Annotated in this window: 45 protein-coding genes and 1 pseudogene; 18 read left to right on the top strand and 28 right to left on the bottom strand. The window is 73.9% G+C overall.

What is annotated here, in order from left to right:
* Positions 1–402: 402 nt before the first annotated feature.
* On the top strand, positions 403–1,722 hold the full coding sequence (locus IE329_RS34260; protein WP_190214932.1) for an ammonium transporter: 1,320 nt from the start codon (positions 403–405) through the stop codon (positions 1,720–1,722).
* Positions 1,719–2,057: a P-II family nitrogen regulator gene (locus tag IE329_RS34255; protein WP_073923198.1), complete on the top strand. Its 339-nt coding sequence runs from the start codon at positions 1,719–1,721 to the stop codon at positions 2,055–2,057. Before IE329_RS34260 ends, IE329_RS34255 begins: the two co-directional genes overlap by 4 nt.
* A gap of 36 nt (positions 2,058–2,093) precedes the next feature.
* Here the strand turns inward: IE329_RS34255 and IE329_RS34250 are convergent, their stop codons facing one another.
* Together IE329_RS34250 and IE329_RS34245 are read right to left on the bottom strand one after the other, a co-directional pair.
* Positions 2,094–2,927, bottom strand: coding sequence for a hypothetical protein (locus tag IE329_RS34250; protein ID WP_190214931.1), 834 nt, complete (start codon positions 2,925–2,927; stop codon positions 2,094–2,096).
* Positions 2,928–3,075: 148 nt separating this feature from the next.
* Positions 3,076–3,597: a SigE family RNA polymerase sigma factor gene (locus tag IE329_RS34245; RefSeq protein WP_190214930.1), complete on the bottom strand. Its 522-nt coding sequence runs from the start codon at positions 3,595–3,597 to the stop codon at positions 3,076–3,078.
* Between the two features lie 275 nt (positions 3,598–3,872).
* Here IE329_RS34245 and IE329_RS34240 point away from each other — a divergent pair, with 275 nt between their 5' ends.
* Both IE329_RS34240 and IE329_RS34235 read left to right on the top strand, forming a co-directional pair.
* Positions 3,873–6,014, top strand: coding sequence for a carbohydrate binding domain-containing protein (locus IE329_RS34240; RefSeq protein ID WP_190214929.1), 2,142 nt, complete (start codon positions 3,873–3,875; stop codon positions 6,012–6,014).
* A 367-nt stretch (positions 6,015–6,381) separates the two neighbouring features.
* Positions 6,382–6,633, top strand: coding sequence for a hypothetical protein (locus IE329_RS34235; RefSeq protein WP_190214928.1), 252 nt, complete (start codon positions 6,382–6,384; stop codon positions 6,631–6,633).
* A 54-nt stretch (positions 6,634–6,687) separates the two neighbouring features.
* Here IE329_RS34235 and IE329_RS34230 read toward each other — a convergent pair whose 3' ends face one another.
* A complete protein-coding gene (locus tag IE329_RS34230; RefSeq protein ID WP_190214927.1) occupies positions 6,688–7,431 on the bottom strand; it encodes an SDR family oxidoreductase in 744 nt (247 codons plus the stop codon).
* Between the two features lie 512 nt (positions 7,432–7,943).
* Between IE329_RS34230 and IE329_RS34225 the strand changes: the two genes are divergently transcribed.
* Together IE329_RS34225 and IE329_RS34220 are read left to right on the top strand one after the other, a co-directional pair.
* Positions 7,944–8,987: an alpha/beta hydrolase gene (locus tag IE329_RS34225; RefSeq protein WP_190214926.1), complete on the top strand. Its 1,044-nt coding sequence runs from the start codon at positions 7,944–7,946 to the stop codon at positions 8,985–8,987.
* Between the two features lie 253 nt (positions 8,988–9,240).
* On the top strand, positions 9,241–9,978 hold the full coding sequence (locus IE329_RS34220) for a hemerythrin domain-containing protein (RefSeq protein ID WP_190214925.1): 738 nt from the start codon (positions 9,241–9,243) through the stop codon (positions 9,976–9,978).
* Positions 9,979–10,094: 116 nt separating this feature from the next.
* Here IE329_RS34220 and IE329_RS34215 read toward each other — a convergent pair whose 3' ends face one another.
* Positions 10,095–11,669, bottom strand: coding sequence for an FAD-dependent monooxygenase (locus tag IE329_RS34215; RefSeq protein WP_229927990.1), 1,575 nt, complete (start codon positions 11,667–11,669; stop codon positions 10,095–10,097).
* A 101-nt stretch (positions 11,670–11,770) separates the two neighbouring features.
* Between IE329_RS34215 and IE329_RS34210 the strand changes: the two genes are divergently transcribed.
* Positions 11,771–12,421, top strand: coding sequence for a TetR/AcrR family transcriptional regulator C-terminal domain-containing protein (locus IE329_RS34210; RefSeq protein WP_190214924.1), 651 nt, complete (start codon positions 11,771–11,773; stop codon positions 12,419–12,421).
* A 105-nt stretch (positions 12,422–12,526) separates the two neighbouring features.
* Here IE329_RS34210 and IE329_RS34205 read toward each other — a convergent pair whose 3' ends face one another.
* Entirely contained in the window at positions 12,527–13,015 is a 489-nt protein-coding gene (locus IE329_RS34205; protein WP_190214923.1) for a GNAT family N-acetyltransferase, read from the bottom strand.
* Between the two features lie 54 nt (positions 13,016–13,069).
* Positions 13,070–13,642 carry a DUF6891 domain-containing protein gene (locus IE329_RS34200; RefSeq protein WP_190214922.1) on the bottom strand — a complete coding sequence of 191 codons (573 nt, stop codon included), beginning with the start codon at positions 13,640–13,642 and terminating at the stop codon, positions 13,070–13,072.
* Positions 13,643–13,713: 71 nt separating this feature from the next.
* On the opposite strand from IE329_RS34200, the gene IE329_RS34195 reads away from it, so the two are divergent.
* Positions 13,714–14,676: a DUF1152 domain-containing protein gene (locus tag IE329_RS34195; protein ID WP_190214921.1), complete on the top strand. Its 963-nt coding sequence runs from the start codon at positions 13,714–13,716 to the stop codon at positions 14,674–14,676.
* A gap of 42 nt (positions 14,677–14,718) precedes the next feature.
* Here IE329_RS34195 and IE329_RS34190 read toward each other — a convergent pair whose 3' ends face one another.
* Positions 14,719–15,264: a DUF1707 and FHA domain-containing protein gene (locus IE329_RS34190; protein ID WP_190214920.1), complete on the bottom strand. Its 546-nt coding sequence runs from the start codon at positions 15,262–15,264 to the stop codon at positions 14,719–14,721.
* A 181-nt stretch (positions 15,265–15,445) separates the two neighbouring features.
* Positions 15,446–15,997 carry a DUF1697 domain-containing protein gene (locus IE329_RS34185; protein WP_190214919.1) on the bottom strand — a complete coding sequence of 184 codons (552 nt, stop codon included), beginning with the start codon at positions 15,995–15,997 and terminating at the stop codon, positions 15,446–15,448.
* Positions 15,998–16,076: 79 nt separating this feature from the next.
* Here IE329_RS34185 and IE329_RS34180 point away from each other — a divergent pair, with 79 nt between their 5' ends.
* Entirely contained in the window at positions 16,077–16,547 is a 471-nt protein-coding gene (locus IE329_RS34180) for a pyridoxamine 5'-phosphate oxidase family protein (RefSeq protein ID WP_190214918.1), read from the top strand.
* A 57-nt stretch (positions 16,548–16,604) separates the two neighbouring features.
* Here IE329_RS34180 and IE329_RS34175 read toward each other — a convergent pair whose 3' ends face one another.
* Positions 16,605–16,970, bottom strand: coding sequence for an ArsC/Spx/MgsR family protein (locus IE329_RS34175; protein ID WP_190214917.1), 366 nt, complete (start codon positions 16,968–16,970; stop codon positions 16,605–16,607).
* 118 nt (positions 16,971–17,088) lie between these two features.
* Here IE329_RS34175 and IE329_RS41725 point away from each other — a divergent pair, with 118 nt between their 5' ends.
* Together IE329_RS41725 and IE329_RS34165 are read left to right on the top strand one after the other, a co-directional pair.
* Complete coding sequence (locus tag IE329_RS41725) at positions 17,089–18,306, top strand: cytochrome P450 (protein ID WP_190214916.1); 1,218 nt, start codon at positions 17,089–17,091, stop codon at positions 18,304–18,306.
* Positions 18,307–18,775: 469 nt separating this feature from the next.
* Complete coding sequence (locus tag IE329_RS34165) at positions 18,776–19,771, top strand: hypothetical protein (RefSeq protein ID WP_190214915.1); 996 nt, start codon at positions 18,776–18,778, stop codon at positions 19,769–19,771.
* A gap of 870 nt (positions 19,772–20,641) precedes the next feature.
* Here the strand turns inward: IE329_RS34165 and glnA are convergent.
* Positions 20,642–22,054 (bottom strand): type I glutamate--ammonia ligase, encoded by a 1,413-nt coding sequence (gene glnA / locus IE329_RS34160; RefSeq protein WP_190214914.1) that lies wholly within the window; start codon positions 22,052–22,054, stop codon positions 20,642–20,644.
* A 402-nt stretch (positions 22,055–22,456) separates the two neighbouring features.
* Here glnA and IE329_RS34155 point away from each other — a divergent pair, with 402 nt between their 5' ends.
* Complete coding sequence (locus IE329_RS34155; protein ID WP_190214913.1) at positions 22,457–22,924, top strand: RDD family protein; 468 nt, start codon at positions 22,457–22,459, stop codon at positions 22,922–22,924.
* A gap of 357 nt (positions 22,925–23,281) precedes the next feature.
* Here IE329_RS34155 and IE329_RS34150 read toward each other — a convergent pair whose 3' ends face one another.
* The 7 genes from IE329_RS34150 to IE329_RS34120 all read right to left on the bottom strand — a co-directional run bounded on the left by IE329_RS34150 (position 23,282) and on the right by IE329_RS34120 (position 30,969).
* Positions 23,282–23,971 (bottom strand): DUF4191 domain-containing protein, encoded by a 690-nt coding sequence (locus IE329_RS34150; RefSeq protein WP_190214912.1) that lies wholly within the window; start codon positions 23,969–23,971, stop codon positions 23,282–23,284.
* A 104-nt stretch (positions 23,972–24,075) separates the two neighbouring features.
* Positions 24,076–24,264 (bottom strand): hypothetical protein, encoded by a 189-nt coding sequence (locus tag IE329_RS34145; RefSeq protein ID WP_190214911.1) that lies wholly within the window; start codon positions 24,262–24,264, stop codon positions 24,076–24,078.
* A 334-nt stretch (positions 24,265–24,598) separates the two neighbouring features.
* Positions 24,599–25,552 (bottom strand): lipoyl synthase, encoded by a 954-nt coding sequence (locus tag IE329_RS34140; protein ID WP_073923242.1) that lies wholly within the window; start codon positions 25,550–25,552, stop codon positions 24,599–24,601.
* A 146-nt stretch (positions 25,553–25,698) separates the two neighbouring features.
* A complete protein-coding gene (lipB, locus tag IE329_RS34135; protein ID WP_073923243.1) occupies positions 25,699–26,469 on the bottom strand; it encodes a lipoyl(octanoyl) transferase LipB in 771 nt (256 codons plus the stop codon).
* A 170-nt stretch (positions 26,470–26,639) separates the two neighbouring features.
* A complete protein-coding gene (locus IE329_RS34130) occupies positions 26,640–28,538 on the bottom strand; it encodes a helix-turn-helix domain-containing protein (RefSeq protein WP_190214910.1) in 1,899 nt (632 codons plus the stop codon).
* Between the two features lie 148 nt (positions 28,539–28,686).
* Positions 28,687–30,069, bottom strand: a complete 1,383-nt coding sequence (locus IE329_RS34125) for an MFS transporter (protein WP_190214909.1) — start codon at positions 30,067–30,069, stop codon at positions 28,687–28,689.
* Positions 30,070–30,195: 126 nt separating this feature from the next.
* Entirely contained in the window at positions 30,196–30,969 is a 774-nt protein-coding gene (locus IE329_RS34120; RefSeq protein ID WP_190214908.1) for a 3-hydroxybutyrate dehydrogenase, read from the bottom strand.
* A 332-nt stretch (positions 30,970–31,301) separates the two neighbouring features.
* On the opposite strand from IE329_RS34120, the gene IE329_RS34115 reads away from it, so the two are divergent.
* Positions 31,302–33,149, top strand: coding sequence for a regulator (locus tag IE329_RS34115; RefSeq protein ID WP_229927989.1), 1,848 nt, complete (start codon positions 31,302–31,304; stop codon positions 33,147–33,149).
* 134 nt (positions 33,150–33,283) lie between these two features.
* Here IE329_RS34115 and IE329_RS34110 read toward each other — a convergent pair whose 3' ends face one another.
* Positions 33,284–34,615, bottom strand: coding sequence for an FAD-dependent oxidoreductase (locus IE329_RS34110; RefSeq protein WP_190214907.1), 1,332 nt, complete (start codon positions 34,613–34,615; stop codon positions 33,284–33,286).
* A 430-nt stretch (positions 34,616–35,045) separates the two neighbouring features.
* The gene (locus IE329_RS34100; protein ID WP_190214906.1) at positions 35,046–35,951 is read right to left on the bottom strand and encodes a TIGR01777 family oxidoreductase; all 906 of its coding nucleotides are present in this window, start codon (positions 35,949–35,951) and stop codon (positions 35,046–35,048) included.
* 57 nt (positions 35,952–36,008) lie between these two features.
* Between IE329_RS34100 and IE329_RS34095 the strand changes: the two genes are divergently transcribed.
* The gene (locus tag IE329_RS34095) at positions 36,009–36,521 is read left to right on the top strand and encodes a GNAT family N-acetyltransferase (protein WP_190214905.1); all 513 of its coding nucleotides are present in this window, start codon (positions 36,009–36,011) and stop codon (positions 36,519–36,521) included.
* A gap of 207 nt (positions 36,522–36,728) precedes the next feature.
* Positions 36,729–37,838, top strand: a complete 1,110-nt coding sequence (locus IE329_RS34090; RefSeq protein WP_190214904.1) for a DUF2510 domain-containing protein — start codon at positions 36,729–36,731, stop codon at positions 37,836–37,838.
* A gap of 56 nt (positions 37,839–37,894) precedes the next feature.
* Here the strand turns inward: IE329_RS34090 and IE329_RS34085 are convergent, their stop codons facing one another.
* From IE329_RS34085 to cobU, 7 genes and pseudogenes are all read right to left on the bottom strand, one after another.
* Complete coding sequence (locus IE329_RS34085) at positions 37,895–38,410, bottom strand: DUF4240 domain-containing protein (protein ID WP_190214935.1); 516 nt, start codon at positions 38,408–38,410, stop codon at positions 37,895–37,897.
* Between the two features lie 124 nt (positions 38,411–38,534).
* A complete protein-coding gene (gene sucB / locus IE329_RS34080) occupies positions 38,535–40,217 on the bottom strand; it encodes a 2-oxoglutarate dehydrogenase, E2 component, dihydrolipoamide succinyltransferase (protein ID WP_190214903.1) in 1,683 nt (560 codons plus the stop codon).
* A 62-nt stretch (positions 40,218–40,279) separates the two neighbouring features.
* Entirely contained in the window at positions 40,280–41,668 is a 1,389-nt protein-coding gene (lpdA, locus tag IE329_RS34075; RefSeq protein WP_190214902.1) for a dihydrolipoyl dehydrogenase, read from the bottom strand.
* A 438-nt stretch (positions 41,669–42,106) separates the two neighbouring features.
* Positions 42,107–43,609, bottom strand: coding sequence for a leucyl aminopeptidase (locus tag IE329_RS34070; RefSeq protein ID WP_190214901.1), 1,503 nt, complete (start codon positions 43,607–43,609; stop codon positions 42,107–42,109).
* A gap of 727 nt (positions 43,610–44,336) precedes the next feature.
* Entirely contained in the window at positions 44,337–45,104 is a 768-nt protein-coding gene (locus IE329_RS34065) for an adenosylcobinamide-GDP ribazoletransferase (protein WP_190214934.1), read from the bottom strand.
* Positions 45,105–45,255: 151 nt separating this feature from the next.
* Positions 45,256–46,383, bottom strand: coding sequence for a nicotinate-nucleotide--dimethylbenzimidazole phosphoribosyltransferase (locus IE329_RS34060; protein ID WP_190214900.1), 1,128 nt, complete (start codon positions 46,381–46,383; stop codon positions 45,256–45,258).
* A gap of 47 nt (positions 46,384–46,430) precedes the next feature.
* Positions 46,431–46,976 (bottom strand): annotated as a pseudogene (gene cobU, locus IE329_RS34055) (bifunctional adenosylcobinamide kinase/adenosylcobinamide-phosphate guanylyltransferase); the annotation flags it as partial.
* A 150-nt stretch (positions 46,977–47,126) separates the two neighbouring features.
* Here cobU and IE329_RS34050 point away from each other — a divergent pair.
* Positions 47,127–47,327 (top strand): hypothetical protein, encoded by a 201-nt coding sequence (locus tag IE329_RS34050; protein ID WP_073923258.1) that lies wholly within the window; start codon positions 47,127–47,129, stop codon positions 47,325–47,327.
* Positions 47,328–47,519: 192 nt separating this feature from the next.
* Here the strand turns inward: IE329_RS34050 and IE329_RS34045 are convergent, their stop codons facing one another.
* Together IE329_RS34045 and IE329_RS34040 are read right to left on the bottom strand one after the other, a co-directional pair.
* Positions 47,520–48,218: a methyltransferase domain-containing protein gene (locus IE329_RS34045; protein ID WP_190214933.1), complete on the bottom strand. Its 699-nt coding sequence runs from the start codon at positions 48,216–48,218 to the stop codon at positions 47,520–47,522.
* A gap of 179 nt (positions 48,219–48,397) precedes the next feature.
* Entirely contained in the window at positions 48,398–48,997 is a 600-nt protein-coding gene (locus IE329_RS34040; protein ID WP_190214898.1) for a DUF3043 domain-containing protein, read from the bottom strand.
* A 311-nt stretch (positions 48,998–49,308) separates the two neighbouring features.
* On the opposite strand from IE329_RS34040, the gene IE329_RS34035 reads away from it, so the two are divergent.
* Both IE329_RS34035 and pspAA read left to right on the top strand, forming a co-directional pair.
* Positions 49,309–50,109: a PspA/IM30 family protein gene (locus IE329_RS34035; protein WP_190214897.1), complete on the top strand. Its 801-nt coding sequence runs from the start codon at positions 49,309–49,311 to the stop codon at positions 50,107–50,109.
* A 46-nt stretch (positions 50,110–50,155) separates the two neighbouring features.
* Entirely contained in the window at positions 50,156–50,455 is a 300-nt protein-coding gene (gene pspAA, locus IE329_RS34030) for a PspA-associated protein PspAA (RefSeq protein ID WP_190214896.1), read from the top strand.
* Positions 50,456–50,530: the final 75 nt, after the last annotated feature.

The raw sequence follows: 50,530 nt of genomic DNA, 5'->3' as shown, positions 1-50,530 counted from the left end.
CTCCTCGCTGCAGACGAGCTTCGTGATCGACGACACCTCCATCGCCACCAGCTGAATCCCCGGCCGCTGACGGCCAGGAGACAGGTGAGCACGGCATGACGGCAGGGCCCGGCAGCAACCGCTGCCGGGCCCTGCCCGTCGTCGTAAGCCGTCCTCCGCCGGCTTCGCGCCGGTTCCCGGTCAGCCCCGGGCGAGCGCCCGCGGTGAGCGGACGGAAATGCGGCGGCAACACGAAACACGTCGGAAACACCGGTGTCTGCAACAAGAAATTTGGCCGGGAAACACTCTCCCATCCGACTCGCGCGCAAACCCCGCCCACCGGCCGCCCTCCCCACCCTCCGGCGGCACCGGGTACGGCACCTCCGTCTGCGCGGGCCGCCGCTTGGGAAGGCACCGATCCGCATGCTCCTGGCTGACACGACCACCGGACTCGACACCGGTGACACCGCCTGGCTGCTCGCCAGCACCGCCCTCGTCCTGCTGATGACGCCCGGCCTGGCACTGTTCTACGGCGGCATGGTGCGCACCAAGAGCGTGCTCAACATGATCATGATGAGCTTCGTCTCGATCGCGGTCGTCACCGTGGTCTGGCTGCTGGCCGGCTACTCGCTCGCCTTCGGCGCCGACGCCGGCGGCTGGGGCCTGATCGGCGGCCTCGACCACCTCGGGATGGCCGGAATCACCCCCTCCTCGCTCACCGGCCACGTCCCGACCGTGCTCTTCGCGACCTTCCAGCTGACCTTCGCGATCATCACCGCCGCCCTGATCAGCGGCGCCATCGCGGACCGGGCCAAGTTCGGCTCCTGGGTGGCCTTCACCGCCGTCTGGACGCTGCTGGTCTACGTCCCGGTCGCGCACTGGGTCTTCGCCCCCGGCGGCTGGATCCTGTCGAAGCTCGGCGCCCTGGACTTCGCCGGCGGCACCGTCGTCGAGGTCAACTGCGGTGCCAGCGGCCTGGCCCTGGCCCTGCTGCTCGGACCGCGCCTCGGCTTCCGGAAGGAGGCCATGCGCCCGCACAACCTGCCGCTGGTGCTGCTCGGCGCCGGCCTGCTCTGGTTCGGCTGGTTCGGCTTCAACGGCGGCTCCGCGCTCGGCGCCAACGGCCTGGCGGCCTCCGCGCTGCTCAACACCCAGGCGGCCGGCTGCACCGGCCTGCTGGGCTGGCTGCTGGTGGAGAAGCGCCGGGACGGCCACGCCACCACCCTGGGCGCGGCCTCCGGCGCGGTGGCCGGCCTGGTCGCGATCACCCCGTCCTGCGGCAGCGTCGACCTGCTCGGCGCCCTGGTGATCGGACTGGCGGCGGGCGTGGTCTGCTCGTACGCGGTGAGCTGGAAGTTCCGCTTCGGCTTCGACGACTCGCTCGACGTGGTCGGCGTGCACTTCGTGGCCGGCGTCATCGGCACCGTGCTCATCGGCCTGTTCGCCACCGCCACGATGACCGGTGGCCCGGCCGGCCTGCTGCACGGCGGCGGCCTGGGCCAGATCGGCAAGCAGCTGGTCGCGGTGGTCGTGGTCGGCGCGTACGCCTTCGCGATGACGTACGGGATCGGGCGGGCGATCGACCGGGTGATGGGCTTCCGCGCCCCGGAGGAGCACGAACTCACCGGTCTGGACCTCGCCGTGCACGCCGAGACCGCGTACGATCACGGCGTCCTGGGCCACGGAACGACGGCCCACGCCGTCGTGCTCACGCACTCGTCCGACAAGGCCTCCACCACATGAAGCTGATCACCGCGATCATCAAGCCGTTCAAGCTGGACGAGGTCAAGAACGCGCTGCAGGCCATCGGGGTGCACGGACTCACCGTCACCGAGGCCAGCGGCTACGGGCGCCAGCACGGCCACACCGAGGTGTACCGGGGCGCCGAGTACCGGATCGACCTGGTCCCCAAGGCCCGGATCGAGGTCGTGGTCGAGGACGAGGACGCCGACCGGGTGATGGAGACCGTGGTGGCCGCGGCCCGGACCGGCAAGATCGGCGACGGCAAGGTCTGGGTCGTCCCGGTGGACGGCATCGTGCGGGTCCGCACCGGCGAGCGCGGCCCGGACGCGGTCTGAGACCCGAGCGCCGGGCCCGGCGCTCCGGCCCGCCCGTCAGGGGCCGTCCCGTCCGGTGGCGGTCCGGCGGTCCATCGCGCCCTCGGCCAGGCTCTGCCAGCGGTAGTTCTGCGCGATCCACTGCCAGGTGGCCAGGTCCAGCGGCGGGTTCGTCCTGGTGAGGCGGCCGGACAGGGTCGGGTCGGCGGGCTCGTGCAGGGTGCCGTTGTGCACCGAGACGGCCACCCGGGTGCCGTCCGGGCCGGCGTACCAGATCCGGTACGTGGTCCAGCCGGTGGCGGGCGGGCTGAGGATCTCGGTCACCAGCGTGCCGGGACCGGCCGGCTCGGTACGGCAGGTGTAGCCGGTCTCCGGTCCGGCGTCCGCCCTGGCCCCGCAGGAGGGGCCGGTCGCGGTGGAGGCCGGGCCGTGCAGTTCGACGGCCACCGTCACGGCGCCGTCGCCGTCGTCGTAGCGGACCCACAGGGCCGCGTCCAGCCGGGGATCCGGCCGGATCTCGTCCCCGAGCGGGTCGGACGTGACGGCCGCCCGGGGGCCGATCAGCTCGACCAGCGCCTTCTGCATCGCGCGCTCCAGCGCGGCCGCGTCCGGCGCACCGGCGGTCGCGGAGACCTGGGCCGGCGCCGGGGTCGGGGCCTGGGTCCGGGTGGCGGTGGCCGGGCCGGCCGGGTGTTCGGGCAGGCCGAGGACGGTGCCGGCCAGGGCGAGGGCGCCCACCGCGGCCACCGCGCCGGCGATCTTCAGCCGGCGGCGCAGCAGCAACCGGCGGCCGCGCCGGTTGGCCTCCGCCACCATGACGGCGACCGGGGGCCGCAGGTCTTCGACGCTCTCGGCCAGCAGCCTGGCGAGCTCGTGCTCAAGGTCGTCCAAGGCCGGTCCTCGGGGTCGGTTCGGTAGGGGGCGGGGGTCTGCCGGGGGTCGGTGCCCGGGTGGTCGTCGCCGGGCCGGCGCGGCCGGCGGGGGGCTCCGCGCCCGGTCGTCCGGGCGGGGCGCGCGGCGGGCCCGTCCGGGCGGTGGCTCAGGGCTGCAGCAGCAGCTCGCGGTCCTCGGCGAGGATCTCGCGCAGCCGGGAGAGCGAGCGGGTGCTGAGGCCCTTGACGGCGCTCCGGCTGGTGCCGAGCATCTCCGCGACGGCCTCGATGCTGTGGTCCTCCAGATAGCGCAGGACGACCACGGCCCGGTTGCGCGGCGGTAGTTGGCGCAGCGCGGCGACCAGGGTGAGCCGCAGTTCGGTGCCGGGCCCGGTGAGGTCGTCCAGGGTGGCCGGAAGGTCGGGGACGTCGGCGACCGCGATCTCGTCGGAGCGCCGCAGCCGCCGGTGCGAGAGGTAGCAGCGGAGCAGCACCTTGCGGGCGTAGGCGTCCGGCGAGGGGTTCTCCTCGTCGCGGTGGAGCCGGCCCCAGACGGCGTACATCTTGGCCAGGGTGGTCTGCACGAGGTCCTGCGCCTGGTGCCAGTCGCCGCACATCAGGTACGCGACCTGGAAGAGCCGGCCGGCCCTGGCGGCGGCGAACTCCTCGAAGCCGATCAACTCGTCCATGCCGCCCGCCCCCCGTGGCCGCTCGTTCCCACGCTTCCGTTCCTACAGGTACCTCACGCGCCGGCGCGGCAAAAGGTCTCACGGGCTTCGGCCCGGAACCCCGAATCGTTGCGCGCCGGAGTCTTGACGCACCGTCGCGGCGGTCATAGGTTCGGCGCTGCAAGTTTGCTGAAACTTTCAAGAAACTTGCGCAAGCCGATTTCCTGCCCCCACCCGTCCGTGCTCCCCGCAAGCAGGGACGGTCCAGGCTGCCACCTCAGCCCCCAGGAGACACCGTGGTCACCGCTACCCCCGTCCGCCGGCGTGCCCGCGTCGCCGGAGCGCTCACCGCCTCGGCGGCGCTCGCGCTCTCGGTCACCGCCGCGCTCGGCGCCGCCCCCGCAGCCCAGGCCACCCCGCCCGGCAGCAGGGACGTCACCGCCACCCTCTTCGAGTGGCGCTTCGACTCCGTCGCCAAGGCCTGCACCGACACCCTCGGCCCCAAGGGCTACGGCTTCGTCGAGGTCTCACCGCCCCAGGAGCACATCCAGGGCTCCCAGTGGTGGACGTCCTACCAGCCGGTCAGCTACAAGATAGCCGGGCGCCTCGGCGACCGGACGTCCTTCCAGAACATGATCAACACCTGCCACGCGGCGGGCGTCAAGGTGGTCGCCGACTCGGTGATCAACCACATGTCGGCCGGCTCGGGCACCGGCACCGGCGGCACCAACTACACCAAGTACAACTACCCCGGCTACTTCCAGGACCAGGACTTCCACTCCTGCCGCAGCGCGATCAGCAACTACGGCGACCGGGCGAACGTCCAGAACTGCGAGCTGGTCAACCTCTCGGACCTCAATACCGGCAGCGCGTACGTCCAGCAGACCATCGCCAACTACCTGAGCGACATGGCCGGGATGGGCGTCGACGGCTTCCGGATCGACGCCGCCAAGCACATCGCCTCCGGCGAGCTCGCCGCCATCAAGTCCAGGATGACCAACCCGGGCGCCTTCTGGGTGCAGGAGGTCATCTACGGCGCCGGCGAGCCGATCCAGCCGTCCGAGTACACCGGCAGCGGCGACGTCGACGAGTTCCGCTCCGCCACCTGGCTGAAGAGCGCCTTCAACGGCGGCCGGATCTCCGACCTGTCCACCTGGGGCAGCGGTCTGCTGGGCAGCGCGCAGGCCCGCACCTTCGTCGACAACTGGGACACCGAGCGCAACGGCTCCACCCTCAACTACAAGTACGGCAGCGCCTACACGCTGGCCAACGTCTTCCTGCTGGCCAACCCCTACGGCGCGCCGAACGTGTACTCCGGGTACGCCTTCGCGGGCAACGACGACGGCCCGCCGAACGGCGGCACCGTGAACGCCTGCTACAGCGACGGGTGGAACTGCACCCACGCCTGGCGCCAGGTCGCCAACATGGTCGGCTTCCGCAACGCGGTCTCCGGCACCGGCATCACCAACTGGTGGTCCAACGGCAACAACGCCATCGGCTTCGGCCGGGGCAGCAAGGGCTACGTGGCGATCAACCGCGAGTCCGGCGCCGTCACCCAGACCTTCCAGACCTCGCTGCCGGCCGGCACCTACTGCGACGTCCAGCACGGCGACCCGACCACCGGCGGCGGCTGCACCGGCCCCACGTACACCGTCGGGGGCGACGGGAAGTTCACCGCCACCGTCGCGGCCGGTGAGGCCGTCGCGCTGTACGTCGGCGCGAGCGGCGCCTCGCCCAGCCCGAGTGCCAGCCCGTCGGCCAGTGCCTCGCCGACCTCCGGCGCCACCAGCGCGACCGTCTTCTACAGCACCGACAAGAACTGGTCCGCCTACAACATCCACTACGCCCCGACCGGCGGCACCTGGACCACCGCGCCCGGCGTCGCGATGACCGCGGCCTGCACCGGCTGGGTGAAGAAGACCGTCGACCTGGGCAGCGCCACCGGCCTGGCCGCCACCTTCAACAACGGCTCCGGCACCTGGGACAACAACAACAGCGCCAACTACGCGCTGGGCACCGGCAACGTGACGGTCAAGGACGGCGTGATCGGCAGCGGCGACCCGTGCGGCACCGCCACCGCGACGCCCACCGCGACCGCGACGCCGACCGCCACCGCCAGCCCGAGCGCGACGGCCACCGCGGTCGCCGGCGGCGCCTCCTTCGCGGTGAACGCCACCACCGCGGTCGGCCAGAACATCTACGTGGTCGGCAGCACCGGCCCGCTCGGCACCTGGGACCCGGCCCAGGCGCTGCCGCTCTCCTCGGCCGCCTACCCGGTCTGGAAGCTCGACGTCGCCCTGGCCGCCGGGACGGCGTTCGAGTACAAGTACATCCGCAAGGACGCGGCGGGCAACGTGACCTGGGAGTCCGGGGCCAACCGCACCGCGACCGTGCCGGCCTCCGGCAAGGTGACGCTGAACGACACCTGGCGCGCCTGACCCCCGCTGTTCCCGCCACCGCCGCACGCGGTGGCCCCGACCACCGGCGCCGGCCACCCCCGGCGCCGGTACCGGGCCGGATCCGACCCCGGCCCGGTCCGGCCCCGCCCGGCTCTGACACCGGGCGCGACCCTGAACGGCCGCCCCGCCTCCCGGTCACCGGTGAGGCGGGGCGGCCGTCGGCGGTCGGGGGTGCCGTCGGTGCCCCCGGTGCCCCCGGTGCCCCCGGTGCCTCCGGTGCCTCCGGTGCCTCCGGTGCCTGCTCCCGGCCCTGGTCCGTCAGCCTGGCGCCTCGGCGATTGCCTCGGACGAGTGGCTTCGCGCCGTCAAACCACCCGGACGGGTCGGCGGCTGGGAGATTGGGTGAATGGCCCCCACCACTCCCAGCAGCCCCGCCACTCCCAGCAGTCCTGCCATCCTCGACGTCGAACTCTGCGGCGGACGCTGGGACGGTCACCGCAAGCGGGTGAACGCCCTCGCCCCGCCGCCGTCCCTGCGGATGGTGCTGCGCGCCGAACTGCCCGCCACCGAGCGGGGCGAGTACTGGCCCACGACCAGCGTCTACCGCCTCGACCAGGACGGCGGCACCTGGCGCTACCGTCACTCCCACGACGAGTGAGCACCCCGTTCGGCCGGGCAGGCTGAGCGGGCCGGCGGCGGGCCGGGCGTCCGGTCAGCCCCGGCCGATGTAGGGCATCGCCGTCGCCATCACCGTCGCGAACTGCACGTTGGCCTCCAGCGGCAGCTCCGCCATGTGCCGCACGGTACGGGCGACGTCCGCGACGTCCATGGTCGGCTCCGGGGCGATCCGCCCGTCGGCCTGGCGGACGCCGCTGCTCATCGCGGCCGTCATGTCGGTCGCCGCGTTGCCGATGTCGATCTGCCCGCAGGCGATCCGGTACGGGCGGCCCTCCAGCGAGAGCGACTTGGTGAGGCCGGTGACGGCGTGCTTGGTCGCGGTGTACGCGACCGAGTGCGGGCGCGGGACGTGCGCGGAGATCGAGCCGTTGTTGATGATGCGCCCGCCCTGCGGGTCCTGGCCCTTCATCAGCCGGAAGGCGGCCTGGGCGCAGAGGAACGCGCCGGTGAGGTTGAGGTCGACCACCGCGCGCCACTCGGCGTGTCCCAGGTCCTCGACGGGGGTCGGGGCGCCGAAGGTCCCGGCGTTGTTGAAGAGCAGGTCGAGCCGGCCGAAGCGTTCGGCGGTCTCCGAGAACAGCGCGTCGACCGCGACGGGGTCGGTCACGTCGGCGGGGACGGTCACGGCCTCGCCCCCGCAGAGCCGGGCCGTCTCGCGCAGCGGCTCGGCGCGCCGCCCGGCGAGGACCAGCTGCCAGCCGGTCGCGGCGAGCTCCAGGGCGACGGCGCGCCCGACGCCGGTGCCGGCTCCCGTGATGACGGCGATCTGCTGGGGCATGGCGGGCTCCTCGTCGGTGGCGCCGGTCCGGTCGCGGCGGGCTCCCGGTGCCGGTCACCGGGGCGGTACTCCTGATCATCGGCGATCGGCGGCCCCCGCGTCACTGGTGGGAGGTGCCGAAGACCGGCGCGGTACGGCGGGGCCGCTCTGGCGGGACGTCCCGAAGCCGGGACCTCGCCGGCCCGCCCGCCGGGCCGCCGGTCCGGTCGTCCGGGCCGGATACCCCGCCGTTCGGCGGGGGTCGCCCGTCCGCACCCCCGCCGAACGGCAGGGGGGCCGCCCGCCGGACCGCCGGATCCCGCCGGATCCCCGGGGCGCCACGTCGGCGGGCGCAACCGGCCCGCCGGGGGGCACGTCATAAGATCGGCGGGAGGCGCGCCGGTCCCCTCCGGGACGGCGCGCAGTGCCGGGGTCCGCGCCACCCGCCGCCCCGGCCCCGCCACGGCCCCACCCCGGGGGCCACCGCCGGCTCCCGACGGAGCGGGCGTGACACCGGTCGGAGAGTCCTCACCGTGCAGCCGCAGTCCATCCGTTCCCGTGCCCTCCTGACCGGCACCGTCGCCGTCGCCCTGGCCGTCACCCTGGCCGGCTGCGGGAGTACGAGCAGCACCGGCGCGGACGGTACGGCCAAGGGCGGTCCGTCGGCCGGCGGGGCCGCGGGCGGACCCGGCACCCCGAGCGCTCCGCCCACCACCACGGCGCCGCCCAAGCCCACCAAGGTGCTGATGCCGACCGGGCCGGCCGCCGTCTTCGGCAAGGCCCGCGACACCGCCGCCGGGCAGATCATGATGACCACGCTGGCCGGTCCCAAGTCGGGCGTTTCGGGCAAGGTGTGGGTCTGGCTGCCGCCGGAGTACAACGACCCGAAGTTCGCCGGGACGGGATTCCCGGTGCTGACCCTCTTCGCGGGCGGCCAGAGCGCCGGCTACAACACCTGGACGGACAACCAGCTGCCGATCCAGGAGGCCGACGCCGAGCTGTCCAGGCAGGGCAAGGCGCACCCCTTCATCATGATCATGCCGGTGCAGAACCTGGACTCCAACGAGGCCAAGGCCCTGGAGTGCAGCGACATCCCGGGCCAGCCCAGGATCGGCACCTGGATGGCCGAGGACATCCCCGACTTCGTGCGCGCCAACTTCCGCACCCTCAAGGGCCGGGACGGCTGGGGGCTGATGGGCGCCTCCACGGGTGCGTTCTGCAGCGCCAAGCTCGCGCTCCAGCACCCCGACAAGTTCAAGGCGGCCGTCCCGATCGACGGCTACTTCAACCCGGACTCCCCGCTCTGGAAGGGCCACGACGCGGACCGGCTGGCCAACAGCCCCGACGTGCTGGTCGCCCAGGGCAAGGCGGACGTCCGGATGCTCGCCACCGCCGGCGGTGCCAACGGGTACGAGATGAAGCTGGTGAAGGAGTGGGTGGCGAAGGCCGCCGCCCCGCTGAAGGTGGAGTACTTCGAGCAGCCCGGGGGCAAGCATCTGACCACGGACTTCAAGAAGATGATCCCGGACACCCTGCAGTGGCTCAGCAAGAACCTGGCGGGGCCGGAGGCGGACTGACCGCGGTGCCGGCGTCCCCGTGGCGGCGTCCCCGTGGCGGGTGACGGCCCTGCGGCTGCCCGGCCGGCCCGCCCGTCGGCGGCGAGTGCCGGCCGCGGGCGGCGGGTGCGGGCGGTAGGTGCGAACGGGCGGCCGGCCAGGCCGGACTTCCGGGCCGCAGGCCGCTGACCTGCGCGTCAATCGGACATTCATTCGCTCCTGATCGACTGTCATCACCCTGGTGATCCCAGACCCGGCCTGCGAAGAGAGCGTCATGCCCAGCCACCTGTTGCCCGTCAAGCCCCCGCACGTCCCCGCTCAGACGGACCCCCGGCACGAGCAGGACACCGACGACACGGACACCCGCCTGCGCTTCGCCGGCCTGACCCTGGTGCACGCCGCGCTCCGCCGCGACCTGCGCCGGCTGCCCGACGCGCTGCGCCTGCTGCAGCCCGGCGACGAGACCCAGGGCCAGGCCCTGCAGCGGCACTGGGACTTCCTCACCGCGATGCTCACCTGCCACCACGAGCAGCAGGACACCCGGCTCTGGCCGTTGCTGCGCCGCTTCGCCCCCGAGCTGCGCCTGCTGCTCAACTGGCTGGAGGACGACCACCACAACCTGGACCACTCCTTCACCCGGGTCACCACCCTGGTGCGGATCGCCACCCGGGACGCCGGCAGCACCTGGCCGGTCGCCTACGCGATCGAGGACCTGGCGGCCCGGCTGGAGACCCATCTGCGGATCGAGGAGCGGCAGTTGCTGCCCCGGATGGCGAAGGTCTTCGCCGAGACCTCCCGGGTCGGCACCCTGCCCGAGCTGCTCGACCTGCTGCGGGCCGCGAACGGCCCGGGCACCGCCGACGCCATGACCTGGCTGCTGGACGGCGTGGACGAGTGGACCATCCAGCGCCTGCTGGCGGACTGCGACGACACCACCGCCCGGCACTGGCCGCACTGGCGCGCCACCTACGAGCGCTGCACCAACCCGCTCTGGGGCCCCAGCACCGACTGACGGCCCGGCCGGACTTCCCGGTCCCGCCGTCCCGTGGATTCCCCGCCCGGCCCCGCCGCCCAGGTCCCGTCCGTACGTGGCTGCCCCGCCCGCCGCCGGAGGCCGCCCCCGCGCGGTCAGCGGGCGCCGAGCGCCGCCAGGTAGCCGGGCAGGGCCGCCGGGTCGTGGGTGGCCAGCCCGACGTACCCGTCCGGGCGGATCACGAACAGCCCCGGCCCGTACGCGTCCGCGGCGTGCCCGCCGTCCAACCGCAGGCCCCGGACGCCGGCCGGCAGGCCGGGCAGGTCGCAGTCGACGGCGAGCACCGTCAGATGCGTCCCCCGGTACAGCTCGAACAGCCGCCGCGCCGTCCCGTCGGCCGCCCGGTACGGGGAGTCGGGAGCGCGGTCGCCCGCCTGCAGGGCCTCCTCGTCCAGCCCCTGCCGCTGCTCGGCGGTGAGCGGGCCGCCCCGGTAGCCGACGGAAAGCTGGTCGGTGTCCTTGCCCCGGCGCGCCCGCCGGTCGTCGGAGCCGTCGCGCTCCGCCCGGTGCAGCCCGGTGCTCAGGCCGATCACCGCGGCCGCGACGGGGTACCGCTCCTCCTGGTAGCTGTCGAGCAGCGACTCGGGGGCGCCCGCGCGCAGCACCCGGCCGAGCTTCCAGCCCAGGTTGTACGCGTCCTGCACGCTGGTGTTCAGGCCCTGGCCGCCGGCGGGGGAGTGGATGTGGGCGGCGTCGCCCGCCAGGAAGACCCGGCCCTCGCGGAACCGCTCGGCGACGGCGGCCCGGGGACGGAAGTCCGAGGCCCAGCGGACTTCGGTGACGGCGCTCGCGGGCAGGTGGCTGCCGGCCGCGACCAGTGCGCGCACCCCGTCGGCCGAGGTGTCCGGCGCCCCGCTCCCCACCTGGGCGAACAGCTGGAACTCCTCGGTGCCCGGCATCGGGCAGAGCAGCAGCGCGCCGCCGGGCGCCTTCGGCCAGACGTGCCAGTTGTCGCGGTCCAGTCCCTCGACCCGGAGGTCGGCGACCAGTGCCGGCCGGGGGTCGACCACCTCGCCGTGCATGGCGACGCCGAGCGTCCGGCGGACGGCGCCGCGCCCGCCGTCGGCGCCGACCAGGTAGCCGGCGGTGACCGTCCGGGTGCCGCCGCCGGCCGTGGCCAGCACGGCCTCGACCCGGTCGGGGTGCTGTTCCAGGCCGGTCAGGGCGGTGCCGAAGAGGACCTGGCCGCCCAGCTCCAGCAGCCGCTCGTACAGGATCTCCTGGGTGCGCCACTGCGGGATCATCCACACGTCGGCGTACGGGGTGGCGGGGCCGGGCGTGCCGCGCTCGACGAGGTCCCAGGTGCCGAGCCGCTCGCCGTTCTCCCAGGCCATCATCAGCGGGTACGGGGCGCCGGCCGCGTGGATCCGGTCGAGCACGCCGAGGTCCTCGAAGACCTCCTGGGTGCGGGGCTGGAGCCCCTTGCCGCGCGACCCGGGGAACAGGGTGCCGGCCCGCTCGACCAGCAGGGCCCGGACGCCGTGCCGGGCCAGGTCGCAGGCCAGGGTGAGGCCGGTCGGTCCGGCGCCGACGATCAGGACCTCGGCGGTCTCCGGCCCGGGCCCGGCAGCGGCCACGGCAGCGGCGGCCACGGCCTTGTCCGCATCCCCCTTCGCGTCCACGCTCCCGCCTACGTTCGCGTCCATGTACCCGTCCACGTTCTCGTCCACGAGCTTCTCCTTAACGCTGTTAAGTTGCTGGCGCTCCCGAGGATGGACTTAACGGTGTTAAATTGTCAAGGGGGACCGGCGAAGGCGGACGAAGGACGGGCGTGGCACAGAAACTGGACCGGGCGCAGGTGGTCGACACCGCCCTGCGACTGCTCAACGAGACCGGCCTCGACGGCCTCACCCTGCGCCGGATCGCCACCGAACTCGACGTCAAGGCACCGGCGTTGTACTGGCACTTCGCCAACAAGCAGGCCCTGCTCGACGAGATGGCCACCGAGATGCTGCGCCGGATGGGCGCCGGCGGCGGGAGCGTCCCGGACGGCTGGCGGACGGCGCTCACCGCGACCTGCCGCACCCTGCGCACGAGCCTGCTCGGCTACCGGGACGGGGCCAAGGTCTTCAGCGGCACCCGGCTGACCGACCTGGGCCACAGCGGGGGCCAGAACGCCCTGCTGGCGGCCTTCACCGAGGAGGGATTCGCGCTCCCCGACGCCGTCCAGGCCTTCTTCACCGCGTACGCGTACACGATCGGATTCGTGATCGAGGAGCAGGCCGTGGCCCCGCTGCCGGGGGAGGGCCTGGCGCCTGAGTACGACCCCGAGCAGCGGGCCGGGCGGATCGGCGCCGACCGGCCGCTCGCGGCGGCCGCGAGCGCGGGCCTGTTCACCGACTACGAGCAGCGCTTCGAGCGCGGGCTGGCGATCCTGCTGGCGGGCATCGAGGCCGTCCTGTTGCCGGCCCCGCCGGCCTGACCGCCCGGCCGTTCGGCCCCGCTGGCCTGTGCCGCCGGCCCGTCCCGCCGACCGGGTGCTGCGCGGTACGGCCTGGTCCTGACGGGCGGCGCGGGTCGTGCCGCGTCAGCCCGTGGCGGGCAGCCCGCGCCGGAACCGCAGGCCGGGCCGTCCGCCGAGGCTGACATCGCCCACCGGCGCGAACCCGTTGCGTTCGAGCACCCGCCGGGACGCCGGGTTGTCCAGGGTGGTGGCCGCGGTGAGGGCGTGGAGCCCGTACTCCGTGGCGGCCAGCCGGCAGATGTCCGCGACCACGGCCGTGGCCAGGCCCCGGCCGGCGGAGCGCTCGCCGATCCGGTAGCCGAGGTCGGCCGTCCCGTCCTCGACGTCCACCAGGTTGACCCGGCCCACCAGGCTCCCCCGCTCGTCCAGGACGACGTGGAAGTGGCACACCCCGGCCTCCTGCTCGGCGAGCAGGGCCCGGTGGCGGGCGTCGAAGCCGGCGAAGTACGCGTCCGTGCGGTCCGGCACGGTGCGCGCGAAGTACTCCCGGTTCTCCCGTTCGAAGGCCAGCAGGGCCTGCGCGTGATCGGCCCTCAGCCGTACCAGCTCCACCTGGCCCGTCCTTCCCCGTCGTTCGTACGTCCCCCGGTCCCGGTCTCCCCGGCCCTACTCCGGCAGCCGGTGCAGCCAGTTCAGCGGGGTGACGGTGATGGCCTCGTCCGGCGAGCCCGTCCAGCGCGCGTTCAGCCCGGCCTCGGCCAGCGCGGCGACCACGTCACGGCCGACCTCCGCGGTCTCCTCCTCCGAGTGCCGGAACCCGCCGTAGCGCAGCGTCAGGCCACCACCCGCGACGGCCCGTTCGGTGTCCTGCTCGTGGAAGAAGACGAAGCCCCGGGAGTCCTCGTCCGCCTCCCCGCCGATCTCGGCGTAGCCGCAGCTGCTGCAGCAGGTGAAGTCCATCGCGGCGACGATGCCGTCCGCCTCCAGCGAGTCGAAGGCCTCCACCAGCCGGTCGACGTCCGTCACCTCGGGCCAGCCGGCCTGCTCGGCCAGCCGCTCCTCCCACAGCGGGACGACGATCTGCTCGGCCTGCTCCTCCGTCAGCCCCTGGTCGTCCAGGAAGTCCACCAGGGACTCGACTATCTCGTCCGGCTCCTGGAACCCCCCGCGGATCAGCTCCCGGGCGCGCTCCTGGGCATCGTGCAGTACGTCGGGGGCGAGGGCGGATTCCTGGGTCATGCGCGAATCCTCGCACCCGCCTAGGACAAACCCGCCGCCCGGGTGGCAGCTGCGTTGCTATCGTCCGGCCGGTGACCTCCCTCTTCGAGCCCGAGCTGCTCACCCGCCTGCTGGCCGCCGACCGGATCCTGATCGCCGGAGCCGGCGGCGGGTTCGACGTCTACGCGGGCCTGCCCCTGGCCCTCGCACTCCGCCAGGCCGGAAAGGAGGTGCACCTCGCCAACCTGTCCTTCAGCCACCTGTACGGCCTGGACGCGGACATCTGGCTCGCCCCCGACGTCGCCCGGATCGGGCCCGGAACCCGCTCCGCCGAGGGGTACTTCCCCGAGCGGACGCTGGCCCGCTGGCTGCGCCTGCACCGCATGCCGGACACCGTGTGGGCCTTCGCCTCGGTCGGCGTCCGGCCGTTGCGGGCGGCCTACCGCGCCCTGGTCGCGGAGCTGGGGATCGACGCGATCCTGCTGGTCGACGGTGGTACGGACATCCTGATGCGCGGCGACGAGGCCGGCCTCGGCACCCCCGAGGAGGACATGGCGAGCCTCGGCGCGGTGGCCGGCCTGTCCGAGGTCCCCGAGCGCCTGGTCGCCTGCCTGGGCTTCGGGGTCGACGCCTACCACGGCGTCAACCACTCGCTGGTGCTGGAGAACCTGGCCGCCCTGGACCGCGCGGGCGGCTACCTCGGCGCGTTCTCGCTGCCCCGGGGGAGCCGCGCCGGAGCCCTCTACCTGGACGCCGTCGAGCACGCCAGGGCGGCCTTCCCCGAGCACCCGAGCATCGTCCACGGCTCGGTCGCCGCCGCCCTGCGCGGTGAGTTCGGCGACGTCCGCTTCACCGAGCGGACCCGGCACGGCGCGCTCTTCGTCAACCCGCTGATGACGCTCTACTTCGGCGTCACCGTCGAGGCCCTGGCGGCCCGGAACCTCTACCTGGAGCAGCTGGAGAAGACCGTGCTGACCCGTCAGATCAGCACGGTGATCGAGGAGTTCAGGGACGGCCTGCCGGCGCAGCGCCCGCCGCGCCAGTTCCCGCACTGAGGGGCGGGCTGCGGCCGGCCGGTCCTGCACCGGGCCCGCGGCTCAGCCGGCGGCCAGCCGGAACTCCAGGTCCCCGAAACGCACCTGGTCGCCGGGCCGGACCCGGACCGCGCCGGCCACCCGCCGCCCGTTCACATGCGTCCCGTTGGTCGACCCCAGGTCGTAGAGGACCCAGCCGCCGCCCTCGCGCCGCAGTTCGGCATGGGCGCGCGAGACCGAGGAGTCGCTGAGCCGCAGGCCCGATCCCGGGAGCCGGCCGATGGTCAGCAGCCCGCTGCCTGCCTCCGGCAGTTGCAGCCCCGGCAGCCGCTCCCGGCGCCAGGCGTCCCGCAGGCCGACCCCGAAGGCCGAGAACCGGCCCACCGTCCGCAGCAGCAGGCGGGACACCGGCCGGCTGCCCGGCAGGTCGTCCAGCACGGCGTCCAGCTCGGCCCGGCTGCGGGCCTGGAGGACGATCTCCATCCGGGTCATGAAGGTGTGGTGCGACAGGCGGCCGCTCCCGGCGCCCTCGCGCAGCACTTCGAGCGCCAGCTCCCGCTCGGCCTCGGACGGGCGTTCCACCCGGGTCCGGAAATCAGGAGTGCTCATGGGCTGATTGTCGGGCCGCCCGGACCGCACTGTCCAGAAGCCGGCGGCCCGGCGGCGGGCCACCGTCCGTTCCCGTCCTGAGCGTCCCGTTCCGGTCCCGTCCCGTCGCGCCCCGCTGTCCCGCTGCCCCGTCCCGCCCGGCTGTCCCGTCGCGCCCCGCCGTCCCGGCCCGCCCCCGCCGTCAGGCCTTGCGGGCCGCGGCCAGGATCTTGTGCAGGGTGTGCAGGAACCGGCCGGTGCCCTGACCGGCGTACGACTTGCCGAAGACCGCCCCCGGGTTGGTGTTCATCCGGCCGCCCTGGAGGTGCATCACCACGTACGCCGCGCCCGGGTCGGCGCCGACGATCTCGTAGTCGCCCTTGGCGGACCGCTGCGGCAGCTCGTAGCCCTCGGGCAGCGGCTCGGAGAGGAACACCACCACCAGCCGGGTGTCCGGCCCGGCCTCGTGACCGGCGAACGGCTCGGCGTCGAGCAGGTCCGCGACCTCCTCCACGGTGCGCAGCATGGTTGGCACGGGGTAGCCGAGGGAGGCCTCCAGGTGCTGCTCGATCCGCCGGGTCAGCGCCGCCCGGTCGCTCTCCCCGGTGCGGAAGAAGACGTTCCCGCTCTGGATGTAGCTACGGACCTCGCCCAGCCCCAGCTCGGTGAACAGCTCGCGCAGCCGCTCCATCTTCACGGTGCGCCCGCCCACGTTGACGGCGCGCAGGAACGCGATGTACGTCGTGTCGCTCATCCGGCCAGTGTGGCACCGGCCGCGCCGGGCGGGCCCGTCGTCACGGCCGGTCGACGGAGTCCGGTGCGACACTGGCGGCATGGCCACCTGGCAGGATTTCGAGCAGCAGGCACCGGACCTGGCCCCCGCCGTGCGGGCCCGCTTCGAGGCCGCCCGGCATCACGTGCTGGCGACGCTCCGGCCGGACGGCGCGCCCAGGGTGAGCGGTACGGAGGTGCGCTTCATCGGCGCGGACCTGACGCTCGGTTCGATGTACGGCGCGGTGAAGGCCCGCGACCTCCGGCGGGACCGGCGCTTCGCGCTGCACAGCAACCCGGCGGACGCCACGATGGCGGACGGCGACGCCAAGCTGGCCGGCCGCGCGCTGGAGATCACCGACGAGGTCGAGCTGACGGCGTACGAGTCGGAGCTGCCCACGGCGCCGCCCGGCCCGTTCCACGCCTTCCGGCTGGAGCTCGACCAGGCGGTGCTCACCACGGTCGAGGAGGGTGTCCTGGTGATCCGCTCCTGGCGGCCCGGCGAGCCGGTGACGACCGTCCGGCGGGACTGACCCGGCGGCCGGCCGCCGCACGGGACGGCGGGAGCCGGGCCCGAGGTGGCCCGCGGCTCAGCCCTTGGCGGGCAGGACTGACTTCACGGCCTCCGGCGTCCGGGCGACGATCGCGTGGCCGTCGTCCGCCGTGATGATCGGGCGCTGGATCAGGATCGGGTGCTCGGCCAGGGCCGCGATCCAGCGGGCCCGGTCACCGGGCTCGCGCGTCCACTGCTTCATCCCGGCGTCCTTGGCGGCCTGCTCGTCCAGGCGGGTGATGTCCCACGGTTCGAGCGAGAGCCGCTCCAGCACCTGCTCCAGTTCGGCGGCCGAGGGCGGGTCCTCCAGATAGCGCCGCACGGTGTACTCGGCCCCGACGGCCTCCAGCTCGGTGAGCGCGGACCGGCATTTGCCGCAGCGTGGGTTGATCCAGATCTCCATGCCGTCAGGGTACCCATCACCCGGGCGCCGCCCGCGCAGCACCGCGGCCGCGCGGGAACTCCGTGCCGGGCGGCCACGGTTCTACCGGATGGACCGACGCCGCTGGAGGGGGAAGCAGATGGATGGCGAAGCGATCATCGGACAGCTGATGGGCCCGGAGGGCCGGGCCGACCCGTACCCGCTGTACCGGCGGGCGCACGCCCTCGGACCGGTGGTGCCCTGCGGCCCCGGGATGGCCATGGCGGTCGGCCACCGGGCGGCCAACCAGGTGCTGCGCAACCCCGCCTTCGGCGTCGCCGACCACGGGATGCGGGCCGACTTCGACCCGGAGTTCCTGGAGCACTCCTCCGCGGTGCTGCTCAGCCGCTCCGTCCTGGAGACCAACGCCCCGCACCACGCCCGGGTCCGGTCGCTGATCGCCTCGGTCTTCACCGCCCGCCGGGTGGCGGCGCTGGAGCCCGCCGTGGTCGCCGCCGTCGACGCCCTGCTGGACGAGATGGCCGGGCAGGGCTCGGACGGCAGCCCCGTCGACTTCATGGACAGCTTCGCCTTCCGGCTGCCGGTCGGCGTGATCTGCGAACTGCTCGGCGTCCCGGAGGCCGACCGGTACCGGTTCCGCGGACTCGCCGCCGACCTGACCACCGCCCTGGAGTTCATCGCCGACCCCTCCGAGCTGACGGCCGCCGACGAGGCGGCCGACGAACTGGCCGGGTACTTCACCGAACTCGCCGCGGAACGCCGGGCCCGCCCCAAGGACGACCTGGTCAGCGCGCTGGTCGAGGTGGCGGCCGCCGACGCGGGCCGGCTCTCGGGCCAGGAACTGCTGGCCAACCTGGTGCTGCTGCTGGTCGCGGGCTTCGAGACCACCACCAACCTGCTGGGCAACGGCCTCGCGCTGCTCTTCGAGCACCCGGAGGCGGCCGCGGGCCTGCGGGACGGCACGGTGACCCCGGTCGGCCTCACCGACGAGGTCCTGCGCCTCGACTCCCCGGTGCAGCTCACCTCCCGGATCGCCCTCGCCCCCGGCCTCGCCGTCGAGGGAGTGGAGACCCCGCCCGGCAGCGCGGTTTTCGTGCTGATCGGGGCCGCCAACCGGGACCCCGACCGCTACGAGCGCCCCGAGGTCTTCGACCCCGCCCGCACCGACAGTCAGCCGCTCAGCTTCGGCGGCGGCGCGCACTTCTGCCTCGGCGCGCAGCTGGCGAAGCTGGAGTCGGCCGTCGCGATGCCCGCACTGCTCCACCGCTTCCCCCGGCTGGCCCCGGCCGGCGCCCCGACCCGGCGCGACCGCCTCGTCCTGCGCGGCTTCGAGACCCTCCCGGTCACGCTGCGCTGACCCCTCCGGCGCCCGCCCGCCGGATCCCGCGCGCCCCCTGGTGGACCTCTCGTCCCCGCCGCCGGGCCGGGGCAGCGCGACGGCCCCGCCGCACTCCGCGAGGAGGCGACGGGGCCGGTCGGCGAACCGTCCGCTGGGCGCGGGCGGATCTGAGGTCGTAGTACAGCTCGAATAGTGCACATGCGGCCGTTGTGACGATGAGAGGTAGCGAGAATGGCCGAGCGGAGACCGTGAGGTCGAGTCGCAAGGCCACCTCGCGGCGCTACGCGGTGCTACTTAACTTGATCGATTGATGCCTCACCCGAGCGGGGCTGTTCACGGTCGAACGGCCTACACCTGGTCCGACATCACGGATGCGGTTGACGCTGTGCCGTCGTTGCGGGGGACGACATCGATGCCCCGCGAGCTTGTCCGGGGCTGCTGGTATACATGGCGCTCGACGTCAATTTCCGGGGGGCACGAACCACTGATGCGAGTCTTCCTTCAGCCCGCGAAGCTCTCGAAGAAGCTGATCATGGACCATTACCGGGACACCGTCCTCAGCCCAGTCGAAATCGACGAGCACGCCGACCTGCTGGACGAGCAGGTGAGGAAGCGCTTGAGCGACGAGTTCCCGCGGGGCGCAGCCCAGATGTGGGGCGTTGTTCCTGGCAAGGGTGAGCGGAACGTTCATTTCTACCGGCAGCTGAAGCCGGGCGACTGGGTGTTCTTCACCGGTGACAACCACCTGTACTTCGGTGGCAGGGTGCGGGTGGTTTGGCGAGACCGTCTGCTCGCAACTCGGCTCTGGGGCACGGACGAGGCAGGCAGCACCTGGGAGTGCATGTACGCGTTCTCCGACGGCAGGACGTTCGACGTCCCCATGGCCGAGATCCGCCGGGTTCTCGGGTGGGAGAACGAGAACCGGCACGTCCGGAACTTCCAGGCCCTGAGTGACAGCGCCAGTGAGCTCCTGCACGATCTCCTCAACCTTGACCGCGCGACCGGCGAGCTGTCAGCGAAGGAGCGGGAAGACGCCGAGGGTGCGCTCAAGGAGTATGACGGGCCGCTCGAGCGAACCGCCCAGCGGGCATACCGGGCTGAGCAGTCGCTGCTCAAGCAGCAACTCCTCCCGGGTACGGAGGGCGAATGTGCACTCTGTGGCCGGACACTTCCTCGGGCCTTCCTCGTGGCAGCCCACATCAAGAAGCGTTCGATCTGTACGGACGAGGAGAAGCGGGACTTCCGCAATGTGGCCATGCTGGCCTGCCTGCTCGGGTGTGACGGGCTCTTCGAGCAGGGATTCATTGGTGTCGGAGCGGAAGGCGAACTCCTGGTCAGCCCAGCGGCCGAGTCCTCAGCTGCGGTTTTGCGGCATGTCGACCAGATCCTCGCGAATCGCACCGTCTCATGGTGGAACCCGGACCGTGAGAAGTACTTCGCGTGGCACCGCACCCACTCATTCAAGGAGTTCACCGTCCACTGAGCCTGTCGGACGCCTGGAAGACCCCGAGGGTGCCCGCTTTGACGGACAGGTGCGGTGCGCAATGAGGCTGCTTGAAGGGCTTCGTCTTCGGCGGGGCTGCGGTAGGCGGCACCGCTGTGGAACCGGTGAGGGTTGAATCAGGGCTCTTCCGCCGCCGCCCCGCAAGTTCCTTGGCAGCTCGGCCGTCGTGCTTGCTGCCATGGACCTGGAGCTGCTCCACCCAGCTCCGCTAGGCGGTGCCGGCCAGGTCGAAGCCCGCGGTGACCTGACCGACCGAGTAGTCACCGCACCGGCAGAGGGGGGTGAGAAGTACCGAGCGGTGGCGACGAGGTCGTTTGTGGAACATGGCGGTGGTTGCTGCTCCGCGGCGCGTTGGGGTTGAGGACCTTGGGCCGGACGGTGCGGGGGCCTCGCGGTTGGCGATGGGCTTGAGCTGGAAGAGCTAGGGGACGTTGCCGAGTGCCCACATCCCCCGGCAACGGTGGCGGCCTGCCGAAGCGATGGTGAAATGGACACTGCGGGCGGGAGAAGATGTGGGCCATCTCGGCGGTGACGAGGTCGGAGCCGAGAATCGTCAGGCGCCCGGGGAGGCGGTCGAGGGGCATCATGGTGTCGCTGGTGCGGTAGCTGACTTCCGCAGCGCGCCGGATAGGTCGCCTTCCCCTGCCCGGTGACGCTTGTCGGCGGATGCCGCAGCAGGCACGACACAGAACTCGCACCCAAATCGAACTCAGTGCACTCTCACTTCACGTCGCGAGCCCCATGACGTTCGACGAGAGTCGGTCGGACCACGTTTCCGCAGGTCAGCGAGGCGCTGACCTGCGGAAACGACAAGAGGTCGAACTGCGCTTCCGCAGGTCGGAGGTTGTCCTACAGGTCGTAGTACAGCTCGAACTCGTGCGGGTGCGGCCGCAGCGCGATCGGGGCGATCTCGTTGGTGCGCTTGTAGTCGATCCAGGTCTCGATCAGGTCCGGCGTGAAGACCCCGCCGGCGAGCAGGTACTCGTGGTCGGCCTCCAGGGCCTCCAGCACGGCCGGCAGCGAGGCCGGGACCTGGGGGACGGACGCGTGCTCGTCGGGGGCGAGCTCGTACAGGTCCTTGTCGACCGGCTCCAGCGGCTCGATCTTGTTCTTGATGCCGTCGAGGCCCGCCATCAGCATCGCCGCGAAGGCGAGGTACGGGTTGGAGGACGGGTCGGGCGCGCGGAACTCGATGCGCTTGGCCTTGGCGTTCGAGCCGGTGATCGGGATGCGGATCGCGGCCGAGCGGTTGCGCTGCGAGTACACCAGGTTGACCGGGGCCTCGAAGCCGGGGACCAGGCGGTGGAAGGAGTTCACCGACGGGTTGGTGAAGGCGAGCAGCGACGGCGCGTGCTTGAGCAGGCCGCCGATGTAGTAGCGCGCGGTGTCGGAGAGCCCGGCGTAACCCTGCTCGTCGTAGAACAGCGGGGAGCCCTCGGTCCACAGCGACTGGTGGACGTGCATGCCCGAGCCGTTGTCGCCGAAGATCGGCTTCGGCATGAAGGTGGCGGTCTTGCCGTTGCGCCAGGCGACGTTCTTGATGATGTACTTGAACAGCATCAGGTCGTCGGCGGCGTGCAGCAGGGTGTTGAACTTGTAGTTGATCTCCGCCTGCCCGGCGGTGCCCACCTCGTGGTGCTGGCGCTCGACCTCCAGGCCGGCCGCCGCGAGCTCCAGGGACATCTCGGCGCGCAGGTCGGCGAAGTGGTCGACCGGGGGGATGGGGAAGTACCCGCCCTTGTACTTGACCTTGTAGCCGCGCGCGTCGCCCTCGGCGGAGCCGCTGTTCCAGGCGCCGGCCTCGGAGTCGATGTGGTAGTACGAGGCGTTCGCGCTGGTCTCGAAGCGCACCGAGTCGAAGACGTAGAACTCGGCCTCGGGCCCGAAGAAGGCGGTGTCGGCGATGCCGGAGGAGGCCAGGTAGGCCTCGGCCTTCTTGGCGACGTTGCGCGGGTCCCGGCTGTACGCCTCACCCGTGATCGGGTCCTGGATGAAGAAGTTGATGTTGAGGTGCTTCTCCTTGCGGAACGGGTCCAGGCGGGCCGTGGCAAGGTCGGGGACGAGAGCCATGTCCGACTCGTGAATGGCCTGGAACCCGCGGATCGACGAGCCGTCGAACATCAGGGTCTCGGCCGGGTCGAACGTCGCCGCAGGCACCGCGAAGTGCTGCATGACGCCTGGCAGGTCGCAGAACCGGACGTCGATGAACTTCACATCGTTGTCCGCGATGTACTGCTTGACCTCGGCGGCGTTGTTGAACATCCATCTGGCCTTTCCGAAAGGGGACCACCGGCTTGAGCTGGTGGGGAGTTTCGTCCTTGGATCGTAAGGGCGCAGGACCGGGGATCGCTGCGCCGCGTCGATGGCGCGCCGGGCCGTGGGCGGTGCCACTCACCGGGGCGATGTTCGCGTGCCTCCTCCGTACGGAATGCGCCTCACCCTAGGAACGGCCCGTTTCCAGTTGGTGACTTCGATGTTTCCTAAATGTTAACCGCCCCGGTCGGGGTGGGCGGCAAACTCGTACGGTTCCGGGCAAAACGCCCCGTGGGGGAGTGGGGTGCGAATCAAGTGGTCTGGACCACTTGAAGGGGTCGGGAGAGGCCCCGCCGACCCGCCGGGGGAGGCGGTGGCGGCGCGCCGCGGGGGCCCGGTTAGTGTGGATTCGTGGACACCAGAGAAGCGTTGGGATCGTGGATCGACGGCCCGAAGGCGGCCGCCGAGAAGATGGGTGCCGACTTCGGGCACCGCGGCGAGCGCCTCGGCCTGCCCAAGGAGGGTCCCGGCTCGCTCGCCGGCCCCGGCCGCCGGATCGGCGCGCTCTTCGTCGACGGCTGGCTGGTGGCGCTGATCGCCTACGGCCTGGTCTCGCGCGGCGACCAGGGACAGGCCAACCTCTGGACCACCCCGATCTTCTTCCTGGTGACCGTGCTGCTGCTCGCCACCACCGGCACCACCATGGGCAAGCGGCTGTTCGGCCTGCGGGTGGTCCGCCTGGACGGGCGCCGCGCGAGCATCCCGCAGGTGATGCTGCGCACCCTGCTGCTCTGCCTGGCGGTGCCGGCGCTGGTCTGGGACCGCGACACCCGCGGCCTGCACGACAAGGCCGTCGGTACGGTCGAGGTCCGGATCTGACCCGCCCGCCCCGCCGCTCGCCCTGACTCCCGCCGTACCGCCCCTCCGGTGGTGCGGCCCGCGCCGGGGCCGCACCGGCCCTCCCGGGCCGCCTGCCGGCCCCGGCAGCGGCGGACAACGGCGGGCAGCAACGGTCGGGAACGGTCCGGCTCCGGAGCACCCCGCCGGGCCCGGGCCGGTCAGGACCGGTCGGACTGCACCCCAGGACGGGCGTCCATCGGCGCCGTTCCGGAGCTGGGACGACAAGCACCGCTCCGGAACGGACACCGGACAAGTACCGCCCCTCGGGGCGGACGTCAAACGGCCCCGTCGCGAAGTCTTCGCGACGGGGCCGTGTCGTGTACGAGGGAGGAGCGGTCAGCGCGCCTGGCCGCCCTTGGGCATCCGGGCACCCTTGGGCATCGGGCCCTTGGGGATCGGCGCCTTGGAGAGCAGGTCTCCCAGGGCGCGCAGCCGGTCGTTGGTCTCGGTGACCTGGCCGGGGGTGATCGCGCGGGGCAGGCGCATCAGGTGGATCTGCAGCTTCTTCAGCGGGATCTCACCCTCCCCGGTGCCCACCACGATGTCGTGGACCGGGATGTCGCCGACGACGCGGGCCATCTTCTTCTTCTCGGCGGCCAGCAGCTGGCGGACCCGGTTCGGGTTGCCCTCGCCGATCAGCGCGATGCCCGGCCGGCCGACCGCCCGGTAGACCGCGTCCTGGTTGCGGGTGACCGCGACCGGGGTCGGGTTGGCGCTCCAGCCGCGCTTGATGTTGTTCAGCACGGCCGCCACGGCGCCCGGCTGTCCCTCCATCTGCCCGAAGGCCGCACGCTCGGCCCGGCGCCCGAAGACGATCGCCATGGCCAGGAAGGCCACGATGAAGCCCAGGATGCCCAGGTAGATCGGGTGATCGATCGCAAAGCCGATGGCGAGAAACACGCCGAAGGTCAGCAGGCCGACGCCGGCGATGATCAGGCCGATCTTGGTGTCGACCTTCTTGGTCATTTGGTACGCCAGACGGATCTGCTTGAGTCGCCCGGGGTTCTCGGATGTTTCCCTCGCCATAACGCTCATGGTACGTGCCGGGAGCGCGGGATATCCAAGCACGGTGCCGGTTCGCACCGAACCGTGATCCGCCCGGCCCGCGCCGGGGGCCCGGCGGTCCGGTCTCAGCGCCGGACGGCCTCCGTCACGGGGCCGGTCGCACCCGGTCCCGGGGCCCGGTCCTCGGCGTGTCGGCGGTTCTCGCAGACCGCCGCCCAGGCGTTCTGCCGTGCCTGCCGCTGGCCGCTCGCCAGCAGCACGCTCTCGGCCAGCCGCAGTGCCGTGCCGCCGACCGATCGGATCCTTACCTGCATTCCGAACAGCTCCCCTCGGTTTCGAGAAGGTCCTGACCATCACATGGTCACCACTTGGTGTTACCAGTCGGTGACCAGGCCGTCAAAGCCTGATGAAAGCCGGACGCCCCTTTGGCGGAACCGAACGCACCCGAACGGAGCCGGGCGGCCGAGCGGGCCCCGGAACGACAACCGGCAGGCCGGAACGACGACGGGAGGGGCGGGGCCGAAGCCCCGCCCCTCCCGTCGGCACGGATCGCCGTCCGCCCCGGCGGCCGGCCGGTGAGGCGAACCTCACGCCCGGCCCCGCGCGGACCCGTTCACCCGGCTCCCCGCCCGGGAGCCCCGGGCAGGCTCAGACCGACGCCTTCGCGCGGTGCTCCAGCGCCTGCCGGTACAGCCGGCCGGCCCGGTACGAGGAACGCACCAGCGGCCCGGACATGACGCCCGCGAAGCCGAGCTCCTCGGCCTCCTGCTGCAGCTCCACGAACTCGTGCGGCTTCACCCAGCGCTCGACGGGGTGGTGCCGCACCGACGGGCGCAGGTACTGGGTGATGGTGATCAGCTCGCAGCCGGCGCCCACCAGGTCGGCCAGCGCCTGGCTGACCTCCTCGCGGGTCTCGCCCATGCCGAGGATCAGGTTGGACTTGGTCACCAGACCGGCGGCCCGCGCCTGGGTGATGACGTCCAGCGAGCGCTCGTAGCGGAACGCGGGCCGGATCCGCTTGAAGATCCGGGGCACCGTCTCGACGTTGTGCGCCAGCACCTCGGGCCGCGAGGAGAAGACCTCGGCCAGCTGCTCGGGCACCGCGTTGAAGTCGGGGATCAGCAGCTCGACGCCCGTCCGCCCGCCCTCGCGGCCGGCCGTCTGCGCGTGCACCTGGCGCACCGTCTCGGCGTACAGCCAGGCGCCGCCGTCGGGCAGGTCGTCGCGGGCCACACCGGTGATGGTGGCGTAGTTCAGGTCCATCGTGACGATCGACTCGGCGACCCGGCGCGGCTCGTCGCGGTCGAAGTCGGCGGGCTTGCCGGTGTCGATCTGGCAGAAGTCGCAGCGACGGGTGCACTGGTCACCGCCGATGAGGAAGGTCGCCTCGCGGTCCTCCCAGCACTCGAAGATGTTGGGACAGCCGGCCTCCTGGCAGACCGTGTGCAGTCCCTCCTTCTTCACGAGCGACTGGAGCGCGGTGTACTCCGGGCCCATCTTCGCCCGGGTCTTGATCCACTCAGGCTTCCGCTCGATGGGGGTCTCGCTGTTGCGGACCTCCAGGCGCAGCAGCTTCCTGCCGTCGGGTGCGACAGCGGACACGTGCGACTCCTAAGAACTAGACGGGGTACCCCCAGGGTACGCCTGTGCTTGTACGGCTCTCCACGGGCCCGGCCCCGGGAATCGCAGGATTCCCGGGCTCGCGGGCTGTCCCGTCCGGGCAACATCCGCCGCCCGGCCGGGATTCCCTACCGGGCCAGGGCGGGTTCGGCGAGTTCGGCGAACACCTCGGCGAGGTGCTTCTCGACCACCGGCAGCGCCTCGCCGACCGGGAAGGCCCGGCCGAGTTCGGTGCTGACCGAGCCGACGCCGGCGTCCCGGATGCCGCAGGGGACGATCCGGTCGAACCAGGTCATGTCGGGATCGCAGTTCAGCGCGAAGCCGTGCATGGTGACGCCCCGCGCGACCCGCACGCCGATCGCCGCCAGCTTGCGGTCGTCGCCGCGCTGGCCCGCGTTGGACGCCGCGTACTCGGGCCCGGCCAACCGGGGGTCGATGCCCAGCGGCAGGCCCATCCGCAGGGTCAGGCTGCCGATGTCGACCACCTGGGCGGGGTCCACCACCGCGTCCGGGAGGCTCTCGCCGAGCACCCACACCCCGCTGCGGCCCTCGACCCGGGTGGTCTCCACGCCGAACTCGCCGCAGGCGCGGATCAGCGCCTCCTCCAGCCGGCGGACGTACGCGACGACGTCCATCGGCTCGGGCAGCTTCACGATCGGGTAGCCGATCAGCTGGCCGGGGCCGTGCCAGGTGATCTCGCCGCCGCGGTTGACCTCGACCACCGGGGTGCCGTCCAGCGGCCGGTCCTCGGGGTTGGTGCGGCGGCCGGCCGTGTAGACCGGCGGGTGCTCCAGGAGCAGCACGGTGTCGGGGATCTCGTCGGCGACCCGGAGGGCGTGCAGTCGCTGCTGCTCCTCCCAGGCCTCCTGGTACGGCACCGACCGATCGCCGATGCCCATGCGTACGAACCGTACGTTCTCGCTCACCGCTGCTCCTTGCCAGGCGTTCGAGACCAACCTCGCCACTGTACGCCCGACCGGGTGAAGGCCGTCCCGGCCGTCCGGCCGGCAGCCCCGGGGGTGGCCTGCGGCGGGTCTCGGCGGGCGCCGGGCGGTGGCCGCCGGCGGGGTCAGCCGTCGGCCAGCAGTTGCAGCCGCAGGGCCAGCTGGAGCTCCAGCGAGCGCTCGGGGTGGTTCCAGTCCCGGCCGAGCAGGGCCTCGATCCGGTCCAGCCGCTGGACGACGGTGTTCACGTGGACGTGCAGCTCGTCCTTGGCCCGGGTCAGGCTGCTGCCGCTGTCGAAGTAGGCCCGCAGGGTCCGGACCAGCTCGGTGCCGCGCCGGGAGTCGTAGTCCAGCAGCGGGCCGAGGGTCGCGCCGACGAACCCGTCCACGTCGTGGCCGTCCCCGAGCAGCACCCCGAGGAAGCCCAGCGCCTGCGCGGAGGCCCCGTCGCCGTCGCGGCCGAGCACCCGCAGCGCCCGGACGCAGCGCACCCCCTCGGCGTGGGCGGCGGCCAGCGCGAGCGGCCCGGCGGCGGAGCGCCCGGCGCCCACCGTCACCGGGACCCCGGTCAGCCGGGCCAGCCGCTCGGCGGCCTGCTCGGCGGCCTCGCCGGGGCTCGCCGACCCGTCGTCGGGCAGCAGCAGCACCACGTTCTCGCCGTGCTCGGCGCTGACGCCCCGGGAGCCGAACAGGTAGCGCCCCGCCGCGCCCGCCAGCCGGCCCCGGGCCGCCGGTCCGGCGGCCTCGGCGACCAGCACCAGGTGCGGGCGGCCGAGGTCCACGCCGAGCCGCCGGCCGCGGGCGACCAGGCCGACCGGATCCCGGTCGGGGGCGGTGAGCAGGTCGGCCAGCAGCTCGCCGCGGACCCGGTTCTCGGTCTCGGCGACCGAGCGGCGCAGCAGCAGGAGCAGCGCCGTCACCACCCCGGCCCGCTCGAACAGCCGCCGGTCGGCGTCGTCCAGCCCCGGCCGGCCGGACAGCACCAGGCTGCCCAGCGGCTCCTGGCCCGCCAGCACCACGCAGACCCAGGCGTCCCCGCGGCGCACCGCCCGCCCCTCGGCCCGGGAGACCGCGACGGCCTCGGCCAGCCCCTCGACGCCGCCGGCCGGCCCGGCCAGGGCGTTGCCGTCGGCGTCGTGCACCGCTATGCCGCCGTCCAGCAGCGCGGCCACCTCGGCGGCCACGTCCGCGACCTCGGCGCCGCGCAGCACCAGGTCGGTGAGCCGGTCGTGGGCCTGTTCGGCGCGCTGGACGGCGGCCGAGTGGGCCCGGATCACCGCGTTGGCGCTGTTCAGGCCCTCCAGTGCGGCCCGGGTGTCGGCCAGCGACTTGGCGGTGTCCAGGGCGATCGCGGCGTGCGCGGCCAGTGAGCAGAGCAGCGCGACCTCGTCGGGGGAGAAGGCGCGCGGCGAGCGGTCGGCCGCGAACAGCACCCCGATCACCCGGCCGCCGAGCAGCAGCGGCACCCCGATGATCGCGACCAGGCCCTCGTCCAGCACCCCGGCGTCGATCTGCCCGGTGTGGTGGAAGCGCCCGTCGGTCCGGTAGTCCGGGGTGGCGTACGGGCGGGCGCTCTGCGCCACCAGGCCGCCGAGGCCGTCGCCCAGGCTGAGCCGCAGGTTCTGGAAGAGCACCGAGACCGAGCCGTCGGTGACCCGCATGTACGTGTCGCCGGCCGCCTCGTCCGGCAGCGTCAGGTAGGCGGTGTCGGTGCCGAGCAGCATCCGGGCCCGGCGCACGATGGCCTGCAGCACGTCGTCCAGGTCGCGGGAGGCGGCGAGGTCGCCGGCGGTGTCGAAGAGCGCCGTCAGTTCGGCCTCCCGGCGGCGGTGCTGGCGCAGCGTCCGGTGCACCCGCAGGGCCAGCCAGGTCGCGTCGTCGATCTCGGCGAGGACGTCGGCGGGCTCGCCCCGCAGCCGGGCGTCGGCGAGCACCCCGGCGAAGTCCTCGGTGGCCGCGCCGGAGGCGAGCAGGTCGAGCAGCCGGCGCAGGGCGGGCGCCGCCCCCGGGGTCGGGTCGGTCATGGTGCAGCCGCCAATCGGCAGAGTCGGGCCTCGGCGACCTCGGCCGGTCACGGGGACGGAAGCGCGATGGTACGCCTGGTGGCGTCCGGGACGGCCGGCGGCCGGCGCCCGGGGAGGACCGGGCGCCGGCCGCCGGGGCGGGGCCGTCTCAGACGGTGAGGGTCTTGGCCGGGACGGCGGCGGTGGAGGCGGCCGCCTCCTGCTCGGCGTCGACCTCGGCCAGGTCGCGGCCGCGGGTCTCCTTGGCGCAGAGCACCGCGAGCACCGTGATCACGGCCGCGATCGCGACGTAGACCGAGATCGGCGTCGAGCTGCCGTAGTCCTTCAGCAGCGCGGTGGCGATCAGCGGCGCCGGGGCGCCGGCCGCGACGGAGGCGAACTGGGCGCCGATGGAGGCGCCGGAGTAGCGCATCCGGGTCGCGAACAGCTCGGAGAAGAACGCCGCCTGCGGGGCGTACATCATGCTGTGGAAGACCAGACCGATCGTCACCGCCAGCAGCAGCGAGCCGAAGGACTTCGCGTCGACCAGGGTGAAGAAGACGAACGCCCAGACCCCGACGCCGACCGCGCCCACCAGGTACACCGGCTTGCGTCCGACCCGGTCCGAGAGCGCGCCGAAGAGCGGGATCAGGGCGAACTGGATCGCCGAGGCCACCAGGACGGCGTTCAGCGCGGTCTGCTTGGGCAGGTGGACGTGGGTGACGGCGTAGGCCAGCACGAAGGTGGTCATCACGTAGTACGAGATGTTCTCCGCCATCCGGGCACCCATCGCCACCAGCACCTCGCGCCAGTGGTGGCGCAGCACGGCCACCAGCGGCGGCTGCTCGGCCTGCTGCGAGGCCTTGCGGGCCTGGGCCTTCGCCAGCGCCTGCTGGAACAGCGGCGACTCGTCCACCGAGAGCCGGATCCACATGCCGACCAGCACCAGCAGCGCCGAGAGCAGGAACGGCACCCGCCAGCCCCAGGACAGGAAGGCGGACTCCGACTGGACGGCCGTCAGCAGCGACAGCACGCCGGCGGCGAGCAGGTTCCCGGCGGGCGCGCCGCCCTGCGGCCAGGAGGCCCAGAAGCCGCGCCGCCGGGCGTCGCCGTGCTCGGAGACCAGCAGCACCGCGCCGCCCCACTCGCCGCCCAGGGCGAAGCCCTGGACCAGGCGCAGCGCGGTCAGCATGACCGGGGCCGCCACGCCGACCTGGTGGTACGTCGGCAGGCAGCCGATCAGGGTGGTCGAACCGCCCATCAGCAGCAGGCTCACCACCAGCAGCTTCTTGCGGCCGATCCGGTCGCCGAAGTGACCGAAGACCAGGGCGCCGAGCGGGCGGGCGGCGAAGCCGATGGCGTAGGTGAGGAAGGACAGCAGGGTGCCGGTCAGCGGGTCGCTGTTGGGGAAGAACACCTTGCCGAAGACCAGCGCGGCGGCGGTGCCGTAGAGGAAGTAGTCGTACCACTCGATGGTGGTGCCGATCAGGCTCGCGCCGACGACCTTCCAGAGGGGGGAGCTGGTTCTCGCTACGTCGGGAGAACTGGCCATGGGGTCCACCTGTCTTCTCTGCGGTGAGGGCGGGACGGGGCCGGGCGGGGCCCGGGGGCGGGACGGGACGGGAGGGGGCGCGGGGCGGGGAGAGGGGCGGGGGAGGACGGCGGGGCCGCGGGCCGGTCAGTGCGCCGTCCAGCCGCCGTCCAGGGGCAGGCTGGCGCCGGTCAGGTACGAGGCGTGCGGGGAGCAGAGCCAGAGGGCGAGCTGGGCCACCTCGCCCGGCTCGATGAGGCGCTTCACGGCGGTGCGGTCCAGCATGATCCGCTCCACCACCTCGTCCTCGGGGATGCCGTGGGCGAGCGACTGCGCGGCGATCTGCCGCTCCACCAGCGGGGTGCGGACGTAGCCGGGGTTGACGCAGTTGCTGGTGACCCCGTGCGGGGCGCCCTCCAGCGCCACCGTCTTGCTGAGGCCCTCCAGCCCGTGCTTGGCGGTGACGTACGCGGACTTGAAGGCGCTGGCCCGCAGCCCGTGCACGGAGGAGATGTTGACGACCCGTCCCCAGCCCTGCGCGTACATGTGCGGCAGGGTGCGGCGCAGGATCCGGAACGGGGCCTCCACCATGACCCGCTGGATCAGGGCGAAGCGGTCCGGCGGGAACTCGTGCACGGGGGCGACGTGCTGCAGGCCGGCGTTGTTGACCACGATGTCCGCGTCGGCGGGGAGGGAGTCCACCGCGGCCGGGTCGGAGAGGTCGACGACGTGCGCCACGCCGTTGATCCGCTCGGCGAGCTCGCCGGCCGGGCCGGCCGCCAGGTCGACGACGTAGACCTTGGCGCCCGCCTCGGCGAGGGCCTCGGCACAGGCCAGGCCGATTCCTGAGGCCGCGCCCGTGACCAGGGCGGTCCGGCCGCTGAGGCCGCCTGCGGGGGGCCGGTCCGAAGTGGTGTCCATGGGCCAGAACGGTAGGAATTCGCGGGCCGCTCTCCTATGGTCCCCGTCGCCACAGTGTCCGCCCTCGCTGTGGCGGCACCCGCCATGGGGCCCCTTGCGACCCGTGCGCCCCGGCCGGCGGGCCGGCGGCCCGGGAGGGCGCAAACCACAGCTGCCCCCGCTTCAACACAATGGACGCCCTTGCTTCACCCGTTCGGAGGATTGCCCGGCCAGAACCGCACATAGCGCCCGAATGCTCGCTACATTCACGCCGATTCCCGACAGGGGGCGCCGCCCGGGTACCGGGGGACTGGACAGTGCCTGAGCGACGCTTCGAGAGGTGTTGACTGACTATGCCCCAACGGCCCGCAACAGACAGTCCGGCGTACGGACCGCTCGACCCGCTCGACCCCCGCGGTGGGCCGGACGGGCCGGCCCCCACGGACGCCTCCGACTCCCTGCACGACGACCCCGGGCTGCCGCAGGACGCGAGGCGGCCCGACGGCGCAGGTCCGCCCGACGGCGCCCGGCACCCCGGCGAGGCGGGGCACCACGACGGCGCCGGACTGCGGGCGCCGGCCGCGGGGCCGGGAGACCCGCCGGCCGCCGGCGCCCCGCAGAACGGCCGGCTGGCCGTGCTGATCGACGAGGCCGGCTTCTCGCACGCCGGCCTCGCCCGCCGGGTCGACCAGCTCGGCCTGGAGCACGGCCTCGACCTGCGCTACGACAAGACCTCGGTGACCCGCTGGCTCCGCGGCCAGCAGCCCCGCGGGGCCACCCCGGCCCTGATCGCCGAGGTCTTCACCCGCCGGCTCGGCCGCCGGCTCACCGCCCAGGACCTCGGCCTGGACGCCTGCGCACCGGTCTACGCCGGGCTGGAGTTCGCCGAGACGCCGCAGGAGGCGGTGGAGATCGTCGCCAGCATGTGGCGCAAGGACAGCGGCCCGCAGTCGGAGCTGCGCCGGATCGCCTTCACGCCGGCCGGCCTGGTCGTCCCCAGCCGGGACTGGCTGATCGGCCGGACCGACGAGCGGGTGGCCAGGGACGGCTCGGTGCCAGGCCTGCTCGACCCGCCGGCCGGGCCGCCGGGCGCCGCGGCGGGCCCGCCCGGGCCGGCCGGCCAGAGCGGGCAGGCGGCCCCCGGCCGCCCCGGCGAGCGGGCACCCGAGCGCCGGCCCGGCGCGGCCGCGGCCGGCCAGCCCGCCCTCGGCCGGGTCCCGCTGCAGAACCGGCGCCCGCCCGTCACGGTCGAGCCGCCCCCGGGTGACCCGTCGGGCGAACCGCGCCCGGCCCTGCGCGTCGGACGCGGCGACATCGCGGCCGTCCGCGCGGTCGGCGACCTCTTCCGCGCCCTGGACCAGGCCTACGGCGGCGGGCACGCCCGGCAGGCCCTGGTGCGGTACCTGGAGAGCGAGGCCGAGCCGATGCTGCGCGGCCGGTACGGCGAGCAGATCGGCCGGGCGCTGTTCGGCGCGGTCGCCGACCTCACCCGGCTGGCCGGCTGGACGTCCTTCGACATCGCCGCCCACGGCCTGGCGCAGCGTTACTTCGTCCAGGCGCTGCGGCTCTCCCAGGCGGCGGGCGACCGCGCGCTCGGCGGCTACGTGCTGGTCACCATGAGCCAGCAGGCGGTGCACCTCGGCCACGGCCGGGAGGCGGTCCAGCTGGCCCGGGTCGCCCAGCAGGGCGTGGGCACCTCGGTGCCGGCCGCCGTCCAGTCGCTGCTGCATGCCGCCGAGGCGCGCGGCCACGGGCTGCTCGGTGACGTCCGGGCCTGCACCACGGCGCTGGTCCGCTCCGAGCGGTCGCTGGCCGCCGCCCGTCCGGGCGACGACCTGCCCCCGTGGGCCCGGTTCTTCGACGAGGCCCAGCTCGCCGACGAGTTCGCGCACTGCTACCGCGACCTCCAGCAGTGGCGGCCGGCCGCCCAGCACGCCGAGAAGTCGCTGCGGCTGCGCTCGCCCGCGTACGCCCGGAGCCGGATCTTCTGCCGGCTGGTGCTGGCCACCGCCCGGCTGGGCATGGGCGACCTCGACGAGGCCTGCACGATGGCGACCGACGCGCTGCGGGCGGCCGGCGAGATGCGCTCCGCCCGCACGCTGGAGTACGTGCGGGAGTTCCACCGCCGGCTCACGCCGTACCGCGGCAGCCCGGTGGCCCGGGCCTTCGAGGAGGCCGCCCGCCAGGCCGGGGTGGTCTGAGGGCCCGTCGGGTCCGCCGCCCCGCCGAGGGGTCGGGGCGGCGGGAGGCACCCGGCGTCGAGGACGCGCGCCCGTGCCCCGGGCGGTGCCGGTGCCGGCCTGGCGCCGGCACCGCCCGGGCCGCCGCCCGGCCGCTACGCGGCCACCTCCGCCTCCCGGCCGGCCACCGGCAGCCCCAGGTCCCGCAGGACGGCGTCGGCCGCCCGGCGGCCCGACACCAGGGCCCCCTGCACGCTGCTGGTGTCCCGGTGGTCGCCGCAGACGTACAGCCCGGCGAGCACCCGTACCGGTCGCCGGAAGTTGTGCGGCGGCGGCATCGCGGGCACGGCGTCCGGCACATGGCGCACGCTCAGGAACTCCCACCCGGTGGTGGAGGTCCCGTAGAGCTCCGCGAGCCGCGCGCGGACGGCCGGTTCGAGCCCGGCGGCCCCGCCGCTGTCGAAGCCGCGCCGCCCCAGCACGGTGGTGGCGATCAGGGCCTGGCCCGCCGGTGCGTACGAGGGGTGCAGCTCGCTCAGCACCAGCGAGTGGGAGACCAGCGGCGGGCCGCTGCCCGTCCGGTCGCCCTCCAGCAGCAGCACCGGTTCGTTCATCGGCGTCCGGTCGGCGGCGTGGTAGTACGTGGTCACCGGGTGGAAGGCGGGCAGCCGCAGACCGGGCATCAGCTCGGCGGCGGAGGGCGCGTCGGTGGCGATCACCACCGCCTGGGCGCCGATCCGGCCGTGGTTCGCCGTCTCCACCCCGTCGGCCGCGATCGAGGTGACCCGCACCCCCAGCCGGACGGTGCCGGCCGGCAGGGCGGCGGCCAACTGGGCGGGCACCGCGGCGATCCCGCCGGCCGGCAGGCAGAGCCGCCCGCGCGCGTAGGAGCGCAGCACCAGGTCGGCGACCCGGCTGCTGGTCCCGAGCGCGGGGTCGCTCAGCAGGGCCCCGAGCAGGGGCCGCAGGACGCCGTCGACGGTACGGGCGGGCAGCCCCCGCTCGGTCAGCGCGCGGGCCGCGGTGGTCTCCGGGCGGGCCAGCAGCCGCGAGGCCGGGGTGGCGGCGAGCCGGCTCAGCCAGCTGCCGAGCCTGGCCTTGTCCAGCGGGCTGCCGAAGGGCGTGCGGGTGGCGGCCTGCCGGGCGGTGGTCAGCTGCGGGTCGCCGGCCCGGTAGCGCCGGCCGCCGCTGTGCACCAGGACGCCGGGGGCCAGCGGGCGCAGGTCCAGCCGGTCCAGGTCCAGCCGGCGCCGCAGCTCGGGGAAGGCGGTGTTGAGCAGGTGGCTGCCGTGGTCGAGCCGGAACCCGTCCACCTCGCGGGTGGCCATCCGGCCGCCGATCCGGCCGGTGGTCTCCAGCACCTGGACGGTCAGTCCGTGGCCGGTCAGCGCGCGGGCGGCGGCGAGGCCTGCCGCCCCGGCGCCCACCACCACGACGTCGGGGTCGGACTGGCGGCGGGTACGGCGGGTGAAGTCGTATGCGGGCACTGGCGTGCTCCCTCCCTGGTCCCGGAGCTTCGGCCGACACAGGCAGCGGGGTGCCGGGACACGGTCCGCCCAAGTGATGCCCCGTCAATGCGGGAATCAGACAGCGGGGCCGGGCCGGATCCGTGGGCGTGGCGGGATTCGGTGGCACGGGCCGGGGCACGGTCACGGAGTGTGCGCCGGGCCGCCCGGTTGGCGGGCCCTCGGGCGCGCACGGTGACCTGCTGCGGGCGGCGCGCCTCTCGTGTGCTCCTGTGCGCCCCCTGCTCCCGTTTCCGCCCTCCCCGCCCCCGGGCGCGCCCGCCCGTCCCGCGGGGCGCCCCCGGCCCGCCGGGGCCCGCTCCGGCGGCCGTCCGGGCCCTGGCCGCCGCCCGGGTCCCCGGGGGGTCCCGCCGGGGCGGTGCGGGCCCCGGGAGGCCCGCACGGGCCGTGCCTAGAGCGCCGCCCGCACCGCCGACTCGACGTCCGGGTGCCGGAACCGGAAACCGGCCTCGGTCAGCCGGGCGGGGAGCACCCGGTGGCTCCCGGCCACCTCGACCGCGAGTTCGCCGAGGACGGCCTTCAGCACCGTCTCCGGCACCGGGAACGGGGTCGGCCGGCCGAGCATCCGCCCGACCGCCGCCGTCAGCTCACGGTTGGTCACCGGCTGCGGCGCGGTCAGGTTGACCGGCCCCTCGATGTCCTTGCGGTCGATCAGGAAGCGCAGCGCGGCGACCTCGTCGGCGAGCGAGATGAAGCTCCAGTACTGGTCGCCCGACCCGAGCCGGCCGCCGAGCCCCAGTTTGAAGAGCGGGAAGAGCCGGGCGCCGGCGCCGCCGCCGGTCGCCAGCACCAGTCCGGTCCGCGGGTGCACGACCCGGATCCCGGCGGCGGCGGCGGGCCGGGCCGCGGCCTCCCACTCCACGCAGACCCCGGCGAGGAAGTCGTCCCCGGCCGGCGAGCGCTCGTCGATCACCCGGTCGCCGGTCTGGCCGTAGTAGCCGACGGCGGAGGCGCTGACCAGCACCCGGGGCGGGGTGTCGGCGGCGGCCAGCGCGGCGGCCAGGGTCTCGGTGCCGAGCACCCGGCTCTCCCTGATCTCCCGCTTGTAGGCCTCGGTCCAGCGGTGGTCGCCGACCCCGGCGCCCGCCAGGTGCACCACGGCCTCGACCCCGGCCAGCCCGGCCCGGTCGATCTCCATCCGCAGCGGGTTCCAGCCGATCGCGGTGGTGCCGTCGGCCTGCGGCCCGGTCCGGCCGCGGTGCCGGACCAGCCGGACCACCTGATGGCCGTCGGCCAGCAGCGAGCGGACGAGTGCGGACCCGAGGAACCCGGTCGAACCGGTGACAGCGATGCGCATGGGCCCATCCTCGCAGCTCGGTTCCTTCCCGCCGGGGAAGACGGGACAGCCCTTAGCATGGCGCCCATGCGAGACGACGACCTGATCATCCGATCGGCCCGCCCGGAGGACGAACGGGAGCTGGCCGACCTCAACCGCGCCGCCTGGTCGTGGCTGAGCGACGTCGCCCCCCGGCCCGCCGAGGAAAGCGGGGTCTTCGACGAGCGGCACCCGCCGGAGCAGTACCTGCTGGCCCTGATCGGCGGCCGGGTGGTCGGCTACGTCCGCCAGGTGCCGCCCACCCCGCTGGCCAGCAACCGGCACGTCCGGCAGATCCAGGGCCTCGCCGTCGACGGGTCGGTCCGCGGCCGAGGCATCGGCCGGGCCCTGGTCGAGGCCGCCTGCGCGGCGGCCCGGGCGGACGGCGCCCGCCGGATCAGCCTGCGGGTCCTCGGCCACAACGAGCCCGCCCGCCGGCTCTACGAGCGCTGCGGCTTCCGTGTCGAGGGCTCGCTCAGCGAGGAGTTCCTGCTGGACGGCCGGTACGTGGACGACATCTGGATGGCCCGCCGGCTCGACGGCGAGGACTGACGGGGGGCCGCACCCGGCGGGCCCGGCCGCCCGCCGGCGGGCCGGCCCCCACGCCCGCCGGAACCGGCCCGCCGGGCGGCCGCGCCGCGCCCCGCGCCGGGCTCCGGCGGGCCCGTCCGGGCGCAGTGGCCGAACCGTGACAACCCGGACCGTACTGTCACCGGCAGGGCCTGTCTGGGAGCGGTCCGCGACGGGTACGGTACGGCGGTGAGCAACTCGACGCCTCCCGGTTGGTACCCCGTACCGGGCACAGGGCCGGACGGCGCGGCCACCCACGAGCGCTGGTGGGACGGCAACGCCTGGAGCAGCGACGTCCGTCCGGCCGCCGGCGGCCCGCCCGCCGCCGGGCAGATCGCCGACGCTCCGACCCAGGCCTGGCAGGGCCCGGCACCGGCCGCGCCGCAGCCCGCCCCGGGGTACGGGGCGCCCGCCGCGCCGCCCGCCTACGGAGCCGCGCAGCCCGGCCAGGGCTACGGCTACCCGCCGCAGCCCGGCGGGGGGTACCCGCCCGGCTATCCCGGCGGCGGCGCCCAGCCGGGCGGACCGGGTCTGCCCGGGTACCCGCCCGGCGCCGGGTACCCCGGCCCGGCCGCCCCGCGCCGGACCGGCAACGGCCTGGTCATCGGCGTCGTGGTGGCCGTCCTGGTGGCCGGCGGCATCGCCGCGGGCGTGGCGCTGAACAGCGGTGACGACCCCAAGCCCCGGCCCACCCCGACCCTCGCGCTGCCGACCCTCCCGGACGGCCCCTCGGAGAGTCCCGCCACCTCGCCCAGCCGGCGTCCCAGCCCCTCGGCCTCGCCGCGCAGCACCGCCCCGGTGGCGGTCACCGGTACGGTGCCCGACGCCCAGCACGCCATCACCGTCCCGGTGCTGACGGGGTGGGTGGCCGGGACGCCCGGCAGCACCGCGACCGTCTCGCTGACCAGCGGCCCCTACACCTGCCCGGGCGGCGGGGACTGCGTCCGGGGCCAGTTCTCGATCAAGACGGACCCTGTCCAGGGCTCCACCGCGCGGGCGGCGGCCGAGGCGGCGATCCCCGCCTACGCCCAGGCGATCTTCTCCGGGCTGTCCTCGCACACCGACGCCGGCTCCTCGGCGACCACGGTGGCCGGCGTGGCCGGCTATGCGGTGCGCTGGCACGTCCGGACCAGCGACGGGACCACCGGCTACGTGCTGCTGGCGGCCGTCCCGGCCGAGGGCGGCGGCTTCGTCGTCCTCAACGGCGGGGTGGACGAGGACCCGAAGGCGCCGGACCCGTCGGCCCTGGACCAGATCCTCAAGGGCATCAAGCAGGACGGCACCGGCAGCGGCGTCTGACGGGCCGGGCCGACCGGGGGCCCGCCGCCGGGCGGACCGCGGGAGCCGCGCCCGGCCTACTCCCCGAAGCGCTCCCAGAGCTGGGGGAAGCGCTTCGCCATCGCCTCGGTGTCGGTGAAGTCGAGCGGCGCGCCCTGCGGCCCGGCCGGCTGCTGCAGCCCGAGGTCGGGCAGCGGCAGCCCGGTCAGCTGCTCGTACGCCTCGTCGGCGGCGTAGCCGATGTCCTCGGCGTCGCCGTCCTCCTCCTCGTCGAAGTCGGGCACCAGCTCCGCCAGGTCGTCCGGCTCCTGGAGGGCGCCCTCGAAGACCTCCCGGCCCTGGCCGATCAGCCAGCAGCGGAAGTAGTCGAAGGCGTCCTCCGAGGCTCCCTCCAGCAGCAGGTGGGCGGCGCCCCACAGATCGGTCCGGTAGGCGCGCTGGAAGCGCGCCTCGAACAGCCGGGCGAAGTCGATGACGTCGTCCGGCGTCAGCTGGGCGAGCCGTTCCACCATCCGGTCGGCCTGCTCGTCCGGGTCACCTTCGGCGGCGTCCCGGGTCTCGTCGATGATCTGCCAGAAGTCCGTCTCGTACATCACCGCTCCAGCATCCCTGTTCACTCGGGCAAACGCATGCGAAGTCGCCGTGAAACGCGGAAACCCCCGCTCCGTCCGGGGACGGAGCGGGGGTCGCGGCAGCGGGCGCGGCCCGCTGACGGCCTTACAGGCCGAGGTCGCCCTCGAAGGCGCCCTCTTCCAGACGGGCCTTGACGGTGCCCAGGTAGCGGGCGGCGTCGGCGCCGTCCACGATCCGGTGGTCGTACGACAGGGCCAGGTAGACCATGTCGCGGACGGCGATCGTCTCGCCCAGGTCCGGGTGGTTGATCACGACCGGGCGGCGCACGGTGGCACCGATGCCCAGCATGCCGACCTGCGGCTGGTTGAGGATCGGGGTGTCGAACAGCGCGCCGCGCGAACCGGTGTTGGTCACCGTGAAGGTGCCGCCCGCCAGCTCGTCCGGCTTCAGGCCGCCGTCGCGGGTGCGGGTCGCCAGGTCGGCCACCTTCTTCGCGATGCCGGCGATGTTGAAGTCACCCGCGCCGTGGATCACCGGGACGAAGAGGCCCTTGTCGGTGTCCACCGCGACGCCGATGTTCTCGACGTCGTGGTAGGTGATGGTGTCGTCGGCGTTGACCTTGGCGTTCAGGACCGGGTGGACCTTGAGCGCCTCGGTGGCGGCCTTGATGAAGAACGGCAGCGGGGAGAGCTTGACGCCCTCGCGCTGCAGGAAGCCGTTCTTCGCCTTGTTGCGCAGCTGCATGATGCGGGTGACGTCCACCTCGACCACGGTGGTCAGCTGGGCCGACACCTTGAGCGAGTCGACCATGTGCTTGGCGATGGCCTTGCGGACCCGGGTCATCGGCACGGTCTGGCCGCGCAGCGGGGACGGCGCGGCGGCGGCCTTCGGGGCGGCGGCAGCGGCGGGCGCCGGAGCGGCCACCACCTTCGCGGCCTCGGCGGCGGCGATGACGTCCTGCTTGCGGATCCGGCCGCCGACACCGGTACCGGTGACGGAGCCCAGGGCGACACCCTGCTCGGCGGCGAGCTTGCGCACCAGCGGGGTGACGTAGGCGTCGGAGCTGTCGGCGGCGGGAGCGACGGGGGCGGCGACCGGCGCCGGAGCGGCGACCGGGGCCGGAGCGGCGACCGGGGCCGGGGCGGCCGGGGCCACCGGGGCGGGGGCGGCCGGAGCGGCGGCCGGGGCCGGGGCGGCGGCGACCGCGCCCGCGACACCGATCAGCGCGAGCTGGGCGCCGACCTCGGCGCTCTCGTCCTCGCCCACCAGGATCTTCACCAGCACGCCGGCGACCGGCGAGGGGATCTCGGTGTCGACCTTGTCGGTGGAGACCTCGAGCAGCGGCTCGTCGATCTCGACGGTGTCGCCCTCGGCCTTCAGCCAGCGGGTGACGGTGCCCTCGGAGACGCTCTCGCCCAGGGCGGGGAGCAGCACCGGGGTGGCGTCGCCGGCCGGGGCGGCGGCGGCCGGCGCGGCAGCCGGAGCCTCGGCCACCGGGGCGGGAGCGGCGGCCTGGGCCTCGGCGACGGGAGCCGGCGCGGCCGGGGCCGCCTCGGCGACCGGCGCGGCAGCGGCGACCGGGGCGCCCGAGCCGTCGTCGATGACGGCCAGCTCGGTGCCGACCTCGACCGTCTCGTCCTCGGCGACCTTGATGGCGGCGAGGATGCCGGAGACCGGCGACGGGATCTCGGTGTCGACCTTGTCGGTCGAGACCTCGAGCAGCGGCTCGTCGACCTCGACGCGCTCACCCTCGGCCTTCAGCCAGCGGGTGACAGTGCCCTCGGAAACGCTCTCGCCCAGCGCGGGCAGTGTTACTGAGACCGCCATGGTTTCAGCGACTCCTATCAAGTCTTGCGTACGGGATGGGGGAAGTAAGCGGGCGCGCGCGATCAGTCGTGCGCGTGCAGCGGCTTGCCGGCCAGCGCCAGGTGCGCCTCGCCGAGGGCCTCGGACTGCGAGGGGTGCGCGTGGATGAGCTGCGCGACCTCGGCCGGCAGCGCCTCCCAGTTGTAGATGAGCTGGGCTTCGCCGACCTGCTCGCCCATGCGGGCACCGACCATGTGGACGCCGACCACGGCGCCGTCCTTGACCTGGACGAGCTTGATCTCGCCGGCGGTCTTGAGGATCTTGCTCTTGCCGTTGCCGGCCAGGTTGTACTTGAGCGTGACGACCTTGTCCTTGCCGTACAGCTCCACGGCCTTGGCCTCGGTGATGCCCACCGACGCGACCTCGGGGTTGCAGTACGTCACGCGCGGCACGCCGTCGTAGTCGATCGGCACGGCCTTGAGGCCCGCCAGGCGCTCGGCGACGAGGATGCCCTCGGCGAAGCCGACGTGGGCCAGCTGGAGGGTCGGGACGAGGTCGCCGACGGCCGAGATGGTGGGCACGTTGGTGCGCATGTACTCGTCGACCAGGACGTAGCCGCGGTCGGTGGCGACGCCGTTCTCCTCGTAGCCGAGGCCGGCCGAGACCGGGCCGCGGCCGATGGCGACGAGCAGCAGGTCGGCGTCGATCTGCTTGCCGTTCTCGGTGGAGACGCGGACGCCGTCCTGGGTGTACTCGACGCCCGAGAAGCGGGCCTTGAGCTCGAACTTGATGCCGCGCTTGCGGAAGGCGCGCTCCAGCAGCTTGGAGGAGTTCTCGTCCTCCAGCGGGGCCAGGTGCGGCAGGGCCTCGACGATGGTGACGTCGACGCCGAAGGACTTCCAGACGGACGCGAACTCGACGCCGATGACGCCGCCGCCCAGGATCACGGCCGACTTCGGGATGCGGTCGAGCTTGAGGGCGTGGTCCGAGGAGATCACGCGGTCGCCGTCGATGGTCAGGCCCGGCAGCGACTTCGGCACGGAGCCGGTGGCGAGGACGATGTGGCGGCCCTCGACGCGCTGGCCGTTCACGTCCACCGAGGTCTGCGAGGAGAGCTTGCCCTCGCCGGTGATGTAGTGGACCTTGCGGGAGGCGACCAGGCCCTGCAGGCCCTTGTACAGGCCGGAGACGACGTCGTCCTTGTACTTGTGGACGCCCTTGATGTCGATGCCCTGGAAGGTGGCGAGGACACCGAAGTCCGCCGCCTCGCGGGTCTCGTCCGCGACCTCGGCCGCGTGCAGGAGAGCCTTGGTCGGGATGCAACCACGGTGCAGGCAGGTGCCGCCCAGCTCGCCCTTCTCGATCAGGGCCACACTCAGGCCGAGCTGAGCGGCGCGGAGCGCCGCGGCGTAACCGCCGCTTCCGCCTCCGAGAATGACAACGTCGAAAACGGTGCTGGCGTCGTTCGCCACGTCACGTCCTCCATGCAAAGGGGTGCGGATCGCCGGGCCGGTCGCGGTCCGGTGGGTCGGGAAGCCTTTGTAAGGCGCCCAGTCGTGCCGGAAATACATCTTCGCACTTGTTCGTGGCAGCTGATGTCCCGGCCTGCCCCGAGGGTATCGGGGCACCTCGTAGCGGGGGGTCGAACGTCCCGTACGTCAGGGTATCGCCGCAGCTCACAGGGGTTGCGCCGGGGCGGTGAGCGGGGCTCCGCGGGGCCGTGGGCCCGGGGAGTTCCACCTTGTGGAACAAAGTTTCGCCCGCAGCGAACAGGGGTCCGGAGGCTGCCGCGCCTTATTACCGCCAGGTAACCGGAAAATGGAATGAAAAAGGCCCGGCGCCCGTTGAAGGGCGCCGGGCCGGGCCGCCCCCGGTGGCCGGGGACGGCCGGAACCGTGCGGGGCGCGGCGTCAGGCCTTGTCGCCCGCGGCCGTCCGCTCGGCGAAGCGGAGCAGTGTGCGCACCGCGCTCGCCGTGCCGCCCTTGGGGGTGTAGCCGTACGGCGCGCCCTCGTGGAAGGCCGGGCCCGCGATGTCGAGGTGGGCCCAGTCGATGCCCTCGGCGACGAACTCCTTCAGGAAGAGGCCGGCCACCAGGCCGCCGCCCATCCGCTCACCCATGTTGGCCAGGTCGGCGATGGTCGACTCGGTCATGCCCTTGCGCAGCTCGACCGGCAGCGGCATCGGCCAGGACTGCTCGCCGGCCTCCTGCGCCGTCGCGTGCAGGGTGTCGCGCAGCTCGTCGCTGTTGGACATCACACCGAAGATGCGGGTGCCCAGGGCCAGCACCATGGCGCCGGTCAGGGTCGCCACGTCGACGATCACGTCCGGGTTCTCCTCGCCGGCCCGCACGATCGCGTCCGCCAGCACCAGCCGGCCCTCGGCGTCGGTGTTCAGGACCTCGACGGTCTTGCCGCCGTACATCCGCAGCACGTCGCCGGGGCGGGTGGCCGAGCCCGACGGCATGTTCTCCGCCAGCGCCAGCCAGCCGGTGATGTTGACGGCGAGGCCGAGGCGCTTGGCCGCGACCACGGTCGCGAAGACCGCCGCCGCGCCCGCCATGTCGCACTTCATGGTCTCGTTGTGACCGGCCGGCTTCAGCGAGATGCCGCCCGAGTCGTAGGTGATGCCCTTGCCGACGAACGCCAGCGTCGCCTTGGCCTTCGGGTGGGTGTAGGCCACCTTCACCAGCCGCGGCGGGTTCGTCGAGCCGACGCCCACGCCCAGGATGCCGCCGAAGCCGCCCTTGGCGAGGGCCTTCTCGTCCAGCACCTCGACCTTGAGGCCGTGCTCCTTGCCGGCGGCCTGGGCGATGGTCGCGAAGGCCTTCGGGTTGAGGTCGTTCGGCGCCATGTTGATCAGGTCGCGGGCGCGGTTCATCTCCTCGCCGACCGCGGTGGCGCGCTCGACCGCCGCCTTGGCGTCCTTGCTGCCCTTGCGGCTGGTCAGCACGACGAGCTCGCCGACCGGCTCCTTGCCGGCGCCGTTGCTCTTGTACGTCGCGTACGAGTACGCGCCGAGCAGCGCGCCCAGCGCGATCGCGCCGGCGTCCTCGGCCGACTCGGCCGGCAGCGCCAGCGCGACCTTCTTGGTGCCGGCGAGGGTCCGGGCCGCGACACCGGCCGCGCGGCGCAGCGCCTCCTCGGAGAAGCCCTGCTCGGCGTCGCCGAGGCCGACCGCGAGCACGAGGGGGGCCTTCAGGCCGGCCGGGGAGGAGACCTTCACGGCCTCGCCCTCGCCACCGGTGGCGCCCAGGGTGGTGAGGACCTCGGCCAGCTTGCCCTCGAACGCCTCGATCACGGCCTCGGCACCGGGTGCCACCACGATGCCCTTCGCGCCCTTCGCCACACCGACCACCAGGGCGTCCGCGCGCAGCGATGCGGCGGAGGAGGTGCTCACAGACAATGCAGTCACGTATTTGCGTCCTGTTCTTTCGCGTCCACGGCCGGGTGCGGCGGTGATGCCGCACCGGCGTACCCCCGGGTCGCGGGGACCCGCCCGGCCGGCTCCGGCTCCGGGACCCCTGGCGCGTGCGCCGCCTCCGGCGACCGCACACACCAGAGGTCCCGGCTCCTCGGCGAAGAGCGGCCGGGCAGTTCCCGCGACGGTGCAGGGCTACGGTGCTCCCCGCATGGTAGTCCGCATGCTGGGATCACGCCGCCCCCGGTCCCGCCCCTGACGGGTCACCGCGCGACAGCGCTCCCACCGGCTCCCGGCCCCGGGCCCGCCCCGGCGCGACGCCGCCGGTGGCAGCAGGACGTGAGCCCGGCCCGGCCGGGCGGGGGACCACGGACCGCCCTTCCCGCCTCGTCGCCCGGGCGCGCGGGTCCGCGCGCGACGCGGCCCGACGGGGCCCGGCGGAGGAGGGGCGGGCAGTGCGGGTCTGACGCACCACCTGAGAATGCTCCGCACCCAGGCCGGGCACCCGGTCGTCCGTCCGGCCGAGTTCCGGCGGCGGAGCGTCCCGCCGAGGCCTGCCGCAACACCGTCCAGGTGCCGTGGAGTTGACCGGGCGTCAATATCCGGCCGGGTCCGGCGGCGCCGGCGTGGGAGCGGTTCCGCGGCCCGCGATGACGGGTGGTCAGCAATGCGCGCCGCTCGCCGTACTGCTCCGCGGTAGGTCGGCAGGTCGGCCGGTCGGTCAGCCGGCCAGGGCCAGCGTGAGCAGGCAGCAGGTGGCGGCGGTCTCCGCCGTCGCGCCCAGGACGTCGCCGGTGATGCCGTCGAAGCGGCGGACGCAGCGCCGCAGCAGCAGCCGGGCGCCGAGCAGGCCGGCGGCCAGGGCGAGCGGGAGCCGCAGGGCGGACCAGCCGTCGGCGAGGCCGGCCAGGGCGAGCAGCAGGGCGGCGGCGGCCGAGACGGCGAGCGCGGCGGCCGTCGGTACGGTGCTCGCGACCATCGCGCCGAGCCCGCCCGGGCGGGCGGCCGGCACCGAGCGCAGGCAGCCCCAGGCGAGTGCGCAGCGCGCGGTGACGGCGCAGGCGAGCACGGCGAGCGCGCCGCGCAGCGGGGAGTGCCCGAACTGTCCGGCCAGCGCGGCGATCTGGCCGAGCAGGGTGAGCAGCAGGGTGAGTACGCCGAAGGGCCCGATGTCGGACTGCTTCATGATCCGCAGGGCGTCCTCGGCGGGCTTGCCGCTGCCGAGGCCGTCCGCGACGTCGGCCAGGCCGTCCAGGTGCAGGCCCCGGGTCAGGGCCGCGAGTGCCGCGACCGCCGTGACCGCGCCGAGCGGTCCGCCCGCCCGCCAGGCCACCAGGGCGCCCAGGGCGGCGGCGAGCGTCCCGAGCACGATCCCGACCACGGGCGCGCACAGCATCGCGCGCCCCGCCGTCGGCCGGTCCCAGCGTTCGACCCGCACCCGCAGGACGGACAGCGTGCCGAAGGCGAACCTCAGCCCCTCGAACCGCAGCCGGCCGGCCCGCGGATCCCCGGCCCCATGAGCACCGGTCCCGCCGCCACCGGCCCCGGCAGCACCGGTCCCGCCGCCACCGGCCCCGGCAGCACCGGAGCCGGCCGCGCCCGCTCCGGGCACGCCGGCCCCCGGCCCGTCCGGCACCGTCTCAGACCCGGCCGAGCAGATCCGCCGCCGAGGGCAGCTTGGGCTGCACCCGCGGCACCGCGGGGGCGTCGGGCAGGCCGGGGAGCACGGCCGTCTCCTCGGCCAGGGTGTCCGCCGCCGCCTGCAGCAGCGGCAGCGACATCAGCGCGCCGACGCCCTCGCCCATGGTGATCTTCTGTTCCTGCAACGGGATCAGCGTCAGCCGGTCGTACGCCTTCGCCTGGGCGGGCTCGCCGGTCGACTGCCCGGCCCGCCACCACTCGGGGGCCCGGAAGGCGATCCGCTGCGCGACCAGCGCGCAGGAGGCCGAGACCACGCCGTCCAGCACCACGGGCAGCCGGCGCACCGCGGCCTGCAGCAGGAAGCCGGTGATGGCCGCGAAGTCCGCGCCGCCGGTGGCCGCCAGCAGGGCCAGCTGGTCGCCGAGCACCGGCCGGGCCCGCCGCAGCGAGTCGCGGACGGTGGCGCACTTGACCATCCAGACCCGGTCGTCGATGCCGGAGCCGCGCCCGGTGACCGCGGCCGCGTCCGTCCCGCAGAGGGCGCCGACCAGGACGGCGGCGACGGTGGTCGAGCCGACCCCGAGGTCGCCGAGCACCACCAGGTCCGTCCCGGCGTCGGCCTCCTCGTCGGCGACCGCCATGCCGGCGCGGAAGGCCCGGGCGGCCTCCTCGGCGCTGAGCGCGTCCTCGACGTCGATCCGGCCGGAGCCGCGCCGCACCCGGTAGCGGGTCACCTCTTCGGGGAAGTCGTCCGGGTCGGCGTCCACCGCCACGTCGACGACGCGTACCCGGGCGCCGAAGCGCCGCGCGAGCACCGCGACCGGCGCCGTGCCGTCGAGGACGGCCCGGACCCGCCCGGCCGTGCCGCCGTCGGCGGGCAGCTCGGAGACGCCGAGCGAGGCGACCCCGTGGTCGCCGGCGAACAGCAGCACCTTGGGCGCCGACAGCGGCCGCACGGGGGAGTGCCCCTGTACGGAGGCCAGCCAGCTGCCCAGCTCCTCCAGCTGGCCGAGGCCGCCGCGCGGCCGGTCGAGCGCCTGCCAGCGCTCGTCGGCGGCCCGCCGGGCGCTCTCGTCGGGGCGCTCGACGAGCGAGGAGAACGTATCCAGATCCACGGTCGTGTCCATCGCTGGGAAGGCTACACGGCGTGCGGCGCGATCAGGTGGCTGGCCTGTCAGGCGGCGGGCTTCACCGTCACCACCTGCCCCGCCACCACCAGCAGCACCTGCTCGGAGGCGTCGGCCACCGTCATGTTCAGCCGCCCGAGGGTGTCGCGGAAGCGGCGCCCGGCGGCCGTCGCGGGCACGACGCCCATCCCGACCTCGTTGCTCACCGCGATCACCTGACGGCCCGTCGATCCCCAGGCGCCGGCCAGCGCCGCGCAGCGCAGGCCGACCGCCCGTTCGCCGCCGGCGGCCCAGGCCGCGTCGTCCCAGGCGTCGCACTCGTCCATCACGGTGGTCAGCCAGAGCCCCAGGCAGTCGATCAGTACGGGCGCCGGGTCGGCGGTGTCGCGCAGCACGCCCTCCAGGTCACAGGTCTCCGCCGTCCGCCAGCTCGCCGGGCGCCGCTCGCGGTGCAGGCCGACCCGCTGGGCCCACTCCGGGTCGCCGTCCCGGGTGCCGCCGGTCGCCACGTAGAGGACGTCGGCGTACCCGCCGAGCAGCTGCTCGGCCCGGGTGGACTTGCCCGAGCGGGCGCCGCCGAGGATCAGGGTGCGGGGGAGTGCCATGGCGTCCATCCTGCCGGACGAGGCGTAGGGATGATCGCGGCGGGCAGGCTAATGTGCGCAGCACAACACAGCAGCGGCACGACAGTGCGGCGGGACAGAGCGGTACGACCAACCAGTCGTCAGCGGGAGGAGCCGGGCATGGTCTGGACGTGGCGGTACGAGAAGGCGGACGGAACCCTGGTCACCCCCGCGGGCGGCCAGGAGGAGTTCCCGGGCCAGGGCGACGCGGAGTCCTGGATCGGCGAGAGCTGGAAGCAGCTGGTCGAGGACGGCGTCGACAACGCCGTGCTGCTCGACGACGACCGGGTCATCTACTCGATGAGCCTGCACGAGGGCTGAGACCGTCCCGTCCGGGTGGTCACCCGGTACCCGGCCGGATCCGTCCGGCCGGGAAGACCTCCGGCCCGGCACCCGTCCCGACGAGCGCGGCACCCGTCCCGACGAGTCCGGCACCCGTGCCGACGAGCGCGGCCGGCGGCCCGGCGAGCGGGCCCGGCCGGCGGCGGGCGGGCAGGCCGGGTGCCCCACTCGCTACTTGGCGCCCACCACGTGCAGCAGCCCGGCTATCTGCCGGTACGGGTCGGTCTTGCCGGCCCGCTCCTCGGCCTCCAGCAGCTGGGCGAGGCGGCGGCCGTCCACCGGGGGCGCGGAGTCGTCGGCGGTGTTGTCGGTGAAGACCCGCACGCCGTACCAGTGCTTCAGCGGCACCGAGACCTCGGCGAGGGTGACGGCCAGGTCGGCGAGCCGGTCGGCGCGGGCGGTGAGCCCCAGCCGGTTGTAGTAGCGGTCGCTCTCGAAGGCGTGCAGGGCGGCGCGCCAGTCCCCGGCCGCGCCGGGGCGCATGGCCAGCGCGTCGCGGTTGCGGGCCAGCAGCGAGAGCACCCCGCCGGGGGCGAGCAGCCGGGCCAGCGAGGCGATCATCGGGTCCGGGTCGGGCAGGTACATCAGGACGCCGTGGCAGAGCACCACGTCGAAGCTGCGGGCACCGAACCAGCGGCCGCACTGGTGGCCGTCCCCGCTGAGCAGCTGGACCCGGCCGCGGACCTCGGCGGGCTCCTGGGCCAGCGTCGCCTGGGCGACGCCGAGGGCGGACTGGTCCGAGTCGATGCCGGTGACGAAGTGGCCGGCCCTGGCGAGCCGCAGTGCCTGGACGCCCTGGCCGCAGCCGACGTCCAGGACGCGCTGGCCGGTGCGCCCGGCGAGCTGCTCGGCCAGCTGCCGGGCCACCATCTCCTGGCGGACCAGGTTGCGCAGGCCGCCCTGGCGTTCCGGCGACGGGCCGGCGCCGGCGAACGAGCCGCTGCGCGAGGGGAGCCGGTCGTGGCCTCCGCCGCCCTGGCCCGGCAACGCGTACAGGCCGGGCCCCTCCCAGGTGGGAGGGGCCCAGCCCGAGTTCACCGGCTCGGCGGTCAGGGCTTGGCCCCGCGCTTGACCTGCGGCTTGGGCAGCCGCAGTCGGCGCATCTGCAGGATGCGCATCAGGCCGTACGCGACGGCGCCCCGGGTGTTCTGCCCGGCGAAGCGCTCGCCGAGCTGCTTGCGCAGGCCGAGGCCCAGGCGCGCGAAGTCCAGGATCACCAGGACGAAGAAGGCGAGGAAGAGCAGGGTGGACAGGAGCTGCAGGGCCGGCACCCGCACCACGCTGAGGATCAGGATGACCACGGCGGCGGGCAGGAAGAACTCGGCGAGCGACCACCGGGCGTCCACGTAGTCGCGGACGAACTTGCGCACCGGGCCCTTGTCACGGGCGGGCAGGTAGCGCTCGTCCCCCTCCAGCAGCGCGGTGCGCTGCTTCTCCCGCTCGGAGCGCATCCGCTCGCGGGACTGGCGGGCGGCCTCCTTGCGGTCCTTGGGGACGGTCACCCGGGTGCGCCGGTTGGCCTCGGCGTCACTGCGCTTGGGCGTGGGCCGGCCCTTCTTCGCCTGCGGGTCGCGGGCCTGGCTCGTATCGCTCTGCTTCTCCAGCACGGCGGCGGAGGCAGTGGCATCGTCTGAACGGCGTCGGAACACACCCCCAGCGTACGTGGTGCCCGGACGCTTCTTCCCGTGCCGTTGGACCCAAACAGATATCGATCAAGAATCCGAGAAGTTTCCGAGGTTCCGGCCCCCGGGACCGGCGCGCCCAGTACGGGGTTCCCTCCCCCTGCCGGATCATGAAATCGGGGTCGGGTTCCACCCCCGGGATGAGGCATCGGCACCTGTGGCTGTAGCAGTCTTGTTGCAGGCAGGTGCACTGCGGCGATGGCCTCGCTGCACATACACTCGTCGTGTCTGGTAACGAGACTGAGACCGCAGGCCGGAGAAGGGGGCACCCGAGGCCCATGAGCGACGGAATCATGAAGCGTATGGGGCTGATCTTCAAGTCCAAGGCCAACAAGGCCCTGGACCGTGCAGAAGATCCGCGTGAAACGCTCGACTACTCGTACCAGAAGCAGCTCGAACTGCTGCAGAAGGTGCGCAGGGGCGTGGCCGACGTGGCCACCTCGCGCAAGCGCCTGGAGCTCCAGCTGACCCAGCTGCAGCAGCAGTCCGCGAAGTACGAGGACCAGGGGCGCAAGGCGCTCTCGCTCGGCCGGGAGGACCTCGCGCGCGAGGCCCTGACCCGCAAGGCCAACATGCAGTCGCAGATCACCGACCTGGAGACGCAGTACCAGCAGCTCCAGGCCGAGGAGGAGAAGCTCACGCTCGCCTCCCAGCGGCTGCAGGCCAAGGTGGACGCCTTCCGGACGAAGAAGGAGACCATCAAGGCCACCTACACCGCCGCCCAGGCGCAGACCCGGATCGCGGAGTCCTTCTCCGGGATCTCGGAGGAGATGGGCGACGTGGGCCTGGCGATCCAGCGGGCCGAGGACAAGACGGCCCAGATGCAGGCCCGCGCGGGTGCGATCGACGAGCTGCTGGCCTCCGGCGCGCTCGACGACGCCAGCGGCCTCGGCCGCAAGGACGACATCGAGGCCGAACTGGAGCGGGTGGCCGGCGGCTCCGACGTCGAGCTGGAGCTGGCCCGGATGAAGGCCGAGCTCACCGGCGGCCCCGCGGCCGCGCAGCCGGCCATCGAGCAGGGCAAGCCCGGTACGCAGGACAAGCAGGACACTCCGGGGACGATCAACTACAACAAGTGATCCCACTCCTACGGCATCGGCCACGACAGCAGGGAGACGCAGCGGCATGATCATGAGGGTCATGGGGGAAGGGCAGTTCCAGGTGGCCGACGACCACCTGAACCGGCTCAACGAGCTGGACGACGATCTGCTGCGTGCGCTGGAGTCGGGGGACGAGGAGCACTTCAGGTCCGCGCTGGACGGCCTGCTGGCTGCGGTGAAGGAGTTCGGCAGTCCGCTGTCGGACGACTCGCTGGAGCCGTCCGACCTGATCCTCCCCGACGCCGAGGCGACCATCGAGGAGGTCCGGCAACTGCTGCGGGCCGAGGGCGACGGGCTGATCCCGGGCATCCCCGAGTACGGCTAGGCCCGGGCCGGTCCGGCAGCCGCCGGACGCGGGCGGGCATGTGTGAGGGCGGGCACCCCCGGGGGTGCCCGCCCT

This window comes from Kitasatospora indigofera (genome assembly GCF_014655955.1).
GTDB lineage: Bacteria > Actinomycetota > Actinomycetes > Streptomycetales > Streptomycetaceae > Kitasatospora > Kitasatospora indigofera.
This window is presented reverse-complemented; position numbering and strand designations above follow the sequence as displayed.

Bases quoted from the DNA above. Each gene is read 5' to 3' on its own strand.
- glnA (WP_190214914.1), bottom strand. From the start codon at position 22,054: ATGTTCAACAACGCCGCCGAGGTCAAGCAGTACATCGCGGACAACGAT.
- IE329_RS34190 (WP_190214920.1), bottom strand. From the start codon at position 15,264: ATGAGCACTCCTGATTTCCGGACCCGGGTGGAACGCCCGTCCGAGGCC.
- IE329_RS34200 (WP_190214922.1), bottom strand. From the start codon at position 13,642: ATGACCCAGGAATCCGCCCTCGCCCCCGACGTACTGCACGATGCCCAG.
- IE329_RS34260 (WP_190214932.1), top strand. From the start codon at position 403: ATGCTCCTGGCTGACACGACCACCGGACTCGACACCGGTGACACCGCC.
- IE329_RS34085 (WP_190214935.1), bottom strand. From the start codon at position 38,410: ATGTACGAGACGGACTTCTGGCAGATCATCGACGAGACCCGGGACGCC.
- IE329_RS34060 (WP_190214900.1), bottom strand. From the start codon at position 46,383: ATGGACACGACCGTGGATCTGGATACGTTCTCCTCGCTCGTCGAGCGC.
- IE329_RS34050 (WP_073923258.1), top strand. From the start codon at position 47,127: ATGGTCTGGACGTGGCGGTACGAGAAGGCGGACGGAACCCTGGTCACC.
- IE329_RS34100 (WP_190214906.1), bottom strand. From the start codon at position 35,951: ATGCGCATCGCTGTCACCGGTTCGACCGGGTTCCTCGGGTCCGCACTC.
- IE329_RS34125 (WP_190214909.1), bottom strand. From the start codon at position 30,069: ATGGCCAGTTCTCCCGACGTAGCGAGAACCAGCTCCCCCCTCTGGAAG.
- IE329_RS34235 (WP_190214928.1), top strand. From the start codon at position 6,382: ATGGCCCCCACCACTCCCAGCAGCCCCGCCACTCCCAGCAGTCCTGCC.
- IE329_RS34095 (WP_190214905.1), top strand. From the start codon at position 36,009: ATGGCGCCCATGCGAGACGACGACCTGATCATCCGATCGGCCCGCCCG.
- IE329_RS34175 (WP_190214917.1), bottom strand. From the start codon at position 16,970: ATGGAGATCTGGATCAACCCACGCTGCGGCAAATGCCGGTCCGCGCTC.
- IE329_RS34035 (WP_190214897.1), top strand. From the start codon at position 49,309: ATGAGCGACGGAATCATGAAGCGTATGGGGCTGATCTTCAAGTCCAAG.
- IE329_RS34130 (WP_190214910.1), bottom strand. From the start codon at position 28,538: ATGACCGACCCGACCCCGGGGGCGGCGCCCGCCCTGCGCCGGCTGCTC.
- IE329_RS34145 (WP_190214911.1), bottom strand. From the start codon at position 24,264: ATGCAGGTAAGGATCCGATCGGTCGGCGGCACGGCACTGCGGCTGGCC.
- IE329_RS34230 (WP_190214927.1), bottom strand. From the start codon at position 7,431: ATGCCCCAGCAGATCGCCGTCATCACGGGAGCCGGCACCGGCGTCGGG.
- pspAA (WP_190214896.1), top strand. From the start codon at position 50,156: ATGATCATGAGGGTCATGGGGGAAGGGCAGTTCCAGGTGGCCGACGAC.
- IE329_RS34255 (WP_073923198.1), top strand. From the start codon at position 1,719: ATGAAGCTGATCACCGCGATCATCAAGCCGTTCAAGCTGGACGAGGTC.
- IE329_RS34045 (WP_190214933.1), bottom strand. From the start codon at position 48,218: ATGGTGGCCCGGCAGCTGGCCGAGCAGCTCGCCGGGCGCACCGGCCAG.
- IE329_RS34115 (WP_229927989.1), top strand. From the start codon at position 31,302: ATGCCCCAACGGCCCGCAACAGACAGTCCGGCGTACGGACCGCTCGAC.
- lipB (WP_073923243.1), bottom strand. From the start codon at position 26,469: ATGGGCATCGGCGATCGGTCGGTGCCGTACCAGGAGGCCTGGGAGGAG.
- IE329_RS34220 (WP_190214925.1), top strand. From the start codon at position 9,241: ATGCCCAGCCACCTGTTGCCCGTCAAGCCCCCGCACGTCCCCGCTCAG.
- IE329_RS34165 (WP_190214915.1), top strand. From the start codon at position 18,776: ATGCGAGTCTTCCTTCAGCCCGCGAAGCTCTCGAAGAAGCTGATCATG.
- sucB (WP_190214903.1), bottom strand. From the start codon at position 40,217: ATGGCGGTCTCAGTAACACTGCCCGCGCTGGGCGAGAGCGTTTCCGAG.
- IE329_RS34120 (WP_190214908.1), bottom strand. From the start codon at position 30,969: ATGGACACCACTTCGGACCGGCCCCCCGCAGGCGGCCTCAGCGGCCGG.
- IE329_RS34180 (WP_190214918.1), top strand. From the start codon at position 16,077: ATGGCCACCTGGCAGGATTTCGAGCAGCAGGCACCGGACCTGGCCCCC.
- IE329_RS34185 (WP_190214919.1), bottom strand. From the start codon at position 15,997: ATGAGCGACACGACGTACATCGCGTTCCTGCGCGCCGTCAACGTGGGC.
- IE329_RS34245 (WP_190214930.1), bottom strand. From the start codon at position 3,597: ATGGACGAGTTGATCGGCTTCGAGGAGTTCGCCGCCGCCAGGGCCGGC.
- IE329_RS41725 (WP_190214916.1), top strand. From the start codon at position 17,089: ATGGATGGCGAAGCGATCATCGGACAGCTGATGGGCCCGGAGGGCCGG.
- IE329_RS34150 (WP_190214912.1), bottom strand. From the start codon at position 23,971: ATGGCGAGGGAAACATCCGAGAACCCCGGGCGACTCAAGCAGATCCGT.